At 56.5% G+C, this 57146-nt stretch carries 50 protein-coding genes (2 of these 50 running past the window's edge); 21 read left to right on the forward strand and 29 right to left on the reverse strand.

Annotated elements, in window-relative coordinates; translation table 11 throughout:
- Positions 1-258, reverse strand: the 5' portion of a protein-coding gene (locus ACI0FJ_RS19275) for a MarR family winged helix-turn-helix transcriptional regulator (protein ID WP_424306138.1). 231 nt of this gene lie to the left of the window's left edge; the window shows 258 of its 489 coding nt (coding positions 1-258); it begins with the start codon at positions 256-258; the stop codon falls past the left edge of the window.
- A gap of 178 nt (positions 259-436) precedes the next feature.
- Between ACI0FJ_RS19275 and ACI0FJ_RS19280 the strand changes: the two genes are divergently transcribed.
- A complete protein-coding gene (locus ACI0FJ_RS19280; RefSeq protein ID WP_424306140.1) occupies positions 437-877 on the forward strand; it encodes a flavodoxin in 441 nt (146 codons plus the stop codon).
- Positions 878-1570: 693 nt separating this feature from the next.
- Here the strand turns inward: ACI0FJ_RS19280 and ACI0FJ_RS19285 are convergent.
- Both ACI0FJ_RS19285 and ACI0FJ_RS19290 read right to left on the reverse strand, forming a co-directional pair.
- The gene (locus tag ACI0FJ_RS19285) at positions 1571-2185 is read right to left on the reverse strand and encodes a periplasmic heavy metal sensor (RefSeq protein WP_424306142.1); all 615 of its coding nucleotides are present in this window, start codon (positions 2183-2185) and stop codon (positions 1571-1573) included.
- A 196-nt stretch (positions 2186-2381) separates the two neighbouring features.
- A complete protein-coding gene (locus ACI0FJ_RS19290) occupies positions 2382-3329 on the reverse strand; it encodes a hypothetical protein (protein WP_424306144.1) in 948 nt (315 codons plus the stop codon).
- A 523-nt stretch (positions 3330-3852) separates the two neighbouring features.
- Between ACI0FJ_RS19290 and ACI0FJ_RS19295 the strand changes: the two genes are divergently transcribed.
- From ACI0FJ_RS19295 to ACI0FJ_RS19320, 6 genes are all read left to right on the forward strand, one after another.
- Positions 3853-6324, forward strand: a complete 2472-nt coding sequence (locus ACI0FJ_RS19295) for an ABC transporter ATP-binding protein/permease (protein ID WP_424306146.1) — start codon at positions 3853-3855, stop codon at positions 6322-6324.
- Positions 6299-6829, forward strand: a complete 531-nt coding sequence (locus ACI0FJ_RS19300; RefSeq protein WP_424306148.1) for a Crp/Fnr family transcriptional regulator — start codon at positions 6299-6301, stop codon at positions 6827-6829. The genes ACI0FJ_RS19295 and ACI0FJ_RS19300 overlap by 26 nt, the downstream gene beginning before the upstream one ends.
- Positions 6826-7452, forward strand: coding sequence for a hypothetical protein (locus tag ACI0FJ_RS19305; protein ID WP_424306150.1), 627 nt, complete (start codon positions 6826-6828; stop codon positions 7450-7452). The genes ACI0FJ_RS19300 and ACI0FJ_RS19305 overlap by 4 nt, the downstream gene beginning before the upstream one ends.
- Before the next feature lie 143 nt (positions 7453-7595).
- Positions 7596-8042 (forward strand): ATP-binding protein, encoded by a 447-nt coding sequence (locus ACI0FJ_RS19310; RefSeq protein ID WP_424306152.1) that lies wholly within the window; start codon positions 7596-7598, stop codon positions 8040-8042.
- 4 nt (positions 8043-8046) lie between these two features.
- Complete coding sequence (locus ACI0FJ_RS19315) at positions 8047-8379, forward strand: STAS domain-containing protein (RefSeq protein ID WP_424306154.1); 333 nt, start codon at positions 8047-8049, stop codon at positions 8377-8379.
- Positions 8380-8716: 337 nt separating this feature from the next.
- Positions 8717-9724 (forward strand): hypothetical protein, encoded by a 1008-nt coding sequence (locus ACI0FJ_RS19320; protein ID WP_424306156.1) that lies wholly within the window; start codon positions 8717-8719, stop codon positions 9722-9724.
- 57 nt (positions 9725-9781) lie between these two features.
- Here ACI0FJ_RS19320 and ACI0FJ_RS19325 read toward each other — a convergent pair whose 3' ends face one another.
- Both ACI0FJ_RS19325 and ACI0FJ_RS19330 read right to left on the reverse strand, forming a co-directional pair.
- On the reverse strand, positions 9782-10852 hold the full coding sequence (locus ACI0FJ_RS19325; protein ID WP_424306158.1) for an HD domain-containing phosphohydrolase: 1071 nt from the start codon (positions 10850-10852) through the stop codon (positions 9782-9784).
- A gap of 3 nt (positions 10853-10855) precedes the next feature.
- Complete coding sequence (locus ACI0FJ_RS19330; RefSeq protein WP_424306160.1) at positions 10856-13486, reverse strand: response regulator; 2631 nt, start codon at positions 13484-13486, stop codon at positions 10856-10858.
- On the opposite strand from ACI0FJ_RS19330, the gene ACI0FJ_RS19335 reads away from it, so the two are divergent.
- On the forward strand, positions 13485-13691 hold the full coding sequence (locus ACI0FJ_RS19335; protein ID WP_424306162.1) for a hypothetical protein: 207 nt from the start codon (positions 13485-13487) through the stop codon (positions 13689-13691). The genes ACI0FJ_RS19330 and ACI0FJ_RS19335 overlap by 2 nt on opposite strands.
- 103 nt (positions 13692-13794) lie before the next feature.
- Here ACI0FJ_RS19335 and ACI0FJ_RS19340 read toward each other — a convergent pair whose 3' ends face one another.
- Positions 13795-14979 carry a cofactor-independent phosphoglycerate mutase gene (locus ACI0FJ_RS19340; protein WP_424306164.1) on the reverse strand — a complete coding sequence of 395 codons (1185 nt, stop codon included), beginning with the start codon at positions 14977-14979 and terminating at the stop codon, positions 13795-13797.
- Between the two features lie 298 nt (positions 14980-15277).
- Here ACI0FJ_RS19340 and ACI0FJ_RS19345 point away from each other — a divergent pair, with 298 nt between their 5' ends.
- Together ACI0FJ_RS19345 and ACI0FJ_RS19350 are read left to right on the forward strand one after the other, a co-directional pair.
- Positions 15278-16201: a cation diffusion facilitator family transporter gene (locus tag ACI0FJ_RS19345; protein WP_424306165.1), complete on the forward strand. Its 924-nt coding sequence runs from the start codon at positions 15278-15280 to the stop codon at positions 16199-16201.
- Positions 16202-16215: 14 nt separating this feature from the next.
- A complete protein-coding gene (locus ACI0FJ_RS19350) occupies positions 16216-16626 on the forward strand; it encodes a cytidine deaminase (RefSeq protein ID WP_424306167.1) in 411 nt (136 codons plus the stop codon).
- Positions 16627-16828: 202 nt separating this feature from the next.
- On the opposite strand, the gene ACI0FJ_RS19355 is transcribed toward ACI0FJ_RS19350, so the two are convergent.
- The 8 genes from ACI0FJ_RS19355 to ACI0FJ_RS19390 form a co-directional block, all read right to left on the reverse strand.
- The gene (locus ACI0FJ_RS19355; RefSeq protein ID WP_424306169.1) at positions 16829-18184 is read right to left on the reverse strand and encodes a thymidine phosphorylase; all 1356 of its coding nucleotides are present in this window, start codon (positions 18182-18184) and stop codon (positions 16829-16831) included.
- Positions 18150-19220, reverse strand: a complete 1071-nt coding sequence (locus ACI0FJ_RS19360; RefSeq protein ID WP_424306171.1) for an MlaA family lipoprotein — start codon at positions 19218-19220, stop codon at positions 18150-18152. Before ACI0FJ_RS19360 ends, ACI0FJ_RS19355 begins: the two co-directional genes overlap by 35 nt.
- A gap of 19 nt (positions 19221-19239) precedes the next feature.
- Positions 19240-19863 carry an MlaC/ttg2D family ABC transporter substrate-binding protein gene (locus ACI0FJ_RS19365; protein ID WP_424306173.1) on the reverse strand — a complete coding sequence of 208 codons (624 nt, stop codon included), beginning with the start codon at positions 19861-19863 and terminating at the stop codon, positions 19240-19242.
- Between the two features lie 4 nt (positions 19864-19867).
- Positions 19868-20323: an outer membrane lipid asymmetry maintenance protein MlaD gene (mlaD, locus tag ACI0FJ_RS19370; RefSeq protein ID WP_424306175.1), complete on the reverse strand. Its 456-nt coding sequence runs from the start codon at positions 20321-20323 to the stop codon at positions 19868-19870.
- 12 nt (positions 20324-20335) lie between these two features.
- Complete coding sequence (locus ACI0FJ_RS19375; protein WP_424306177.1) at positions 20336-21562, reverse strand: ATP-binding cassette domain-containing protein; 1227 nt, start codon at positions 21560-21562, stop codon at positions 20336-20338.
- A 4-nt stretch (positions 21563-21566) separates the two neighbouring features.
- Positions 21567-22382 (reverse strand): MlaE family ABC transporter permease, encoded by an 816-nt coding sequence (locus ACI0FJ_RS19380; RefSeq protein WP_424306179.1) that lies wholly within the window; start codon positions 22380-22382, stop codon positions 21567-21569.
- An 85-nt stretch (positions 22383-22467) separates the two neighbouring features.
- Entirely contained in the window at positions 22468-22866 is a 399-nt protein-coding gene (locus tag ACI0FJ_RS19385; protein WP_424306181.1) for a hypothetical protein, read from the reverse strand.
- 237 nt (positions 22867-23103) lie between these two features.
- Positions 23104-24417 carry a serine dehydratase subunit alpha family protein gene (locus ACI0FJ_RS19390; protein ID WP_424306183.1) on the reverse strand — a complete coding sequence of 438 codons (1314 nt, stop codon included), beginning with the start codon at positions 24415-24417 and terminating at the stop codon, positions 23104-23106.
- Positions 24418-24594: 177 nt separating this feature from the next.
- On the opposite strand from ACI0FJ_RS19390, the gene thiM reads away from it, so the two are divergent.
- From thiM to ACI0FJ_RS19410, 4 genes are all read left to right on the forward strand, one after another.
- Entirely contained in the window at positions 24595-25425 is an 831-nt protein-coding gene (gene thiM, locus ACI0FJ_RS19395) for a hydroxyethylthiazole kinase (protein WP_424306185.1), read from the forward strand.
- Positions 25426-25496: 71 nt separating this feature from the next.
- Entirely contained in the window at positions 25497-25952 is a 456-nt protein-coding gene (locus tag ACI0FJ_RS19400; RefSeq protein WP_424306187.1) for a flavodoxin domain-containing protein, read from the forward strand.
- The gene (locus tag ACI0FJ_RS19405) at positions 25949-26332 is read left to right on the forward strand and encodes a Rid family detoxifying hydrolase (protein WP_424306189.1); all 384 of its coding nucleotides are present in this window, start codon (positions 25949-25951) and stop codon (positions 26330-26332) included. Before ACI0FJ_RS19400 ends, ACI0FJ_RS19405 begins: the two co-directional genes overlap by 4 nt.
- 246 nt (positions 26333-26578) lie before the next feature.
- Positions 26579-27355, forward strand: coding sequence for an acyl-[acyl-carrier-protein] thioesterase (locus ACI0FJ_RS19410; RefSeq protein WP_424306191.1), 777 nt, complete (start codon positions 26579-26581; stop codon positions 27353-27355).
- A gap of 128 nt (positions 27356-27483) precedes the next feature.
- Here ACI0FJ_RS19410 and ACI0FJ_RS19415 read toward each other — a convergent pair whose 3' ends face one another.
- Positions 27484-29082, reverse strand: a complete 1599-nt coding sequence (locus ACI0FJ_RS19415) for a PP2C family protein-serine/threonine phosphatase (protein ID WP_424306193.1) — start codon at positions 29080-29082, stop codon at positions 27484-27486.
- Between the two features lie 186 nt (positions 29083-29268).
- Positions 29269-29532, reverse strand: coding sequence for a transcriptional regulator (locus ACI0FJ_RS19420; protein ID WP_424306195.1), 264 nt, complete (start codon positions 29530-29532; stop codon positions 29269-29271).
- Between the two features lie 608 nt (positions 29533-30140).
- Between ACI0FJ_RS19420 and ACI0FJ_RS19425 the strand changes: the two genes are divergently transcribed.
- On the forward strand, positions 30141-30650 hold the full coding sequence (locus ACI0FJ_RS19425) for a nitroreductase family protein (RefSeq protein ID WP_424306197.1): 510 nt from the start codon (positions 30141-30143) through the stop codon (positions 30648-30650).
- Between the two features lie 529 nt (positions 30651-31179).
- Here the strand turns inward: ACI0FJ_RS19425 and gltX are convergent.
- Together gltX and ACI0FJ_RS19435 are read right to left on the reverse strand one after the other, a co-directional pair.
- Positions 31180-32571: a glutamate--tRNA ligase gene (gltX, locus tag ACI0FJ_RS19430; RefSeq protein WP_424306199.1), complete on the reverse strand. Its 1392-nt coding sequence runs from the start codon at positions 32569-32571 to the stop codon at positions 31180-31182.
- A gap of 331 nt (positions 32572-32902) precedes the next feature.
- The gene (locus ACI0FJ_RS19435) at positions 32903-33124 is read right to left on the reverse strand and encodes a NifU family protein (protein WP_424306201.1); all 222 of its coding nucleotides are present in this window, start codon (positions 33122-33124) and stop codon (positions 32903-32905) included.
- 281 nt (positions 33125-33405) lie between these two features.
- On the opposite strand from ACI0FJ_RS19435, the gene ACI0FJ_RS19440 reads away from it, so the two are divergent.
- The 3 genes from ACI0FJ_RS19440 to ACI0FJ_RS19450 all read left to right on the forward strand — a co-directional run bounded on the left by ACI0FJ_RS19440 (position 33406) and on the right by ACI0FJ_RS19450 (position 36695).
- Complete coding sequence (locus ACI0FJ_RS19440; protein ID WP_424306203.1) at positions 33406-33966, forward strand: periplasmic heavy metal sensor; 561 nt, start codon at positions 33406-33408, stop codon at positions 33964-33966.
- A gap of 225 nt (positions 33967-34191) precedes the next feature.
- The gene (locus ACI0FJ_RS19445) at positions 34192-35010 is read left to right on the forward strand and encodes a DUF4405 domain-containing protein (protein ID WP_424306205.1); all 819 of its coding nucleotides are present in this window, start codon (positions 34192-34194) and stop codon (positions 35008-35010) included.
- 50 nt (positions 35011-35060) lie between these two features.
- Positions 35061-36695 (forward strand): two-component system sensor histidine kinase NtrB, encoded by a 1635-nt coding sequence (locus ACI0FJ_RS19450; protein WP_424306206.1) that lies wholly within the window; start codon positions 35061-35063, stop codon positions 36693-36695.
- 6 nt (positions 36696-36701) lie between these two features.
- Here ACI0FJ_RS19450 and ACI0FJ_RS19455 read toward each other — a convergent pair whose 3' ends face one another.
- The 6 genes from ACI0FJ_RS19455 to cbiR form a co-directional block, all read right to left on the reverse strand.
- Positions 36702-39137 (reverse strand): PAS domain S-box protein, encoded by a 2436-nt coding sequence (locus ACI0FJ_RS19455; RefSeq protein ID WP_424306208.1) that lies wholly within the window; start codon positions 39135-39137, stop codon positions 36702-36704.
- A gap of 110 nt (positions 39138-39247) precedes the next feature.
- Complete coding sequence (locus ACI0FJ_RS19460) at positions 39248-40126, reverse strand: sulfite exporter TauE/SafE family protein (protein WP_424306210.1); 879 nt, start codon at positions 40124-40126, stop codon at positions 39248-39250.
- Between the two features lie 279 nt (positions 40127-40405).
- A complete protein-coding gene (gene polA / locus ACI0FJ_RS19465; protein WP_424306211.1) occupies positions 40406-43021 on the reverse strand; it encodes a DNA polymerase I in 2616 nt (871 codons plus the stop codon).
- Between the two features lie 3 nt (positions 43022-43024).
- A complete protein-coding gene (locus ACI0FJ_RS19470) occupies positions 43025-44068 on the reverse strand; it encodes a DHH family phosphoesterase (RefSeq protein ID WP_424306213.1) in 1044 nt (347 codons plus the stop codon).
- 61 nt (positions 44069-44129) lie between these two features.
- On the reverse strand, positions 44130-44678 hold the full coding sequence (locus ACI0FJ_RS19475; protein WP_424306215.1) for a bifunctional adenosylcobinamide kinase/adenosylcobinamide-phosphate guanylyltransferase: 549 nt from the start codon (positions 44676-44678) through the stop codon (positions 44130-44132).
- On the reverse strand, positions 44675-45496 hold the full coding sequence (gene cbiR, locus ACI0FJ_RS19480; RefSeq protein WP_424306217.1) for a cobamide remodeling phosphodiesterase CbiR: 822 nt from the start codon (positions 45494-45496) through the stop codon (positions 44675-44677). Before cbiR ends, ACI0FJ_RS19475 begins: the two co-directional genes overlap by 4 nt.
- A 205-nt stretch (positions 45497-45701) precedes the next feature.
- Here cbiR and ACI0FJ_RS19485 point away from each other — a divergent pair, with 205 nt between their 5' ends.
- Positions 45702-45842, forward strand: a complete 141-nt coding sequence (locus tag ACI0FJ_RS19485) for a hypothetical protein (protein WP_424306218.1) — start codon at positions 45702-45704, stop codon at positions 45840-45842.
- A gap of 22 nt (positions 45843-45864) precedes the next feature.
- On the opposite strand, the gene ACI0FJ_RS19490 is transcribed toward ACI0FJ_RS19485, so the two are convergent.
- The 5 genes from ACI0FJ_RS19490 to ACI0FJ_RS19510 all read right to left on the reverse strand — a co-directional run bounded on the left by ACI0FJ_RS19490 (position 45865) and on the right by ACI0FJ_RS19510 (position 55534).
- Positions 45865-48978, reverse strand: coding sequence for a UvrD-helicase domain-containing protein (locus tag ACI0FJ_RS19490; protein ID WP_424306219.1), 3114 nt, complete (start codon positions 48976-48978; stop codon positions 45865-45867).
- Positions 48979-48997: 19 nt separating this feature from the next.
- Entirely contained in the window at positions 48998-50242 is a 1245-nt protein-coding gene (locus tag ACI0FJ_RS19495) for an HD-GYP domain-containing protein (protein ID WP_424306221.1), read from the reverse strand.
- Positions 50243-50386: 144 nt separating this feature from the next.
- Positions 50387-51175, reverse strand: coding sequence for a MogA/MoaB family molybdenum cofactor biosynthesis protein (locus tag ACI0FJ_RS19500; protein ID WP_424306223.1), 789 nt, complete (start codon positions 51173-51175; stop codon positions 50387-50389).
- 18 nt (positions 51176-51193) lie between these two features.
- On the reverse strand, positions 51194-54313 hold the full coding sequence (locus tag ACI0FJ_RS19505; protein WP_424306225.1) for an efflux RND transporter permease subunit: 3120 nt from the start codon (positions 54311-54313) through the stop codon (positions 51194-51196).
- An 18-nt stretch (positions 54314-54331) separates the two neighbouring features.
- Complete coding sequence (locus ACI0FJ_RS19510; protein ID WP_424306227.1) at positions 54332-55534, reverse strand: efflux RND transporter periplasmic adaptor subunit; 1203 nt, start codon at positions 55532-55534, stop codon at positions 54332-54334.
- 270 nt (positions 55535-55804) lie between these two features.
- On the opposite strand from ACI0FJ_RS19510, the gene ACI0FJ_RS19515 reads away from it, so the two are divergent.
- Both ACI0FJ_RS19515 and ACI0FJ_RS19520 read left to right on the forward strand, forming a co-directional pair.
- Positions 55805-56230, forward strand: coding sequence for an acyl-CoA thioesterase (locus tag ACI0FJ_RS19515; protein WP_424306604.1), 426 nt, complete (start codon positions 55805-55807; stop codon positions 56228-56230).
- Between the two features lie 267 nt (positions 56231-56497).
- On the forward strand, positions 56498-57146 hold the 5' end (the start) of the coding sequence (locus ACI0FJ_RS19520; RefSeq protein WP_424306229.1) for an HD domain-containing protein. Its footprint extends 683 nt past the window's final position; the window shows 649 of its 1332 coding nt (coding positions 1-649); its start codon is at positions 56498-56500; its stop codon lies off the right edge, out of view.

Consider the following 57146-nt stretch of genomic DNA (forward strand, 5'->3'; position numbering starts at 1 on the left):
AACCAAGCGGCTGGTTGCGCATGGGCTTAGGTTCACTGCTTTTGCCAAATCGCCGATGCGTTGCGGGCCGTGGCGATACAGCCGGAACAGTGTGGTCAGCTGGCTGAAGGAGAGGTCCACCGCGTGCATTGTTCGGGACATGTGCGAGAAAACCTGGTCTGCCGCCAGCCCGTGCAGGCGGTCGAACATATGGCCGATGCTGCCAGAGGACAGTTCGTCGGCAGCGGCTGAATGTGAAAAGTTTTTATGTGCATGCATGCACATATTCTGGGCAGACGGCAGTAAATTGTCAAGTTGATAAGCGTGTGAGGGCTCTCAACGTGCACGGTAAAAATTGATGTGCATGAAAAATGAACAAGTGTTGTTGACTTTGAATATCAAAATCAATAAGACCGAGGAAAAAGTAAGCCAATCCCCAAATGCAAAAGGAGACTGTATGTCCAAGACATTGATCGTGTACGGTTCGACGACTGGCAATACCGAGACAACTGCAGAGTATGTGCAGGCGACGCTGAAGGGCAAGGGAATGGACGTTGAACTCCTCAACGTCACGGACGTGGAGGCCAGTGATTTGGCCAACGGCTACGATGTGCTGCTCTTTGGTTGCTCCACCTGGGGCGATGACGAGATTGAGCTGCAGGATGACTTCATCCCGTTGTACGAATCCCTGGAGGAGGCCAATCTTTCGGGGCGCAAGGTGGCTGTCTTTGGCTGCGGCGATTCCAGCTACACGTTTTTTTGCGGTGCCGTGGATGCCATAGAGGAAAAGGCGGAAAAACTTGGCGCCAACATCGTGGTTGGTTCCCTGAAAATTGACGGGGACCCGGAAAAGGCTGAGGTGGTGAGTTGGGCAGAAGGGGTGGCTGCAGCCGTATAACCAGGGCTGTTTTTAAAGGCAGCGGCGTTGCTGCGAAAAACTCAAATCCACGCGTATCGGTAACCACGCGCAGGCCTTGATTTTTTCACTTTGCCTTCGTCCCTTTGCAGGCATCCTGTCCATAATATTCCATACTCATCTAGAAGCGGGCTTTGTGCCCGCTTTTTTTATGCGCCCCATCAAGAACTGCCTGTGTTCTTGATTTCATCTTTTCATAGACCAGACTTCACCCTCGCCCTTTGGCGCAATCAAGAAGTATTCCTTTTCTTATTCGTGCTCTGAGGCACCAAGTACCGATTCGGTACGTCTATTGAGATCGCCATTTTTTGTTCAATTCGATTCCTCACCTGATGAAGGCGCCAGAAAAGACCGGCTTTTCCCCCCCTTTTTTTTTGACGAGAAGCAACCTTCTGAAATTACAACTTTTTCGTCGTTGATATAAAGACGTATCGCCAATGGTTGGAACGTATCCCAAAGTAGGGTTGAGTCAACATGGTAAACAAAAGTTTATTATGTTGAACCAATGCAATGGGAATGGAGGGCCGCAGTTTCGATTTGGTAAGCTGGCTCTGTCGGGTGAGATGCTTGGAACGGGATAGACGGCAATAGGCGGGGTGCAAAAAAAGGGGGGAGAAAGGCGAAAGGGCCAGGGACCCTGCCCTTGGGCAAGGTCCCTGAAAAGGCGGGAAAACGCTATTGCGTGTTTCTGGAGCCTCTTTGTGGTTGCCTGGGAGGCATCGGGGGCTGGCCGTTTCCCTGAGGATAAGGGCCGTAGTTCATCATATTATTATACATTGGGTTGCCTCCCATGGGGCCGCCGCCCCACATGTGACCTCCCATTGGGCCGCCGTGCATCATCCCCATGTTGTAGTAGGACAGCCCAGCTTCGCGCATGTCGGCAAGCATTTCCATCCGGGTTTCAAAGGCTTTCGCCATAAGGCCGCCTACTTCCTTGGCAAGGGCGCTGACTTGCTTGCGGTCGATGTTCTTCTGGGCAAGAATCCCATTAAGCTGGGCACGTTTGGACCAGAGTTCGTCGGACAGCTTGTCGAATGCAGGCTGGTATTTGGCAAGAATATCCAGAACAGCCTTTTGTTGTTCCGGGGAGATCTGGCAATTGGGGCCCATCCCTCCATAGCCCCCTCCATAGCCCCCTCCATATCCCATGCCGCCACCGGGGCCCATGCCGCCGCCGGGGCCCATGCCATCACCGGGCCCCATGCCACGGCCCATCATTTGCGCCAATGCCGGAGAGGCAAGAAGAAGCAGGCCGACCAGGCAGGAAAGTATAACTATTTGCTTTTTCATGAGAGCACCTCCATCTACGTTTGTAGAATTTGGCGCAAGCATACCATGAATGAAATGGCTTGTGACCCCTCGGCGGGAAAAAACATATGATTGGTTGGGAAAAAACAGGTTGTGGCCGAGTCTTGGCGAACAAGGCTGTTGAAAATCAGGCAGACGGCGGGGCTTGAGGCGTTCCGCAAAAGGAGGGGGAGCTGTCTCAGTCCTGTTGTCCTGCGTCCACTTCGGCCTGGTTGAGCATTCTCCAGGACTTGGTTTGCTCGTTAAAGAAACCGGCGGCGGAGAGTGTTTCGCGTATAAATCCCCTTTGGCGCAATTGGGCAATGCCTTTTTCCAGGGCGGCAAAGACCTCCGGCCCCAGCCGGTGTGTGCGGGAAACAAGAAAATGGCGGCTTTCCAAAAGGGAGAATTTGATGCCGGGCACAGGAACCACCCGTACCCCGAACTGGATGCGGCTCAGATCCTTTGCATTGGAAAATTCCAGAGGAATCCAGTCTCCGCGTCCGACCCTGAGCATCTCGAAAAGAGCCTTGAACGTGGGGGCGGTTTCAATGTCGGTCAACCCCATTGCCGTGAGGACCTGATGATCGTTGTTCCAATGGCGGCCGACAAGTCCGGTTCCTGCTGCGTTGAGCTCTTGCACGGTGCGGGCTTCGAGGACTTTCTTGTTGTCCGGAAGACAATAGAATCCTTTCTGAAATTCGCCAAACCGGATGATGGGGGAACTCAGATACAGGGATTCCTTGTAGCCGGGGGTGAGCATGGTGTATTTATTGAATTGCTGTGAGCATATTACGGCCATGCCATTGGCTACTTCCATTGTTTCGCGGCGTGCATTCGGAACAAATTTATACTCGAAAGTCGGGTCGATCCCTCCCAGTTGGAGCGCCTTGGCAATGATGAGGACTTCGGCGATTCCCCTGGTCAATGTGTTATTGCCCACATGTTCTATACCTGCCGGTCCTTCCGGGTGGGCGGCCATGAATTTCATGTATTCCTGGGCCGTGGCCGGATGGATGCTGATGGGAACAACCAGCCTTTGCGCATGGCAGACGTGCCTGCCTGCGGTTGATGTGATGAAAAACAGCGTGAGCACCAGAAGGGAAAGAAAGATGCGACGCAGGAGCTTGGAAACGAGGTTCATCATTATCCCCCTATAGACCATAGCCAGAAGGTTGGGAAGATATCTGTATTCTTTGCAGCAGTGTAATTTTTCCGGCAGGATACGATTGCCACCGAATTTCTGGAGGAAAGTTTGAGGTACCTGCCCATTTTGTTGAAAGAACAAGGTTGCGTCGGGGAAGGAGCACCAATAAACCGGCATTGTTGCGCGCTGCTGGCTCAAAGGAAATGTTGCCCCTTCCTGACGGTGCAAAGGAGCATTGGACAGGCGTGCCGCTAACCGGGCGGGATGGAATCTTCATGTACTCCCGAAGCGAACTGTGGTAGGCCGGAAAAGTGGAGAAGTTCGCGAAGCATGCTTGCGGTAGGGGGGCGTTCCCCAAAGGGAATGGCCGGGAACCGCAAGAAACGTGTTGAGCGATGCAGTGGAAAGATAATTTTCCAAAATACAGCGTGTGGAGAACCGAAAAATGGGGTCAGAGAGAAAAAAGGCGGAATCAATTCCCGTTACCAAACGATCATTGATTTCGTGGGCCGGACAAAGCAGCATGAAATTGCAGGTTATGCTGCTTGTGGTCATTGTGGTGACGGTCTTCGCCAGAGTGTTGCCCCTGGAACTTCAGAAAAAGATCATCAACGAGGCCATCAACTACCGGCGTATTGATCTGCTGATGCGGTATTGCGCCTTGTTTCTCGGGGCGGTGATTGTTTCCGGCGGGTTGAAATACGTCATCGGTATCATCCAGACATATCTGGGGCAGAATACGCTGACAGATATGCGCAAAGAGCTGTACGCGCATCTGCTGACGCTGCCCATCAGCTATTACCGCAAGACACAGTCGGGCATGGTGGTTTCCTCGCTCATCAACGTGCTTGCCCCGGTAGGCGATTTCGTGGGCATGGCATTGGCTGTTCCCCTCACCAACCTGCTTACCCTGCTAGCCTTCGGCATATACCTTTTTTACCTCAACTGGCTCATGGCCTGTATTTCCCTGGCCATTTATCCTTTTGTGGTCCTCATCATTCCTCTCCTGCAGAAACGGACCAACCTGCACAACAAACGCCGGGTGGACGCCACACGCGACCTGTCCAACTGCATTGCCGAAGCGGTTACCGGCATACACGAAATTCACGGCAACGGCGCGTACACCATCGAGCGTTCCAAGTTCAACGGCCTGGCGGACAAACTGCTGGAAATCCGCATTATCTGGAACCTCTACAAGATGGGCACCAAGGCCTTCAACAATTTCATGATCAACCTGGCTCCGTTCGCCCTGTTTTTGGTGGGCGGCTGGCTGATCATCAAGGGGCACTTCGACATTGGTTCGCTGGTGGCCTTTTTGTCCGCCCAGGAAAAGCTGTACGATCCATGGAAAGAGCTGATGGAGTTCTACCAGACCTACCAGAATGCCAAAATCAGCTACGATCGCACCATGGAATATTTCGATTTTGCCCCGGAACATAAAATCGTTATCGAAGGCCGAGCCCCGTATCAGCTGAGCAACGATATCCAGATTGAAAATCTTTCCTTTGTGGTGGACGGAGGCATCCGTCTGCTGCGCGACGTCTCTCTGGACATCAAGCCGGGTGAGCACATTGCCCTGGTTGGTTTTTCGGGGAGTGGAAAGTCCACGCTCGCCCTGTGCATAGGCCAGCTGAACAAATATTCCAGCGGGCACCTGCGCATCGGCGGCCAGGAAGTGGCCGACATGAGCAAGCGCGACATTGTCGAAAATATGGGCTTTGTTTCCCAGTCGCCATTTGTTTTCACCGGCACCATCCGTGAAAACCTCGTCTATTCCTGCGAAGCCCTGATGGACGAAGTGGACGGAAAGGCTCCCACGCCCGAGGAAGTCGAGGCCCGGCTGCCCTCGTTGGACGATCAGATTTCCATGCTGCAGCAGACCGGTATTTTTGTGGACGTGCTGCGGTTTGGCCTGAACGCCTTTCTCGACGAGGATGCGGACGAAGAACTTGCGGAAAAGCTCATTCCCGTGCGCCGTAACTTCCAGACGGACTTTGGCGAGGAATTGGGGGATATAGTCGAATTCTTCAATGAATCAGACTACCTGTATCATTCCAGTGTGGCGACGAACATTATCTTCGGCCATGCGCGGGATAAACGGTTCTCCGGTGCCAGGTTGGTCGACAACCAATTCTTTCACGACTATCTTGACGAGGTGCAGCTGCGCAATCCGCTGCTGACCCTGGGGGCCTCCATTGCATCCGCCACTGTGGATATTTTGGGGGCATTGCCTGCAGAGTCGGTCTTTTTCGAGCAAAGCCCCATTCCGGCCGAGGATATCGACCTGTACAAGGAGCTTGTGCGGCGAATGGATGTGAACCGGCTGCACCACCTGGATGAAAAAGACCAGAAGCTGCTGTTGCGTATTGCCCTGAATTTCCGGCCGGGAAAACACAAGATGGTGCGGCTTTCGCAGGTTCTGGAAAACATGTTGCTGCAGGGCCGGGTGCGCTTCCGTGAAAAGATGGAGCAGGAGTTCCCCGATGCCGTGATTTTTTACGACCGTTCCGAGTACATTCATTCGCGTTCCATTTTGGACAACATCCTGTTTGGAAAGTCGAAAAGCGATGCCTCCCAGGTGCAGGAACGCATCAGCCAGAGCATCATCCAACTGCTCATCGAGGAAGACCTGCTGGAAACCATTGTGGCACGCGGCATGGAGTTCCAGGTGGGCAGCAAGGGAGACAAACTTTCCGGCGGGCAACGCCAGAAGTTGGCCATTGCACGGGTTTTTCTCAAAAATCCCAGGATCATACTTATGGACGAGGCCACCAGCGCGCTGGATAACAAGTCCCAGGCGCGGGTGCAGAATGTGCTCGATACCCGACTGAAAGGAAAAACCACGGTTATTGCTGTGGTTCACCGCCTGGATATCATCAAGACCTACGACAAGGTCGCAGTGATGAAGGCGGGTAAAATTGTAGAATGTGGGCCGTATGATGACCTTATGGCCAGAAAGGGGAGTCTGTATGAGCTCGTACACGGAAACAAATAATACGGCTCAGGACAGCCCTTGCGAATTTACGCAGAATCTTGAGATATTACGGCAGATTCCGTTGTTTGCTGGGCTTCCTTTGGAAGCGGTCAAGGTACTGGCGTACCTGTGTGTCCGCGAACGGTTTCGGGCAGGAGACATGGTTTTCAGCCAGGACGAGGTGGACGGGAGTGCCTTTTTTATCGTGAGCGGGCAGGGTACCCTGCTGCGTTTTGCGGAAAGCGGGCAGCATGAAGTCGGCCATGTGGTGGCCGGACGTTTTCTCGGTGGACTCACCCTGCTGGGAGATACTCTCCGGCTGTTTTCCCTGAGAGCGGATGTGGAAATGGTCTGCCTGGTCCTTTCGCGCGAGAAATTCTGCAAAACGCAAGAGCAGTTTCCGGATATGCTGCCGCGTGTTGCGGAGGCGTTGGTCAAGGAAGTACGTTCCTTTGAACTCAGCATACTGGATAAAACCGCAGCTCTTGTTCAGAACTATCAACATTGGGGAGTGAGTCTGATATGAGTAGGTTGGTTTGTACTTTCCTGCTTGCAGCAGTGCTTTGTCTTGCAAACGTATTGCCCGGACCGGCTCGTGCGGCCGAAGGCCCTACCAGCCTTATGGGCATCACCTTGGGGACGTCCATTGATAAATACAACGACCTGATCAAGGAAAATTCTTCCCTTCCTCTTTGGGATCAGGAGTATCTGTCCCGCGTGGAGCTTGAGTACATGCCGGGCATCAAGAGCGGATACGTATCCTTTGCCAACTGCAGCGAGCAGGGAACGGTTGTCCGCATCAAGGTAAAATATGAGGATCCCAGCGAGAGCTTCTTTCAGAAGCTCTACAAGGAGTTGGTCAATAAGTACGGAGAGGCCACAAACAGAGGGAATGCCTTCGGCACCCTCAAGGTCTGGAAGTGGGGGATGAAATCGCCCAACGGGCACTCCATCAGTCTTATCCTGGTGCACAGCAAGGGAGACGACGAAGCATATTCGTACGGCAACACCCTGCGTCTTGCGGACAGAACGCTGATAGATAAGGAACGTCAGTGCTTCAAACAGCAGGAAAAGCAATCGCGTATGAAAAGGTCTCGTCAAACCAATCAAGAGAATCCGAAGAGTTTCGACTGGTATCTCCCGAAGTAGTTTTATACGGTGATATCCGGAATCGGCTGCCTGTCCGGGAGGAGGAGCATGCGGCAATCGGTTTCTTTATGACCAATGCCGGTCGGCTGCCCGACGCAGTCAGCCGATATCGCAGGTGATGTATCTGCCCTGGAGAGAAAGCGATGGTTGGGCCTGTGACGATGATATGGCTGAAAAACGACATTCAGGAGCTGTCCCGTCTGTGTCAGGAGCTTGAAGTCTTTGCGGAACGATGCGGGCTGCCCCCGAAAGTCGTCTTCGATTTGAGCCTTGCCCTGGACGAATTGGTTACAAACATTATTTCTTATGGTTTTCCTGAAAACGGGGAGCACGACATTCTTGTTGAGTTGTCCATGGAAAACGATGTTGTTCGCCTGCGCATTGAGGATGACGGAACACCGTTCAACCCATTGAACATGGCCGAGCCGGACACCAGTGCGCCCCTGGAAGAGCGGCAGATCGGCGGACTGGGGATCCATTTTGTCAAACATCTTATGTCCAGTGTGGAATATGAACGCAGTGGAACGAAAAACATACTGCGCATAACCAAGGACTGCTCCGGTAGTTGCGCTTGCTTAGGGAAAGGATAAAAGCATGGATATTCAGGAAAAAACGGACGATGGAATTCTTGTGCTGAGCATTTCCGGAAGGCTCGATTCGGCCACCTCTCCGGTTTTCGAGGAAAACCTGCTGGGAAAAATCAAGGCCGGCAACACGCGGCTGGTACTCGACTTTGGTCCTTTGGAGTATATTTCCAGTGCCGGGCTGCGGGTTCTGTTGAAGGCAACAAGGGAACTCAAGACAACGGGCGGGATCATGGTCATCTGTTCCGTTCGGGATTATATTCAGGAGGTCTTTGATCTCTCCGGATTTTCCAGCGTGTTTACCATGACGGGCACCCTGGAGGACGCACAGGCGGCCTGTTAGTTTCGACTACCCGTTGCGAAATCGGCTTGGAAAAGGCTTTCCTGGCTGAAATGTGCAATCGGAGGCAGCGTGACAGGGTGTCTTATTTTATCTAAGTCCTCCTGATAAAACGTGCAGGTCGGTTGCGCAGGACTTTTGGGCCGCTGCTGATTGACATCCGGCGTGGTCCAACGAGAAACAGCGCATTGAAAAGATCATCTTTTCAATGCGCTGTTTCTCGTTGGGAGAAGTGCGTTTACAAAAGGGTATATTTGTTGATAATTGTCTATATTTGGATATAAATATATCGGTGTGTCTTTGCGGTCGGTTCGCATGGTTTGTCGTGTAAGGGGGGGATATGCTGTTCCTGCACAAGAATGCCGATAAGTGGGCCCATATCGCCGTGTATACCGGGGCTCGTCCCAAAGGGCACGAAGCGGATTACGAACGGGTTACCGCGGAGACGAAAGATACTGTCTGGGAACGAGTGTCATACTTGGCCGAGCAGTTTGATATTCCCCAGCCGGATCTGCCCGGCATGAAAATCATTTTTGATGATTGGGTAAAGGCGTCTTCGTTCGACCTGGAGCAGGAGAACATTTACAAGATGATGGCCCCTGCAGGCATGGCAACGCGCAAGAAGGAAGGAATTAAGGCCGAATGGCGCTATTACAACAACTACACCGATCTTGTGCTTGCGTTGTATGGTGAGGTCTGCTCTCTGGATAATCTCAAGGTGGAAAATAATGTGGCCGCATATCTTTTGAACTCCCCAAAGATAAATGCCCTTCTGGTTTCCGTGGCAACCAAGATTACCATTTATGCCGAGAAAATTTTCAGCGAGGGGCGTGACAAGCTTGTCCAGGGCAACTACAGGACGCTGCATCTCGGGGTTGATTCGTGGCAGAAGTGGACAAGCCAGTTCGAGAGTATGGAGTCCAAGGAGCTTGTCCCTGTACTTTACGACATCACCATGAGCTTTAAGAAGCCCCTCAACTGGACAGAGCCTCTCATGGACCAGGATAAAATTACAAAAGACAACATGCGGATGAATGTCAGTACACCGGAGGAAGACTTTTACTGGGCTTCCAGGGCCCGCTGGGCGAACGTCCCCATATGGGCGGCTCCCTCGTATACGGCGCAATTAATGTTGCTGGTGGCGCAGAATGCCGGGGCGGATACGGATGAAATTCGGGCGTTCGCCTATGGTATCTTCGCATACTGGAATCAGTGCTACCCGCATACGGCCACACCGATTCATCGTATGTACGGCGTTATGACTGCCGCGCAAGAGTTCGGTGTTCCTGACTACGCCTGCAACCCGAGGCATATGTATTTGCACGCGGTGAGCTTTACCTTGTTGTAACGACTATTGCAGATTTTCCCAAAAGGTCTGTTCCGCGATCTTTAAACGCGTGTTTCATCATTCGGAAGGGCTAGCGGCAGCCATATCCGTCTCGTGTGCTTCCCGTATACGGTTCACCTCCGGCTGCAAGTCCATAAAGCACTCCACGACCACAGGGTCGAAGTGGGTTCCGTTTTCCTCGCAGATAGTCTCCACGGCCTTGTCCACAGGCCAGGCCGCCTTGTACGGTCGTACCGAAGTCAGGGCATCGAAGACGTCGCACAGGCCGACGATCCTGCCGCTTATGGGAATGTCCTTTCCGGCCAGCCCGTTGGGGTATCCTTTGCCGTCCCAGCGTTCGTGGTGGGTGAGGGCGATGGTGCGGGCGGTCTGCAACAGGGAGTACTTGCCGTTGGAGAGAATTTCCGCCCCTATGGTGGTATGCGTCTTCATTATTTCCCATTCGCTTGGGTCCAGCTTGCCCGGCTTGCGCAAAATATGGTCGGGAATGCCTATCTTGCCCACGTCGTGCATGGGGCTGGCAACGTAGATTTCCTCGCACAAATCATGCGAAAGCCCCATGTTATCGGCGATCAGCTTGCAATAGTGGCTCATGCGCAGGATATGGTCTCCCGTGTCGGTGTCTCTGTATTCCGCGGCCATGGAAAGGCGTCTGATGAGGTCGATGCGGGTATCGGAGAGTTCCCTGGTGCGTTCCTGCACGCGCTGCTCAAGGGTGGCGTTCTGATTTTTGAGCGACAATTGGGCTCTTTCAAGAGCCAGATGGGTGCTTACCCGCGCCTTGACCTCGATCAGTTCCACGGGCTTGGTGATGAAGTCCACGCCACCAGCCTGGAAGGCTCGTGCCTTTTCCGAGGAATCGGTAAGGGCGGTGATGAATATAACCGGGATATCTGCGGTGTTCGGATTCTCCTTCAGCTTCTCGCAGACCTGATACCCGTTCATTTCCGGCATCATCACGTCCAGAAGGATGATGTCTGGCTGGAGGGCTTCGACCATGTCGAGAGCCTGCCTGCCATTGGTCGCCACGGATATCTTATATTCGTCCCGCAACGCGCCGATCAGAATCTTGAGATTGGGCCGGTTGTCGTCGACAAGGAGGATTCTCGGAAGATTAGAGGTGGACATTGATTATATTCCTGAACTTTTCTGGTCGGTTGTTTCTTCGGAAACAGGTTGTGCCTCGGATTTGATCTGCTCTGCCAGCAACCTGAGCCGGTCAAAATCGAATTCTTCCAAAGCCTGCGTCATTGCCGGGACTTCATCCTGGACAAATTGGGGAATAGAGAGGCCTTCCATGCGTTCCAGGATTTTTTCGATGACCACCGGGTCCTGCGTCTGTATCCCGGACTCAAGATCCTTGAGAAAGATGAGCAAACCGTCCGACGTGAGGCTCTGCACGGGATGGGTGGTCTGTTTGTCCTCCGGATGGTGGCTCTCCCCGAGGGTGTTTTTCGAGAGCCAGCGGAGCAGAATCCGGTGGAGTTGGCGCTGTTCAATGGGTTTGGTGATGTAATCGTCCATTCCCCGCTGGAGGCAGCGTGTCCGATAACCGGACACGGCATGCGCGGTCATGGCGATGATGGGCAGGGTTTCGAGGCCGGCCATCTGGCGGATGCGCGCGGTGGTTTCGAATCCGTCCATTTCCGGCATCTGTATGTCCATGAATACCAGGTCGAAAGTGGATTTTTCCAGCAGGTCCAGGGCTTCCAGACCGTTTGCTGCAATGGTTACCTGAAACTCGAAAAGAGCCAGGGATTCTCTTATCACATGCTGGTTCAGCACGTTGTCTTCCACTACGAGGATGCGCGCGCCCTTGAAGCGCCGCAGACTTGCGGCCTCCTGCCCCAGAACGATCCGCCCAACGGGGGAGGCCTGCTCATCGTGGTGGCCGAAAACTCCCATTATCGAATTGAAGAGTTGGGACTGCTTGACGGGTTTGAGCAAAAAGTCCGCTACCCCGTATTGCTTGGCGATCATGGCCTCGTTTTCTCTGCCGAATGCGGTCAGCATGATCACGGGAATTTCATGGTACGCTTCACTCTCGTGAAGCTCCTTGGCCAGCTCCAGCCCGTTTTTTCCGGGCATGCGGCAATCCAGGCAGATCAGGTCGTAAGGTTTTTCCCGGCATGTGGCGTCAAGCCTTTCCAGGGCCTGCTTGGCAGAGGCGGCGCTGTCGGTACGTATTCCGAATCCTTGCAGGATTTTTTCTATTACCCGCATCTGGGTGGGGTTGTCCTCCACTACCAAGGCGTGCAGGTCGTGCAGGTCCGGAGGCAGAACAAAGGAACATTCCTGGCAGCTTGCATCCCGTGCCAGGGGAACGGTGAAAGCGAATGTGCTGCCGTGGCCTTCCTGGCTGTAAAGATGGATGCGGCCCCCCATTTTTTCCGTAAGCCTTTTGCAGATGGCAAGCCCCAGCCCCGTGCCGCCGTATTGCCGTGTGGTGGAATTGTCGGCCTGGGTAAATGACGAAAAAAGGGAGGTCTGAACTTCCTCCGGAATGCCCGGGCCGGTGTCGCGTACCGAAAAATTGAGCCATACCTTGTGGTCGCTTTTTTCCTGGCACGTCACGGTAATGTGTATTTCTCCCTGTTCCGTGAATTTCAGGGCGTTGCTGACCAAGTTCACCAGAATCTGGCGCAACCGGTAGGGGTCTCCCATGAGCGCATCGGGCACGTCGGAGTCGATTTCAAGGATCAGCTCCAGCCCTTTGGTGGCGCATTGGCCGAGGTACATGTCGGCCACTTCTTCCAGCACCAGCTTCAGATTGAAGGGAATTGTTTCCAGCTCCAGCTTGCCGGCTTCGACCTTGGAGAAGTCCAGCACCTGGTTGATGAGGCGCAGCAGCGAGCGCGATGAGGAATGGATGATCCGCAGAAAGTTGAGCACCCTGCTCGGAGGAGAACTTTCCAGAGCCAGATCGGTCATCCCGATGATGGCATTCAGAGGCGTACGGATTTCGTGGCTCATATTGGCCAGAAAGCAACTCTTGGTCTGGTTGGCTTCTTCGGCCTTATCCCTGGCAATGACGAGCTTCCGGTTGGCATTTTCCAGCTCTTTTGTGCGCTCAAACACCAATTGTTCCAGTTTTTCGTTGTACACCTTGAGCTGGCTGTCCCTGTCCTGGATTTCATCCAGCATTTCATTGATGTTGGCGTACAACAGACCGATTTCATCGGGTGGTGCTGGAGGCATGCGCAAGGAGTAATTGCGTTGGTGCGTTACTCTCTGGACCATTTCCGAGAGGCGGAGCACAGGCAGGATGAGGTTGCGCTTGAGAAACCAGAGCAGCATCAGAACAAGAACGACCCCCACGATGAACCAGCGTATGCTGTTGGCGACCATGGTGATATGCAGCTGCTTTTTTTTGAACCAGGGAGTGACGGCAATATCCACCGTGGCCATGCTGTGGCCGTTGAGAGTGACATTCCCCCGGAAATGGTGAACTTCGGGCTGTGTGCCGTTGGAAGGCCAATATGTGTGGTCTGCCTTTTTTTCCTGTTTTCCCTCATAAATGGTGCCCTCGTTGTTGCTGAGCACAATGGAGCACACGTTGGGGTTGGCCATTTCCGAGTCGAGAATGCGGTGGATTGTGGTATCGTCCAGATCCCATAGCGGCAGGGTAAGGCTTTGCGTCAGCCTGTTGAGGATGTTGGTGCCTGTCTGATAGATTTCACTATGGATGCGCTGCAGTTGTGTCTGGTAGTCGTAGACGTCAATGGCGACAAAGACGCACAAACCCATCAGGGCAAGCTGCATGATGACTTTCGCCTGGATGTGGCGGTTGACAAAGCGGAGAGGGGAACAAATTGCCATTGTTTTGATGGGTTGGGGCATTTGGGGCGAACGTAATGTTCGCGAAAAAATGAGTGAAAATGGCATGCCGTGCCAACGAAGCGTAAAGACGGCTGCAATCATTTTCCGGGGGGCACTTGCCAGTGCTGTGGCAGCTTACATCATCTAAGATATAATTATGTGAGTGGCAATGTCTATTTTTTGACAGGAAATAAAAAACGCCCTGAAAACGATGGTGCTTTCAGGGCGTGGAACAGTTGGAAATGGTGTGCCTAGCGGGCCAGAACCCACGGCAGCAGCTCGTGTCCGGTTTCCAGTACCAGCCCGGAAGCGGTGCAGGCGGCTTCGTTGAATACAACTCCGGTTTTTTCTTCCAGAGTGTCGGGCCCGGCATAGAGAAAAGGCACCGGGTCGGAAGCATGGGTGCGGATGGCGATGGGCGTAAGATGGTCGCAGGCAATGAGGTAGCGCGCCTCGGCGCCTAAGGCGGCCACAATGGGGGCGACCACACGTGCATCGAACCGCTCTATGGATTCGATCTTGTCTGCAATGTTTCCGGCATGGCCGCATTCGTCCGGGGCTTCCAGATGGACGAAAACGAAATCGCCGCCGGACGTGAGGAAATCGAGCGCCGCTTCCACCTTGCCTTCGTAGTTGGTGTCCAGCAGGCCCGTTACATCGACCACTTCCGGGGTAGCCATTCCCGCGGCCTTGCCCAGCCCGCGCACCAGGTCCACGGCCGTAACCACCGCTCCCTTGCAGCCGAAGGTGGCGGCAAAGTCCGGCAGGTGCAGGGGGCGTCCCTGGCCCCAGGGCCAGATGGAGTTTGCTTTGGTGGGATTGTCCTCGCCGTTCAGAATGTCGGCGGCTTTGCGGACCAGCTCGAACAGTTCCGGGTAGCCTGCAAAGCTTTCCAGATCTTTGTCCACGGGCTGGTCGGTGATGTCGTGGGGCGGGCGGATATCGGTGGTGGCACCCGGCCCCTTGGCCCCGTTTTTTTCTATCAGCAGGTGGCGGTACTGGATGCCGGGCACGAAACGGAAGCGGTCGTCGCCCAGTTCGGCCTGGAGCCGGTGGATGAGCTTGTGGGACTCTGCCGTGGCAATGTGGCCGGAGGAGTAGTCGCGCATGTGGTCGCCGGGGTGCAACCCGTCCAGGGTGACCACATTGAGACGCCAGATCAGGTCGTCAGGTCCGGCGTCGATGCCCTGGGCTGCCGCTTCAATGGGGCCGCGTCCGGTATGCAGGTGGGCCGGGTCAAAGCCGAGCAGGCTCATGTTGGCCACGTCGGAACCGGGAGGCATGCCTTCGGGGACCGTGCGGCACAGGCCCATTGCGCCGCGCCGGGCCAGTGCGTCCATGTGGGGTGTGCGGGCCGCCTGCAAAGGGGTTTTCCCGTCAAGGGCATCGATGGGCCAGTCGCCCATGCCGTCGGCAATGAGAAAAAGTGTTTTCATGGTGTTTCCCGTTGAGTTGCGTATCTCTACTCGCTAATGTTGCGGCCAGGTACATCGTAAAACCAAAAGGACGGTCGGTAAGCGGTGCCATCGGCGGCGGAGTGAGTTCGCCCTGCGTTCAGGCGCTGGAAGGTCGGCCCGCATTGGGGTCCGAGTTGCGCGTCTGTGCAAATCATGTTTTGTATAATTTGCGAATGGCACAGTCGTCATAACGTGTTTTGCAGTCGCTGAAAACCGCGGGCTGGCTCTGCGGAAGGTCAAAAAAAATCATGTTCTGCTGCAGCGGAGTAACCTGTTTATGAGCCTTGGAATACGCAAGTACGCCTATCTTTCCATTGCCGCGTCCATAGCCACCATCGTGCTGAAGTTCGGTGCGTACTACCTTACCGACTCTGTCGGCCTGCTCTCCGATGCGGCCGAGTCGCTGGTGAACCTTGCGGCAGGCATAATGGCCCTGATCGCCCTTACCGTGGCGCATATGCCGCCGGATTCGGACCACGCTTATGGTCACGGAAAGGCCGAGTTCTTTTCCAGCGGGGTGGAGGGCATTCTCATTCTGGTGGCATCCGTGGGCATTGCCGTGGCTGCCATCTCCCGCTTTCTCGACCCAAGGCCCATAGAGAATCTGGGGCCGGGGTTGGTGGTGGCTATTGTGGCCGCGGCAGTCAATTTTTTCACGGCCCGGGCCATGTTCAAGGCTGGCAAAGAATACGATTCCATTACTCTGGAAGCCGACGCGAAACACCTGATGACGGACGTGTACACGTCGGTGGGCGTGGTTGCCGGCCTGGGCGTCATGCTCATTGCTCCGGCCTCCCTGCATTTTCTCGATCCGCTCATTGCCGTAACAATGGCCGTGAACATTGCCTTTGCCGGAGTGGGGCTGATTCGCCGTTCCGCCGCGGGACTTATGGACAGCTCCCTGCCCGAATCCGAAATTGAAACCATCAAGGCTGCCATCAGCGCCATTCTGAAAGACCGGAAAGCATCGTACCACGACCTGCGGACCCGGAAGGCCGGGGCCAACCGTTTTGTGGAATTTCACCTGCTGGTACCGGGCGAAACCATGGTCAAGGACTCCCACGATCTGTGCTGTGCCATCGAGGACCGGATTTGCAAGGAACTTCCCAATGCCAATGTGCTTATTCATGCCGAGCCGTTGGAGGACAAGCAGTCCTGGACCGGACAGGACCATTTGGGCGGACGATGCCCCGAGCGTTGAAAAAGGATGGGGTGATGGATTTGCAGGATCTTCTCAGCCTGGCCCGGAATGCAGCGAACAGGGCCTATGCTCCGTATTCCAAATTTCGGGTCGGCGCGGCAGTGCTGGCCGGTGACCATGTGTTTGTTGGAACCAATGTGGAGAACGCAAGCTACGGTTTGAGCCTTTGCGCGGAGCGTTCTGCCCTGTCCGCCTGGATTGCGGCGGGCGGAGAGCAGGCAACAGGCCCGGTAACGGCCGTGGCCGTGGCCTGTGTGGACGCACCTGCACAGGGCGGAGTCGCCGGAGCCATGCCTTGTGGTGCCTGCCGCCAATGGCTGGTCGAACTCGCCCCGGACGCCCTGCTCATAGTTCCCGGCATGGAAACACCCATGGCCGTGCGCGATCTCCTTCCCCTGGCTTTTGGCCTGGAGAGGGAGCGGTAAGGCTTTTCAACGGATTGGGGTTCAGAAAATTTCGCGTGCCGCATTCCGCTATATCCGTTTGATTAAAAATGCAGCAGCATACGCGCACGCAACATGGTGGGCATCGTTCGCCATGCGCCGCCTGAAGCGGCGCGAGCGACCTGAAAATCGCGTTTTTCTGGTCGCGGTCCTTCACAAAATACGTTCACGTATTTTGTGAACATCACATGAGTATAAGCGGGGGAAGCTGCGGCAGGGTGGCAGCAATGGAAAAGGCCTGCTCCACCAGGGGAAGGGCCGCCTCCAGCCTGCTTTGGTCATTGGCATGGACTTCCGCCAGAATATCCCCGGCATGTACGGCGGTGCCGGGCTTGGCCCGCAGCACCAGCCCCACGGCGTGGTCCACGTCGTCTTCCGCCCGGTTGCGACCAGCCCCAAGCAGCACGCAGGCCTTGCCGCAAAGCAGGGCGTCGGTGCGGCTGACGAATCCGTCCCGTGCGGCGCATACATGGTGAATCAGCCTTGCCTTGGGCAGCAGTCCGGGATCATCCACCACAGATGCGTCCCCGCCCTGGGCAATGACCACATCACGGAATTTCCGCAGGGCATCGCCGTTTTCCAGTACCTGTTCGGCCTTGGCTCGGGCTGTTTCCACATCTTCAAAGCGTTTTGCCAGCACCAGCATGTGGGCGGAAAGTTCCAGACAGAGCATGCGCAGGTCGGCCTGGTTGTTGGCCTGGTCGTCGGAAATATTGTGCAGGATGCGCAGACACTCCGCAGTTTCCAGGGCATTGCCCGCGCAAGCGCCCAAGGGCGTGTCCATGGAGGTTACCAGCACCCGCATCTCCAGCCCCATGCCCTTGCCTATGGACAAAAGGTCGCGAGCCAGGGCCTTGGCGTCGTCTTCCGATTGCATGAACGCACCGGAGCCGGTCTTTACGTCCATAACCAGTCCGCCGATGCCTTCGGCGCATTTTTTGGAAAGAATGCTGGATGCGATAAGCGCCCGATGGGGCACTGTGGCCGTGGCGTCGCGCAGGGCGTAGAGCCGTCCGTCTGCCGGAGCAATGTCCTTTGTCTGGCCCATGAAGCACAGCCCGTGGGAGCGGACAAGCCTGTCGAAATCGTCCAGGCTGAGGCGGACGTTCATGCCCGGAATGGCTTCCAGCTTGTCCAGCGTACCGCCCGTATGGCCCAGCCCGCGCCCGGAAATCATGGGAACGTACAGGCCGAGGGCCGCACAGATGGGGGCCACGATCAGCGAGGTCTTGTCGCCGACGCCTCCGGTGGAGTGTTTGTCCACAACAGAGGAGCGGGTCAGCCCAGGCCACTCCAGCACGGCCCCGGAATGGGTCATGCTGCGGGTCAGGCTGGTGGCCTCGGCATGGCTGAACCCCTGCAGAAAACCGGCCATAAGCAAGGCCGAGGCCTGGTAGTCCGGTATTTCCCCGGTCCCCAGGCCTCGTATGAAGAAGTCTATTTGGCTGGCGTTCAGTTCCTGGCCGTCACGTTTGGCCGCGATGATGTCCACGGCACGCACCGGATCAATTGCCTCCCGTGGGGGTGGCTTGCGGGGCACCGGAGTCGCCGTCCATCCGATCGTTGTCTGGGCGGTTGCGGTACTGCATGTAGATGTCCTTGATGGCGGTGTACGGATCAATGGCGGCTTCCTTGAGCGCCTCGTATTCGCCGATCTGCAGGGACGTATCGTTGATCACTTCTCCGGCGCGGATCAGGTACGGCGGGTACCAGGGCGGCGTGAGCCAGAAGATGGGATCGGCAAAGGTGTCGCCCATATCGCCCACGGTCTGGCGCAGGGTTTTGGAACCGAACAGCGGCCAGACAAAGTACGGGCCGGAGCCGATACCCCAGGTCGCGAAGGTCCGGCCGAGGTCCTGCGGCGGCGGGTTGAGCAGGTCGTGGTCGCGGCTGCACCGGACCAGTCCGCCAAAGCCGAAGATGGTATCCACGAGAAAACGGAGAATTTCCCTGCCCGCGTTGACGAATTTGCCCTGCAGCAGGTCGTTGGCAAAACGCACGGGAAAGCGGACGTTGTAGAAGACGTTGCGTACGCCGATGCGTGCGGGCTGTGGGACCAGGGCCTTGTAGCCTATGGCCGCGGGTTTGAGCAGGTTGAAATAGAGAAAATCGTTGAACTGGAACATGGCCCGGTTGAATCCTTCAAACGGATCGGGCACGGACGGGGTGGGATGTGCGGGTTCGGCATCCCCTTTGTAGTCGCCGAAGTCGTCATTCACATAATCCGCGTCCAGGTCCAGCATTTCTTCACGGTTGGTTTCGCTTTTGTTCGCCTGGGGAGAAAATTTGGGGGCTGAACCATCCGCCAGAAGAACAGGCGGAAATTCCGCAGCAACTGCGTCGTTCATTGCCAGCAGGGTTAGGCCTTTGAGCTCTGCATGTCCGTCGGCGGGAGCAATGTAGGTATAGTGTCCGGCCAGTTCCATGGATGCCAGGGGAATGGCTCCGGGAGAACCCGGGTATCCGCCCGGTGTCATGGACGCGGACATATCCTTGCTTCCGCAACCATTCAGTGCAAGCGCCAGGAGGAGCAAAAACAGAGTTGCGAAAAGGCGTGTCTGTTGAGCGAACTTCATATTGTATCCTTTGGGCCGATTATTCCTTGTCTCGGGTGTTTATCTTTTCGCGCAGTATTTTGAGCATTTCGTCCGGCGTCTGGTTGGAGAGGATGTCGGCAAACTGGGTCCGGTAGTTCTTTACCAGACTTACGCCTTCCACCTGCACGTCGTACACGCCCCATTTGCCCCTGCGCAAAATAAGACGGTAGACAAAGGGAATTTCCTTGCCCTGGTTGTCCACTATGGAGTTGACCTGGGCCTTGGTGTCGGAGAGCATTTCATGGCCGAGAAAGCTGACCTTCTGCCCTGCATAGCTCTGAACCCGGTCCATATACGTTGAGGCCAGCAGGTCGGCGTACAGGTGTACGAATTCCTTGCGCTGCTCCGTATTGAGCTCGTTCCAGTTGCGGGCAAGAGTGCGCCGGGAAAGCTCCACCCAGTCAAAGATGTCGTCACCCAGCTTGCGCAGAACCTTGGCCTGTTCCACCTTGCCTTGTTCACTTTTGTACTTGGGGTCCTCAAGTACAGAAAGAACCTTGTCCACAGTCGTCTGTATGAACTGCTGCGGGTCGTTGGCGCATAGGGCCGAGACGGGCGTGAGCGTCAGCAAAAAAAACAGGATCAGGAAGCGGGCCAGAGGGCGGGCGAACACATTGTTCACAGAATTACTCCTTTTTCACACTGCCAAAGGCATATTTGCTGATCAGCCCTTCAATGTCCACAGCAGATTCTGTTTCCGTTATCGTATCTCCTGCTTTGAGAATGATATCGGAACCGCCGGGGGAAAGGCTTATGTACTTGTCGCCGATAAGTCCGCTGGTCTTGACCGAGGCGATGGTGTCGTCGGTTACAGGGACGTCCTTTTCAATCTTCATAAGAACCAGTGCCAGGGCGCGCTGGGGGTCGAGCTTGATTTCGGCCACCCTGCCTATTTCCACACCGGCCATGTCCACGGAACTGCCCGCACGCAACCCCGCCACGGAGCGAAAACGCGCCTTGAGCGGGTAGTAGTCTTCGCCCACCAGTTCCATCTTGCCCAGCTTGACGGTCAGGTAGCCGACGCAGAGCATGCATACAAGAACGAACAGCCCGACCATTGTTTCCAGGGAGAATTTTCTCATTGCCTCAACTCCTTACTCTCGACTCTTCTGTCCGCAGCTCAGGGAAGCCAGAACCTTGAGGTCCCCGGATGCCTGGCGGACAAGCTGTTCAAGATCCACACCGTCGTCGCCGGGTGCGTAGCCCGCCCGAATTTCAAAGTCGGTGCAGGCTTTGTGGTAGATTTTATGGTGAAAGACATCTTCTTGCCGCAGCGCTTCGCCTATCCGGTCACGCACAGCTCTGGCCCCGGTTCTATCGGTATGGGGGAGAAGCGTTACAATGGTGTTGCGGTTGAAACGTCCCATGATGCACGACTCGCCGCAGATGTCGGAAACATGTTTTGCCAGGACTTCCACTATGTGCTGTGCGGCCAGGTGGCCGACCTCTTCGCTGATGCGCTCCAGGTCGTTCACTTCAAAAGTCAGCAGGGAATAGGGGGGGTGCAGACGGTGCTCTTTTTCCATAAGGAAATTGCGTTCCAGGCTGTGCCGGGTCTCCAGGCCGATGAGTTCGTTCTGCAATTGTTCGAGGCTGTGGATGAAATCGGCAACCACGATGTGTTTCGACTGCTCCAGTTCCAGGGGAGAGCCCTGAAACAAGGTGCGTCCGTTATCCAGAATGATGATGCGGTTGGAAATGTAGAACACGTCCGGGATGTCGTGGCTGACCAGAATGGCGGTGAAACCGAAGCGTTTCTGGTAGTGGGCGACCATGGAAAGCACCGAGTTCTTGCGCAGTGGGTCCAGCCCGGTGGTGGGCTCGTCGAAAAGCACGATGCGCGGCTGGGTGACCAGGGCGCGGGCCAGGGCCGTACGTTTCTGCATGCCCCCGGAAATTTGCGACGGGTACTTGTCCGGCACTTCGGACAGTTCCATGATGTCGATTTTTTCCATGACCAGTTCATGGATTTCCTTCTTGGAAAGGCGGGTGCGCTCGCGCAGGGGCAGGGCGATGTTCTCGAACACGGTCATGGAGTCGAACAGGGCATTGTTCTGGAACATGTAGCTGACCTGGCTCTTGAGCATGGCTCTGTCCGCTTTGGACATTTTGCCGATAGGGGTTCCGTTGAACAGGATATCCCCCTGGTCCGGCTGGAGCAGGCCGATGATATGCTTGAGCAGGACGCTTTTGCCCACGCCGCTTTTGCCGATGATCGTGCTGACCTCGCCTTCGAAAACCTGCAGGCTGACCCTGTCCAGAATGGTACGGGAGCCGAAGCTTTTGGTGACGTCGCGGAATTCTATGAGTGGAGTTCGCATGGTATTACAGGAGCATTGAGGTGAGGACGTAATCCGCCACAAGGACCAGCACGCAGGACAGAACCACGGCCGTTGTGGTGGAGTTGCTTACGCCGATGGCGCCGAAGCCGTGCTTGCGCGTGTGGGTGTAGTACCCCTGGTAACAACACATGACGGTGACGATGACTGCAAAAAAGAGCGCCTTGGCAAAGCCGCCGCGCACGTCGAGCATGTCCACGCTGGATACGATGCGGTAAAAATAGATGCCCGAGTTGATGTCCAGCATCATGACCCCGGTGATGTAGCCGCCCAGTATGCCGACCACATCGAACAGGGCGGTGAGCAGGGGAAAGCTGATGATGGAGGCGGCCACGCGCGGGCTCACCAGAAAACGTATCGGGTTGATGTCCATGGTGTCGAGGGCGTCGATCTGTTCGGAGATGCGCATGACACCGATTTCTGCGGCCATGGAGGAACCGGCCCGGGCAATGATCATGATGGCCGTGAGTACCGGCCCAAGTTCGCGGATGAGCGAGAGGGCGACCACGGCGCCGAGCATGCCCTGGCTGCCGAACTTCACCAGGGTGTAATAGCCTTGCAGGCCGAGCACCATGCCGGTGAACAGGGCCACCAGGAAAATGACCAGCCAGGATTTGACGCCGATGAAAAAAAGTTGATCCACGGTTTTCCGGATCTGGAGCGGCAGGGAGAATATACGAACTATCGCCTTGCCGGAAAATATGGAAAACCTCCCTATTTCATTAAGAATATCCAAAGATTTCTTGCCCAGTGCATTGACTGGGCGAAGCAATATTGGACTTGTGTTGTTTACTGCTGGCATGGCTATCCGCTGCAAAAGCTAAAGGTGGTGTACGAAGTAAATAGTGGCGACTCAGGCCGGAATGGAGCTGAGCGGGCGGAGGAATTCAGCCCACGGCATCCACAATATAGCCGGTTTCCTGTTCGGGCACGGGGCCCTGCGCCTGCTGCAGCGACGGGTCGTCCGCTCCGCCCGTTACGCGCTGTATCGGGACATCCGAGACGGATACGGCTGCTGCTGCCTGCATGGCGGCCTGTTCGTTCGCAACTTGTTCCGCCGCGGCCATGGCCTCGCTTTCGGCAGAATAATCGGCTTCCCGTACAGCCTGGTAGGAGACGTCCGTGGAGACTTCCGAGGAAAGTTGCTGCATTCTCTGGCTCGCACCCTGCTTCATATTGTCCGGCAACCGCGCAATATCCGGATTGGCAGATGGGTCTTCCCCGCTCCGCACAATGGATGGCTTGGTCAGGGGGCCGGTTGGTTCTATGTAGCCGGTGCGAGGCATGGAACTGCTCCTGCTGTGACGTCTGCAAATTACCGGGATGCGACCTTGAAAAGAGTTTCACCCGGTGTGTTCATGGCTCTTTTGCCGCTTCATGGCAACCAGTTCCGGCCATGGAGGGCGACGCGATATTCCATGTATTGGGAAACGGATTCCGTTTTTCAGCAAGGCCTGCAAAAGAGTCTTTCGTCGAAAATATACGCATCCGGCGCAAGTTCGGCAAGGGTCCATGCCTGTCATTTACAACTTGTTACATTCTTTGGTGCACATGATGTCGAGGATGACCCTGTCGGTAGCGGGCATCCCCTCGTTGCTCAATCGGCCCAGCGCGTCCATGGTGTCTTCTGCTGCGGCACAGACTATGCCGTCGTTTTCCCCGGCAACCACGCCTTCCAGGGCGAACAATGCGGCCTGTACGGCACATCGGGCGGCCGAGGCCAGTTTGAGCGCGCAGGATGCCTTTGCTCCGTCGCAGATAACTCCGGCCAGGTCGGCGGTAACGTTTTTGATGGCTCCGCTTACGGCTTCCGCATTGCCTCCCATCATATGGGTAATACCGGCCGCAGCACCTGCGCCGGAAGCTATGGCGCAACCGCACATGGCGGAAAGCCTGCCGATGCGCCCCTTGAGGCTGGACGTTACCAGATGGCTGAGCGCGGTGGCGCGTAGAGCCCACTGTTCGTCAAAAGTTCCCAGACGTTTGCGCACGGCCCAGATGATGAGCACGGCTCCAAGCCCCTGGGTGCCGCTTCCCGCCGAACTCATGGCTGGCAGGGGAGCACCGGCCAGCCGGGCATCGGCTGCCGCTGCGGCCAGAATTTGGGCTTCGGTGATGGCGTCGCGTACGATCATGCCGCGTTCGGTCAGCCGTTCCAGGGTTCTGCCTACGCCCAGTCCGCATTTGTGCTCCAGGCCGTAGCGGCTCAGGGCCAGGTTCATGTTCACCCCTTTGCGGAGAAAATCGTAGTCCTGCTGCTCCAGCCCGTCGAGCAGGCCGATAAGATCGGTAATGCTGCGTTGGGTCAGCCACATGCGCATGTCTTCGCCAGAGGTGGTGTTGCTGCTTTGGGCCGTTTGTTCGGCGGACTCCACAAGCTGGCCGTTGAGTTCGCGCAGTACGATTGCGTCGTGGCGGCCCTGGATGACTGCACGGGCTCTGTCGCCGTTTTTTGATTCCACCTCGACGTTCACGTAAAGGCCGCGTTCACTGCGGTGGGTGAGCTGTACCATGCCTTGGGCAACCAGCCTCCTGGCCTGTTCAAATGCGGCTTCGTCCACATCGCGCAGCACTTCAAGCCGGGCGGAGGCGTTTCCGGCCAGCGCGCCCATTGCTGCAGCCAGGTCCAGCCCCTTGCCGTGATGGGCCGCGGGAATGGCAACCCCCATGCCGTTTTTGAAAATGTTGGGATCAACGACCACATTGATGGAGGTGATTTCTCGCGAGGGGAGAAGGTCGGTGGCTGAGGCAGCGGCCAGAGCAACCGCTATGGGCTCTGTGCAACCCAGTGCGGGGGCCACTTCCATGGACAAGACATCGCGTACGGTATATTGCATTGAGTACTCTCCGTTCCGTCGGGCATATCTATTAGCCGTATCGGGCGGCACTATAGCCGCAGACTGCCCGGAACCGCAATGGGCGGTTGATCTCCTTGCCCTGTGGCTCCTTGCGACGTTTTGGAGACGGATTTTCAATGTCATTTCATGTGCCGATGGCACATTTTCGGAGGATACATGCACGATTTTTCCCAGGGAGTTTGGGACGACCTCTGCGCCATACGTGAAAAAGCTCCCGTCATTCATAATATCACCAACTTCGTGGTTATGAACACCACGGCCAACGCCCTGCTTGCCCTGGGTGCCTCGCCGGTGATGGCCCATGCCGAAGAGGAAATGGACGAAATGGTTGCCATTGCTTCGGCCCTGGTCATCAATATCGGTACGCTTTCGCGTCCGTGGATTTCCTCCATGCGCCGGGCCGGATTGGCCGCCCGGGAAAAAGGCATTCCCGTGGTGCTCGATCCTGTGGGAGCGGGGGCAACCTGTCTGCGTACGGAAACCAGCCTTGCCATTCTCAACGAGGTCTCGCCCGGCATCGTGCGGGGCAATGCCTCGGAGATAATGGCCGTGGCCCATGCTGCGGGCCTTTCGGAGCAGGAAGCCTCGTGCAAAGGCGTGGACAGTGCGCACGATACGGAGGCCGCCGTACGGGCCGCAAAACTGCTGGCGCACAAATATGCCTGCATTGTGGTCGTAAGCGGAGCGTTCGACCTTATAACCGACGGTGAACGGTCCTACAGAATAATGAATGGCGATCAGCTCATGCCGCTTGTTACGGGGATGGGCTGCACTGCAACCACGGTTGTTGGTGCGTTCGCCTCGGTAAATCCCTCCGGCCTGGAAGCCGCTGCCCACGGCATGGCCTTTATGGGCATGGCCGGGGAAACCGCCGCTGTCCAGGCCCATGGTCCCGGCACACTGCAGCTGCATTTCCTGGATGCGCTGTATTCCCTCAAAGAGGCCGACATACGGGAAATGCTGCGTATGGATTCTGATGGAATATAAAGGTCGTTTGCCCTGACGAGGCGTCGGCGCTTTGTCGGCTCGTCCACTCCACCCGAACACAGGAGGATTTCATGTCCGGTATTCTTGTGATCTACGGAAGCGAGACAGGAAACACCAAATCTGCGGCAACCATGATGGCTGCGGTGTTGGAAGGGCGGGGACTGGCGGCAACGGTACGTGACGTGCGCGATACCGGGGTGGACGCTTTCAGCGAGGATTTCGACCTCTTTCTTTTGGGCGTTTCCACCTGGGGCGCTGTGCGGGATGAAGTTACCGAAGATTTCAAGACGTTTTACAAGGACATGGCCTCGGTAGACCTGTCCGGCAAAAACGTGGCCGTGTTCGGCAGCGGCGACGAAGGGTATGAAAATTTTTGCAAAGCTGTTGATTCTGTTCAGGAGCGCGCCCGGGAAAAGGGAGCTTTCATTGCTCTCGAAGGCTTGAAATTCAACCTGGCTCCCCATGCCAGTTCGGACGCCATTCGTTCCTGGGCGGAGCAGGCGGCCGATTTTCTGGAGAAAAAATGAGCATTTGTCAGTTTGTTGCCACATCCGGAGCTCCGGCGGCAATCGGTCCCTATTCACAGGGAGTGCAGGCCGGTTCATTGGTCTTGGTTTCCGGCCAGCTGGGCTTGGACCCAGAAGGCAGCGGTCTGGCTGCCGATTTCGCTTCGCAGGCCCGGCTTGCCCTGTCCAACTGCAAGGCCATTCTGGCCGAGGCGGGCTGTGGTATAGAAAATATCGTTTCCGTGGATGTATTTGTAACCAACCTGGGACGTTTCCAGGAGTTCAATGCCATCTATGCGGAATTCATGGGCGAGCATCGTCCGGCACGTGCGGTGATTGAAGTATCCGCTCTGCCGCTCGGAGGGCTGGTCGAGGTCAAGTGCATGGCGGTGAAGTCCTAGCGGGCATTCCATACCATCCGCCTGTGCGCTGTGTTTTTTGACGCGCCATGTCGTTTGCCGCGCCGCACGACGAGCTCTGTTCGCCGTGCGGTGGTGTCTTTAGACTCCGCTGAGGATTTTGCGCACAACGCTCCCTTTGTTGTTTCCGGGAGAGGACGGCGGACATGGCCTGTTGTTCCCGCACCGTCGTGTGCAAACAAAAAAGCCCCGCTGATTTGTCGCGGGCCGTAAAAACAGTCGAGGATCATGCAGAAAGACAACATCTACGAACACACGGAAACATATCCAGTCAGAGTATATCACTGCGGCACAAACGGGTGCATCACCTTGCCCGCCCTGGCGGATTTTCTTCAGGAAATCGCATCGGTTCATGCCGAACATCTGGGCTACAGCCGTTCCCGTCTTTTGGACGAGGGGCGGATTTGGGTCCTGGCCAGACTGTATTTTTTGATGAACCGTCTGCCCGGTTTTCAGGAACCCATGACTCTGCACACCATTGCCCGCGGGCGCGACAAATACCATGCCTTTCGCGATTTCGAGCTGTTGGACGCGGATGGGAAGGAGTTGGGAAGGGCCACGAGTTCCTGGCTGCACATGGATATTGCCAGCCGCAGCATGACACCTTTGGACGAAAGTCTGATGAAGGCGGTTCCGGAAGGCATCAATCCGGGGCTTCTGGATTTTCCTTCGCGTTCGCTGCCGCGCCTGCGTGAGGCCGGGTATGAAACGAATTTGCGGGCCAGACGTTTTGATGAAGACATGAACGGACACGTCAACAACGCCAAGCTCGTGTCCTTGTGTCTTGAAAGCGTACCGGACGACGTGTGGGACAAGCACTCCGCTGTGGGCCTGGATATCGGCTTTCGCAGTGAAGGGCACCGCGGGGAAAAAATTGTCTCCGCTTGTTCGGAACAGCCGAGCGACCCGGAAAATGCGTTTTGCGCCAAGGGCGGCCGCCGCATGCTCCATGCGGTCCGTCGCGAAGGGCAGGACCTGTGCCGGGCGGTCAGCTACTGGCGTTAGTGTCGTGTCCGCTCCATTTTTTATCATCAAATACAAGTTGTACACGCGACACGTCATGGCGGGCATAGCCCGCCTTGCGCCGCCTGAAATTTCGGAAGCGGCGTGAACGAACTTGCAAACCACGTTTTTCAGGTTTGTGGTCCTTTGAATTTGAAGACCATCAGGGTGACGTCGTCCTCTGCCTTGACCGGGCCGAGGAATGCCGACAGTTCGTCCAGAATGGCCTGAACGATCTCTTCTGCCGTCCGGTGGGCCTGTGCACGCAGAATCTGCCGGACGCGCTCCTTGCCAAACATATTTTCCTCAAGGGTTTTTACTTCGCCACCCGGAACATTCTCCGTGTGCGCTTCCCATATCCCATCGGTTCCGATCAGCAGCACGCTGCCGGGAGCTGGTGCACAGCGTGAGCTCTCCTGGAACTCGAAGTCTTCCAGAACTCCCAGGGCCATGCCCTTTCCGTCCAGTTCGGAAAATGCGTCCGTGCCCGGGTCGTAAAGAATGGCCGGGTCGTGACCGCCGCGAACCCAGCTGAGGGTGGTGGCTGTACCGTCCGAGGTTTGTTCTTCCCGTACTGCCAGGAGGAAAAGAGTCATGAACCGGCCGGAATTTCCTACATCGTGGTAGAGGCGGTTGTTGACCTGGGCGCATATTCCATCCAGGCCGATTGGGGTTTGGGCTGCCATGCGCAGGTAGGCCCTTCCAGCAGCCATAAGCAGGGCAGCACCCACGCCGTGTCCGGTGACGTCGCCGATGGCGAACAGGGTGTTTTTTTCATCTTCCTTGTCCGATGGTAGTGGGAAAACATCATAGTAATCTCCCCCTGTCTCATCGGAGTAGATGCTGCGCCCTGCCACCTCCATGCTCTCCATGAAAGGAAATTCCACGGGCAGCAGATTGCCCTGCACTTCTTCCGCCACTTCCATGGCCGAAATAAGCTCTATGCGATGGCGCAGACCGTCGATCATTTCATTGGTTCGTCCGGCAATGAGGCCGAATTCGTCACCCGTGGCCACTGGAATTTTGCGGTCCAGCTTGCCCAGGGCCACATCCTCCAGCACGCCTGTCTGGTTGGCGAAAAGCAGCTTGAGGTTGCGCGAATAGGAGATGATGAGGTTGAGGGTCATGGCAATGAGGACCGCCATGATGAAGACGATTTCTCCGGCTACGGAAAAGGAGGCCATGAGCAGGTTTTCCGGATCGGAACCTGCCGTGACCAGCCAGTCGAGGTCCTTAACGATGACCAGGATGAGCACGGTGGAGACCAGAATCATGCCCGCCAGGGAGGAGAGCATGAATTTTCGCGTTACCGGAAAGAGCTTTGCCGGTGGGCTGGAATGGAGGCCGCTTTCCCGGATGTTTTCCCGTTCCCGCTGCAGAGCCATGTCCGCTCCGGCAAAGAAGCTGAAGAGCAGGCTGCCCAGAAGTATTTTGAGGCCGCTTGCCAGGGGAAAATTGTAGACCACGGTGTTGAATACGGCGATGCCCGCACCGGCTCCCGCCACCATGCAGAATTCCAAGATGAACTGCCGTCCGGGCCGGACAAGCAGAGGGGCCGTGTCAACATATCGGGGAAGGATGAAAAAACGGAGAGCGAGGGCCAGGACAAACCAGCCCAGGATAATGCTCCCGAGCAGCAGGGAAGGCATGGACTCCAAAAAGGGGCAGACCTGGACGCCGTAAATGAGCAGCCCGAAAACGGCCGCAACGTAATGGACCAGCAGCCTCATTGTATACTCTCCTGTGCATGGATGACGGGGGCGGTTCCAAACGCCGGACATGCGGCGATACTCGAAACAGTGACAAGTGGTGCATGTCTTCTGTCAAGGCGAAGTTATCTCAGCATTGCCTTCAGAGCAATGCCCAAGCGTGAGCGGCGTACGGAACAAACCGCTTTCCCGTCAATGCAGGGAGACTTATGAATCGGTGAATTCGTCCAGTTCTTCCCGTCGGGGTCTTCCCGGACCTGGACCTGGCTCCGGGAGCAGTTCCCTTGGAATTCCTTCCCGGACCATGGCTTCGATGATCCATTGTGTGGAGCGGACTCCACGAATGATGCGGGTTATTGCAGAAGGTTGCACACCTATTTTTGCCGCAAGGGCCCGGCGTTCAACCTTATGGTATGTGAGCCACGCCATAAGGGCAGTTACTCTGTCCACCTGACGAAGATCTAGTTGCATGGAGTGTGAATCCTGAAGTAAATCATTCATTGTGTGAGAAGCTACTTTATAAAATGTTGAAACATCTGATGTGTATCGAAAATAATGACACAACATCATACCTATTTAAATTGCATTGTCCATTAATATGCAAAAAAATAGACTTTCTATTATCGTTCCATCAAATGGTATCCTCGGCGTTGCACAAAAAACAGCTTGTCTTGTAACTTGTTGAGTGATTTGCAAATATACAAAACAGTCTGCTGTGTCAGCCTCGTCTTGCAGTGCATTACAGCAGGAAAAATTGGAAAATCATATTATAAATCTTAAAAAAATCGCCGACTTTTTGTTTTTGGTGTGTGGAAGAGTGGATGTTCGGGGTATTTTTTGTTTGAAAATAAAATATTTTATTTCAGCTTGTTGAGTACGTTTTTCGACTGGGGAGTGGGCGGATTCTTTTGAGGAACAGGGTGTACTCATTGTCGGCGGATGGTTATGTATATGCGATGGGTGCCCCATGAATGTTTGATTCATGGAGCCGGGGCATTTAAGGTGTATTGGCGAAAAGGTTTCTGCAAACCAGAGTTTGTGGAAGTTGGACGAACAAAAGATAGAGGGAGGAACGAGCTATGGATACATTGGAAGCCATCCACACAAGGCGCAGTATTCGTAAATATCAGGACCGCGACGTATCCGAGGAACTTATTACCGAGCTTTTGTCCGCAGCCATGAGCGCACCGAGCGCCGGAAATGCCCAGACCTGGCAGTTCGTCGTGGTACGCGACCAGGGGCAGCGGCAGGCTGTGGCCGAAATCAACCAGTACGCGGCCATGGCTCCCAAGGCTCCTGTGGGCGTTTTGGTCTGCGGCGACCTGGGCAAGGAAAAATATCCCGGCTATTGGGTGCAGGATTGTGCCGCCGCAGTGCAGACCCTGCTGCTGGCCGCACACGCCAAAGGCCTCGGTGCGGTATGGACGGGCATTTATCCCACACAGGACCGTGTTGAAAAATTCAGCGTCCAGTTCAATCTTCCGGAAAACGTGATTCCTCTGGCATATGTTGTACTTGGCTATCCCGACCAGGATTTGAAGCCCCAAGATCGCTATGATGCAGCAAATGTGCATTACGACCGCTGGTAGGGGGCGAATAATGGGGCGATAGCTTCGTTGCAGCGAAAAAAGCGGACCCTTGTGTATGAGGAATACGCGTCGGTCCCGTTTTTTCTCGCGCCTTGCTCTCGCCTCCATTCTCCGCCCCCTACTCGGGGCGGAACCGATGGTGACGGCGGGCAGTTTTGATTTGCGTATTGTTATGACGGGCAGGAAGGGGCGATAGCTTCGTTGCAGCGAAAAAAGCGGACCCTTGTGTATGAGGAATACGCGGCGGTCCCGCTTTTTTCTCGCGCCTCGCTCTCGCCTCCATTCTCCGCCCCCTACCCGGGGCGGAACCGATGGTGACGGCGGGCAGTTTTGATTTGCGTGTGTCTTTGGTGGGGTGGAGGGCGATAGCTGCGTTGCATTTCTTGCCCACAACACCATCATCAAACGCAGCTTTGCATTTTTGATTTCTGCTTTGCAGCTTTTCACATTTACAGGCTCTCCAAGAAATAACAAAGGGGCAGAAACCATATGGTTTCTGCCCCTTTGACTGTCTCTGTGGGAAGCTCTGCTACATTGTCAAGGCGCGGTCCAGGCGGGCCAGGGTTTTTTCCTTGCCCAGGCCGAGCATGGTTTCGTGCAGGCCCGGACTTTGGGTGCGTCCGGTAATGGCCACGCGGATAGGCTGGGCAATGGCCTTGAACTTGAGTTCGTTGGTCTCCACGTATCCGTTGAGAACCTTGTCGATACCCTCTTCGCTGAACTCGGGCAGGGCGTCGAGGCCTTCGCGGATCGCGCGGATATGGACTTTGGATTCATCCGTGATGAATTTGCTTACACCCTTTTCCTCGTAGACCAGCTTGTCGTCGTCCACCAGGAAAAAGTCGAGTCCCGCGGCCATTTCCACCAGGGTCTTGGAACGCGGGGCGTACATGGGCACCAGGGCGGCAATGGCTTCGGTGTCGTTGGTTTCAATGCCGCGTTCGGCCAGCAGAGGAAGCAACAGTTCGGCAATGCGCCTGGGATCGGCTTCCTTAATGTACTGGGCGTTGAGCCAGTGCAGCTTGGTGGTGTCGAACACGGCGGCGGAAGAGCCGAGGTTGTCCGTGGTGAAAAACTCGATGAGTTCTTCGCGGGAGAAAATCTCCTGATCGCCATGCGACCAGCCGAGGCGGGTCAGATAGTTGAGCATGGCTTCGGGCAGAATGCCGTCTTTCTCGTACTCGATGACGCTGGTAGCGCCGTGGCGTTTGGAAAGTTTTTTCTTGTCCGGCCCCAGGATCATGGGCACATGGCCGAAGGCGGGCGGGGTAAGGCCCAAAGCCTGGTAGATGAGTATCTGCCGGGGCGTGTTGGCAACGTGGTCCTCGCCACGCAGCACATGGGTAATGCCCATGGTGTGGTCGTCCACCACAACGGCCAGGTTGTAGGTGGGGCTGCCGTCACTGCGGCGCAGGATCATGTCGTCCATTTCCTGATTGGGCCAGGAAATATGGCCTTTGACCATATCCATGTAATCCGTGGAGCCTGTAAGGGGAGCCTTGAGCCGGACCACGCGACCTTCGCCGGGGCCGAGGTTCTTGTCCCTGCAGCTTCCGTCATACTTGGGCTTGCGGCCTTCTTCACGGGCTTTTTCGCGCATGGCATCGACTGTTTCGGGCGAACATTCGCACCAGTAGGCCTGGCCGGATTCCAGCAGCTTGTCGATGTATTGGTTGTGCAGCTCGGTGCGCTGGCTCTGGTATTCAAGTTCGTCCCAGTCCAGTCCCAGCCAGTTCAGGCCGTCCAGAATGGCCTGTGTGGCCTCCGGTGTGGAGCGTTGGCGGTCCGTGTCTTCCACGCGCAGGACAAAGCGGCCCTGATTGTGTTTGGCCAAAAGCCAGGAAAAAATGGCAGTGCGTGCTCCGCCCACATGGAGGAATCCCGTGGGGCTGGGAGCAAAACGTGTGACCATGCGACTCATAAATTATTCTCCATTGCCGTTATTGGCTATGCGCCGGATTACCGGCGCGGAAATTTGTTGTGTGCGCCCAGGCTCGGACAGTATCCGGCCCGGCAACGTTCGGCCCGATAGGGCGACAACGTATGACAAAGGCGCTTCCGCCACAGGTGAAAGCGCCCTTGTTCGTAGCGTCAAGGGGCGGCCGGAACAAGTTGTCCGGCAGAAAACTCCGTACAGCCGTCCGCAAGAAGTCTGTTTGGAGCGCGTTCCGGCTCTCATCTCTCCTTAAATAGAGATGGAAAACCGGAGCATTGCTTTGCGCAGCAGCCTGCGGAGGGTTCTTTTCAGTCTGCTAGACCGATTCCACGCCTTTGACTTCCGGGACTTCTTTGAGGATGACCCGTTCTACGCCGTTTTTCAAAGTAATCTGGGACATGGGACAGCCATGGCAGGCTCCCTGAAGGCGGACCTGGACGATGCCGTTGTCCGTGATATCCACCAGTTCCACATTGCCGCCGTCAGCCTGAAGTACGGGACGGATTTTATCCAGTGCGGCTTCTACTTTTTCGCGCATGATTCCCTCCATACAAACATTTAGGGGAGAGGTAGCCGCTTCCCTGTGGCCTGTCAACGAAGAGGAAAGGGCAAGTGCAGGCAAGGTGGATTGCACATGGCAGTTCAAATGTGCACTCTTTGCACATTTTGCACTTTGAAGTGCAATTACTTGCACATAAGTATGGGGTGAAAAAAGACTGAATTCTGTAAAATCCTGTTTTTAAAGGATATTAAAGTTTGGCACGGTGCCTGCTATACCCAAGGCAAATGGCGACAGGCCTTAATACAAAGGAGACCAACATGACCCGTAAAAATGCAACCATCTTCGCGACATCTGCCCTGGTGGTCCTGCTTGCAGCCGCCACAGCCATGGCCAACTCGTATGGCCCCGGCCAAGGGGGACGCAACGGATCAATCTATAGCCAGCTTGCTCCTGAAAAGCAGAAGGCCTTCACAAATATTATGAAGGAATTTCAGGACAAAGCCTACACACTGCGTCAGGACATCTGGGCCAAGAATACCGAGCTCAATGCCCTTTCCAGCAACCCCAATGCAGACCCCAAGTACATCAGCGGGTTGGTGAACGACATCAATCAGCTGCACATCAAGCTGCACAATATGCGTCAGACGTACGGTGACAGAGTTGAAAAGGAAGTCGGCATCAGAGGCTTCGGTCCCAATTTCGGCAACTGCCCCGGCGGTGGCCCCGGTATGCGCGGCGGCATGGGCTCTGGTATGGGCGGTGGCATGGGCTACACCAACTGCCCCGGTCCCGACTATAACGGCATGCAGGCCGGCCAAGGTTTCGGCGGTCGTGGCGGACACGGCTACCACGGACGCGGCGGCTGCGGAAGATTCTAACCGTGCGGGCACACGGATAATATATAGCGAACAGAGTAACACAGTAATCTCCAGGGATATATAACACCCATACATCCCGACTTCATCCTCCTCCCCGGCTGGCGGGACTGCCCGGTCCCGCCCGCCACTTTTTTCCCCTGCTGCAACAATAAGAATTGCCCGCTGTTCACAGGCTGATGTACCCTCCAGGTGGCCGTAGCAAAAGTTTTACCTCGGAGTTGCAACATGCTGCGTAAAACGACATCCATGGTGCTTTTTCTGTCCGGTGTCTTTGTCCTGCTTACGAGCATCATCCTGTATATCGAACCTCATGGTCGGGTGGCGTATTGGGCGGACTGGCGCTTCTGGGGGCTTTCCAAGGGAAGCTGGGATGCTCTCCACATCACCACGGGGTTCTTGTTTCTGGTCGCAGGGCTGCTGCACATGTACTACAACTGGAAGGCCATCATGGCCTATATGAAGAACAAGGCCCGCGACCTGGTGGTGCTTACCGTTCCTACAACAGCGGCCTTGGTGCTTACGCTCTATTTTGCCGTGGGCACGTTCTTCGGCCTGCCTCCCATGCAGCAGATTTTGGATTTTTCCGAACACATCAAGGAAGGGCATATCCAAACGTTGGGCGCACCGCCCTACGGCCATGCCGAGCTTTCCAAACTGAAAAAGTTCGCAGGCTACATGGGCGTGAGCGAGCAGGAGGCGGTGACACTTCTCTGGGAAGCGGGGATAACCGCAACGGGCGAAGAGACGCTTGCCGATATCGCCGCACGCAACGACGCATCGCCTCAGCAGATTTTCGAGATCATAAAAAAGGGAACGGGCGGCAAGGTCGCCATGCCCGCCATGCCGCCGGAAGGTATGGGGAAACTAAGCTTTTCCTCCTTGTGCAGCCAGTACGGGCTTGATGAACAGGCTGCCGTACACTACCTTGCCGCACAGGATGTAACGGCAACCGGAGACATGACCATCAAGCAGATTGCCGCCAAGGCCGGACGCCAACCCATGGATATCTACCAACTGCTCAAGGCTTTTGCCGAGAAGAACTGAATATACGTACCGCCATGCAGATACGATCTGAAAGAAACGACAGTGGGCCGATGCTTCTTGCCGCATTGGCCCTGTCCCTTTTGTGCGCCGGACTGGTGTTTTTTACCTGGGACGGATTGCGCAGGCAGCGCAACCTGCTGGACGAGCATGTGACCCTGACCTCGCGCGTCATCATGCGCGGCATGCAGGCCAACCTGCTGCGCTCCATGCGGCCCATGCGCGGCCACGCACGCGGCGGCCACGGGCGCATGGCTCCGCCTTCCGACGAGTTGTTTCAGGAAATAGCCCGTGACGGCAATGTGCAGTTCATGGCGGTTGTGGGGCCGAAAGGGACGGTGCTGTATTCTTCGCCCGGCGGGCTGGTCGAGGTTCCGCGGCTGAGCGAGCGGGACATGGGGCAACTGCGCGAGTTCGGCGAGTGGAGCGCGCCGGTGCGCTGGGAAGGGCGCGAATTGCTTATTTCCGGTATGCGCGCGCATCCCCTGCTTTCCAGCATGTGCCGTGACGACGACTGCGGACCGGGCAAAAAAGACGTCTATTTCCTCATCGGCCTGGATCTGCACCCCTATCTTGTGCAGTACAACAAGTTCAGGCGGGGCGCCCTCATACAGATGGGCTTTGTCATCGGGGCGGCCGCCCTGCTCATGATTCTGCTCACCACCTATGTGCGGCACAGGGAAGAAGGGCGCAGACTCGCATCCTTGGAAGAGGTTCACTTTACCCTTTTGGACGCCATGCCCGACGGACTTATTTCCCTGGACGAGGACGACATTGTCCGTACCGCCAACCAGAGCGCCGTGCGGATTTTGAAAGAGCCGGGGCTGGTGGGGCGTCCCTGGGCAACTCTGGGGCTGGATATGACGCAGGGCGATGCCGATACCGGCTGGACCCAATGCGAACATCATGGCCGCAAGCTGGAAATTCTCCGGCGCAGGCTGGATGACCCGGATACTCCCGGCAGTCTCATCCTGGTGCGCGACCGCACGGTGTTCAAACATATGGAGGAACGGCTGGTAAACGCGGAAAAGCTGGCCGCAGTGGGACGCATGGCCGCCGGTGCCGCCCATGAAATCAGGAACCCGCTGAGTTCCCTGCGCGGCTTTGCCCAGTTTTTTATGAAAAAATTCAAGGGCACGGCTCCGGAAGAGGAATATGCGGCAACCATGGTGCGCGAGGCCGACCGTTTGAACAAGGTCATCACCAATATGCTTTTTCTTGCCAAACCGCGTCCGCTGGAGCCATGCAACGTGAATCTGGAAGCCATGGCCCGGGAGGTCTCCTCTGCTCTGGCTCCTGATATTGCCGAAACAGGCGTGAAGTTCGGCTTGGAGCTGGGCATCCAGGAAGTGCAGGCCGACTCGGACGCGCTCAAGCAAGCCCTGATCAATCTGGTGGTCAACAGCCTTGGCGTGGTTGGCAACATGCCGGAAGAAGGGCGTCAGGGCGAGGTCGTCATCTGCTCCGGCAATGAGGACGGCGTGCCCTGGGTGGGCGTGCGCGACAACGGCCCCGGCATGTCCGATGAAGAAACCCAGCGTGCTTTGGAGCCTTTTTTCACCACCCGCAAGGACGGTACCGGCCTGGGGCTGGCTATTGTGGATAGCATCATGCGGGACCACCAGGGACGCGTGGACATTGCCAGCGTGCCAGGCGAGGGAACCACGGTCCGGCTGTTATTCGGCTGAATTTTTTTATTTGGGTGAATATCTTTTGGCTGGTGTGGTGCGTGTCTTTTCGCATACCCGCTTGAGCATTGCAGCCAGAGCATCCGCGGATACGGGTTTGGCCAGGTAGTCGGTCATACCCGCCTCCATGAACATGTCCCGGTCTTCCGCCATGGCGTAGGCGGTCAGCGCGATGATGGGCGTATGGGCCTTTGCCGCAAACTTCGGGTCGGTCAGGATTGCCCGCGTGGCGGCCACGCCGTCCATGGAAGGCATCTGGATGTCCATGAGCACGACATCAAAATCGTTTTTCAGCAGTTTTTCCAGGACCATCTTGCCGTTGTTTACGGCCACGACCTTGTGACCGTCCTTTTCCAATAGTTTTTCAATGAAAAATCGGGTGCTCTTGTCATCCTCGGCCAGCAGAATCCGCAGAGTGCGCGGGGCCGATATGGGGCAGAGAAGCTCCCCGTTGAGTGTGGGAGCTTGTACAAAGGCGGAGTCCAGCCGTTGCAGGGGCAGGCTGAAGAAAAAGGTGGTTCCCTGGTTCAGGGTACTGGATACGGATATGGTGCCGCCCATCAGCCGGACGAGGTGCCGGGATATGGACAGACCCAGTCCGGCCCCCTGGTATTTGCGCTGGTAGTCGTTCTCTACCTGGGTGAAGGCCGCAAACAGACCCTCCAGTTTGTCGTCGGGTATGCCGATGCCGGTATCTTCCACGGAAAAAAGAACCTGAAAGATGTCTTGGTCCTTTTCTCCCACCAGCGAGGCTGAAACCACGACCTTTCCTTTTTCCGTGAATTTGAGGGCGTTGCCCACCAGATTGTTGAGCACCTGCTGCAGGCGCGCGTTGTCGCCGATGAGCTGTTGGGGGATGGCTGTGTCCTGCACTATCTGCAGGGCCAGCCCTGCCTGTTGTGCCGCAGGAAGAAAAAGCTGCTGCACGGCCCGCAGGGTGTCGCCCAGGTCGAACGGTTCGTGGCGTATTTCCAGCCGTCCCGCCTCCACCTTGGAAAGATCGAGAATATCCCCCACCAGCCGAACCAGCCGTTCGCACGAGCTGATGCCGGTTTTGGCATATTCCGCCTGCTCCTGGTCCAGTTTCGTTATCTGCAAAAGCTGGAGCATACCCATGATGCCGTTGAGGGGGGTGCGTATTTCGTGGCTCATGTTGGCCAGAAAAAGGCTTTTGGCCTGATTGGCGGATTCGGCCTGCTCTCTGGCGGTTTTCAGAGCGTCGATAACCTGTTTGCGTTCGGTGATGTCCCGCAAGGCCGAAAGGCGCAGGGGGGCTCCGTCCTTGTAGGTGAGGCGCCCCTGGACTTCGCAGGGAAAGGTTGTTCCGTCCTTGCGCATGGCCACGATTTCGTATGTTTCCTCGTTTGTGGACATGATGTGTTCATTGATCTTGTCGTGCCAGTCCGGATGCACCCAGTCGGTGCCGGGCCTGCCGATGGCTTCTTCCAGCGTATACCCGAACATGCGCTCGGCGGTTTTGTTCAGCCCTGTGCAGATACCGTTTCTGGAAAGAAATATTGCCTCGAAAGTGGCGTCGGAAAGCTGCTTGTACCGATCCTCGCTTTCCTGGAGGGCGAGAATGGCTTGCTTGTTCTCGGTGATATCCTTGGAAAAACCGCAGATAAGGGCCGGAGTTTCTTCTTTTTCCGGTTCCAGGACCGCATTCATGGAAATCCAGATACGCTTTCCATCGGGTCTTCGGGCTTCATATTCGAAGTTGGTTACGGAGCCTTCTTTTTGCAGTCTCTCCAGGAATACTTCCCGCTCTTGCGGGTAGACGAAAAATTGTCCTCCCACACTTTTGATTTTTTGCCTGGTCTCTTCGGGAGAGGCAAACCCGGCCATGCGGGCCATTTCCTGGTTTATGGAGTAGATGCGGCCATCAAGAGTGGTCTGGAAGATGCCGACCGGAGCTTTTTCGAAAAGCTGGCGGTATTTTTTTTCGCTTTGAGCCAGGTTGCTTTCGGCATTTATCTGCCCGCTGATATCCTGGGCCAGCCCGCTAATGCCGCAGACATTTCCATACACATCATAAAGCAGGGTCTTGCTGATCAGATATTGGACTTTTTCGCCGCTTTTGTGCGGTATCTCGCCGGTGTAAATCTGTACGCCGCCCTCGGCATACAGGGCCTGGTCCATGCTCCGATATTTTTGGGCTATCTTTGGGGGGAAGAGTTCGTCGGCTGTACGGCCGACGAACTCTTCCCGTGAAAGGCCGAGAAGGTCGGCGAACGCCTGGTTGCAACAGAAGTATTTGTCGTCCAGCCCTTTGTAGAAGACCGGCGTGGGCAGGGAGTCAATCATGTGCAAAAGCATTGCATCACCCGGCTGGAATGGATTTCCAGGGGCTGAAATGCTGTTCTCCAGCATGTTGATCCGACGGCGGGCTTCTTCCAACTCCTGCAGGAGTTGTTTTTTCGACTTTTCCGAATCTGAGACCATGGCGCCCCTTTATCAAGAAAGAGAATGGATAAAGCTCTGTTGCCCCAAAGTTAACACATGTTCAAGGAATGATCATTTGAAAATTGAACAGTGAAATTGCGAAATAAGATTTATACCACGAATGCCGCCAGGTAGCGGATGGCAACGATCAAAATACAAAGTACAAGCATCGTCTTGATGACATTGGGACGCACGTGCTTTTGCATGCGTGCTCCCAAATACGTCCCCGCCAGTCCTCCCAGGCCGAAAAGAATGCCCAGCAGCCAGTCCGGCGCAACAGCCATGTGCGGATACAGGGGAGCGATTCCCTGAAAAAAGACAACTCCGGCAATGGAGGTAACAAAGGTGCCCAGCAGCGCGGCGCCTGCCACGGTGTGCACGGGTAGTCCCAGAAATGCCACAAAGAACGGGGCGATAATGGACCCGCCGCCGATGCCGTAGATTCCTCCGACGACCCCGACCACAAGGCTCATGATGAACACGGCGCGTGTGGAGGTTCGGTACTCCCTGCCTGCGAAACCGTAGGCGATGACCGACGTGGTAAAGGCAATCGGGGTGACGGTTCCGGCGCTGGCGGGCTGCGGCCTGCGTTTGTCCAGCAGGATGTTGCGGCCCATGCGCAGCCCTATGTAGAGCAGGACAAACGCGACAAAGAGCTTGAAATGACGTGGGTCCGGAAGGTACCGCACGCGGATGACGGCTCCGACCAGCACGCCCGGCAATGTGCCCAGAACAACGGCCCAGGCCAGGGGCCAGACCATGCGTCCCTCGCGGATATAGCGGTAAACCCCGCCGGGGATGGCAACGATGTTGTACAGGTGGTTGGTGGCGCTGACCGATGGGCTGGCGTAGCCCAGAATGGTCATCTGAAAGGGGAGCAGCATAAAGGCTCCGGACACCCCGCCCATGGAAGTGAAGAACGAAATGACAAAACTGACCAGAGGCGGAAGAAGCGGATTCGTTTCAATGCCAGCCGTGGGAAAGTACATATGTCCCCCCGGTCTTCCCGTTTGTTTCGGTCGTCGGGTATGAAATCATACTAACAGAGTCTGGTTCCGTGGCTCATTTTTATCAGCCGTTCGTCTTTGCCGTAAAGGAGAATTATATAGCTTTCGAAAAAAAATATAAGGTCATTTCTTTTAAAAAAGACAAGGCCGACGCAGAGTAACCATGCGTCGGCCTTGATTTTTTCACTCTTTTAAGCAGCTTGCGAATTGAACCGGCATGTACCTTGCCGGAGAATTGAAAGACTGCCGGGAACTGCTTTTTTAGTGCGCCTGAGCCCAGTTTTTACCCACGCCCATGTCCACGGTCAGCGGTACGGAAAGGTCGGCAACGGACGACATGATCTCCTGCAGCCTTTCACCCGCCTGCTGTGCCGTGGCTTCGGGAGTTTCAACGAGAAGTTCGTCGTGTACCTGCAAAACGAGCACGGCGTTCAGTTCGCGCAGTTGCTCGTCTTTTGCCGCGTCTATCATAGCTTTTTTGATGATGTCCGCAGCGCTGCCCTGAACCCGCGTGTTGATGGCCTGGCGTCTGGCCTGGCTCTGCAGGTTGTTGTTGCGCGAGTTGATGTCCGGCAGCAGCCTGCGGCGGCCCATGATGGTGGTTACCGAACCTTTTTCTTTGGCTTCCTTTTCTATGGCGTCGTAAAATTCGCGGACCCTGGGCATGCGTTCGAAATACCGGGCAATGAAGTCCTTGGCCTGAACCATGGTAATCTTGAGTTCCCGGGCCAGGCGCTGCGGCCCCATGCCGTAGAGCAGACCGAAGTTGATGGTCTTGGCATTGCGCCGTTCGTCGGGGGAAACCTCGGCAGTTTCCTTGCCGAACAGCAACCCGGCCGTGCGGCTATGAATGTCCTTGCCGTGCAGAAAGGCGTCAACAAGGCCGGGGTCGCCGGAAAGATGGGCCAGCAGACGCAGCTCGATCTGCGAATAGTCTGCCGCGGCCAGCAGGTTGCCCGGCCCGGCTGTAAAGCAGGCGCGCATGCGTTTGCCCATGCGTCCCCGGATGGGGATGTTCTGAAGGTTTGGGCCGGAGCTGGAAAGACGTCCCGTGGCGGTTGCCAGGTTGTTGAACGTGGTGTGCAACCGTCCGTTTGCATCCACCATGCGGGGCAGCGGTGCCAGGTAGGTGGAGCGCAGTTTTTCCAGCATGCGGAATTCCAGAATTTCCGGGATGATTTCGTGGTCGTCGTGCAGCTTTTCCAGCACGGTGCTGGACGTGGACGGCACTCCGCCCGGCGTCTTGCCCTTGGCCTTCAGCCCCAGCTTGTTGAAAAGCACCTCGGCCATCTGCTGGCTGGAGCGGATGTTGAACTCCTCGCCGGCCAGTTCGATGATGCGGCCGGAATGGACGTCTATCTGTTCCTGTACGTCTTTGAGAAATTCAGCAAAGGCTTCCAGATCGATTGCCAGCCCGGCGTTTTCCATGTCTGCCAGCACGGGGATGAGCGGCATTTCCAGACCGGCCATCAGCTCGGTCATCTCGGCTACATGGATTTTTTTCTCCAGGGCGTCGGCCACAACCGCGGCTTTCAGCCCTTGGGAATCGGGATGTACCGGATCGGTTTCCGGATCGTGCTCGAACAGGCGGCAGACCTGTTCAAAGGAATATCCCCGCTCCTCCGGGTTCAGGAGATAGGCGGCCAGGGAAAGGTCGAAGAATTTTTCCAGGGGCAGGTCGCGCCAGGTTGCATCGGCCCGGTACAATTCCTTGAGGGAAGGCACGGCCACGCGTTCGGCCTTGGCAAGCCAGGATACGAGGTCGGCAACAGGGCAGGCCACGGCCCATTCCTCACCCTGTACACCAATCTGAAAGCCGATTTCGCCCGAAGGAAGCTTGTCCTCGTTTGGGACAAGGCCCACACGTAAACCGTCCGGGGCGGGCAGGCCGTCGGCGGATGCAGCTTTGTGGATGTTCAGGGGCTTGGCCTTGGGTGCGTTTTCAGAAAGTGGGAAGAGGCTGTTCTGTTCCGTGCCCGAAACCACGGTCCGGGGAGCCGGACGTGGCAGGTCGCGCAGCATGCTGCGGAATTCATACTCCTCAAAAAACGCGCGCAGCCCGTTCAGGTCGGGGCTGGCCGGAGTCAACGCGTCGTCGTCCAGTTCCAGACAGCGTTGGGTGTCCAGACGGGTCAGCTGGCGGTAGGTCTCGGCGTCTTCGCGTTTCCCTTCCAGTTTTTTGCGAAACTTGGGCTCGATGGCGGGCAGATGGTCGAAAATTTCTTCCAGGGTGGCGTAGTCGGCCATGATTTTCTGGGCGGTCTTGGGGCCGACTCCGGGCAGGCCGGGAATATTGTCGCTGGAATCGCCGATAAGGGCCTGGAAATCGGGCCAGGATGCAGGGGCCAGGCCTGTTTCTTCGCGGAATTCGGCAAGTCCCGTCAGTTTTTCCTTTTTACCGGACGGGTCCCACATCCAGACATTGCCGGTAAGGCACTGCTTGAGGTCTTTGTCCGCGCCGATGATGATGACCGGGCGTTCCGATTCGTAGCGTGCTGCCAGGGAGGCAATGCAGTCGTCCGCTTCACAGCCTTCGGCCACGTGCAGGGGAATGCCGAGCAGCTGCACGGCCTGCTTGATGGGGTCCAGCTGGCGCACCAGATCTTCGGGCGTGGCATCACGCTGGGCCTTGTACTCCGGAAAGAGTTCATGCCGAAAATTCTTGCCCGGTCCGTCCAGAACAAAGGCCATGCGTTGGGGCGTTTCTTCCCGCAGAATACGGAGCATGAGGCGCAGGATGAAATACAGCGCGTTGGTGGGCATGCCGTCGGCCGTGCTCATGTCGCGGAAGGCGTAAAAACCGCGGTAGATGAAGGCGGACCCGTCGATGAGGTAGAGCGGCGGCGTGGACAGTTCAAGACGTTCGGAAAGAGACATGTATTATTCCTGATTCGTGTTGTTTGGGTTGTTGGCGTTGGCAGTGTTCCCTGTGGAGCAGGAGCGCAGGGCGCGGTCGCAGAGCCGTTCCATGATGATGTCACGCGGTGTTTTGCCCTGAAATTTCTTTATTTCTATTTCGGAACGTGCGGCAGTGCGGTGCCCTCCGGCTCCGCCCAGATGGCCCAGGCAGTTGGCAGCCAATTTGCCCACGTCGCGGCGGATGCCGTCGCCCCGGAAGATGGAGACCACCTTGCGTCCGGAGCGGCCTGAAACCACGCACCAGCTTATTTCCTGCACACGCATGAAAAAGTCGGCCAGAATGACCAGCACGTCCGGGCTTTCCACCTTGTCCATCCAGATGAAGGCACCACCGTTGATCTGGGTGATGGAATCGAAGGCCTGCTTGTAATATTTGGTCCAGGCCAGGGGAAATTCGTTGCGGACGATCTTGCGGATGATGTTTTGGTCCGCGAATTTGCTCAGATAGCGGAAGGCCTTGATGTCCGCATCGCAGAAGTCCCGTTCAAAGCTCATGGTATCGGACTTGATGCCGTAAAAAAGGGCCGTGGCAAGCTGCCGTGAAGGTTTTATCTTCAAGCTGTAGAGGTATTCCACAAACAGGGTGGAACATGCTCCGTATTCCGGGCGGATTTCCATGAAGTCGGGTTTTGGCCTGTCTTCAGGCAGGGGCTTTTCCGGGTGGTGGTCCACAATGATGGAGAAGTCGAAACGGGAAAAGATCGGGTCGTGGTGCGGTTGGGAATCCACTATGGCGTACTTGTTGTAGCGTTCGGCCAGCCGGTCCCGGTATTTTCTGTTTTTTATGCGCAGGTAATGGATCATGGCCAGATTGTCGGGCCTGAAGATGTCGTTGATGCGCACTATGTCCACATGGGCAACCCGGCGGCGTATGATGCGGCGCAACGCAATGGCGGAAGCCAGGGCGTCCGGGTCGGCATTGATCATCACCAGCCAGGATTGGGATTTGTCCAGCTTGCTGAAAAGCTGGGCCATTTCATCATCGAGTTTTCTGAAATACGACATGCCTTGTGTCCTGCATGCTTCTATAAATTCAGTTTGTTACGCTGAAAAATAGTGTTAGCTGTCAGCTGTTCCCCTTCCGGTCCCGGACATCCGGTCCTTCCACAGCACCTTCCAATTGTATACCGCGTCCTGCCACCACGAGCCAGGAAGAATCTGCCTTGGCTGCAATTTTTGCGTTCAGTCTGCCCAGTCCGCGGGTAAAGGCGCGGGTTGTGGAATCCGCGGCCACCGGTCCCAATCCGGTTTCAGAGCTGACGATGATGAGGTTCTTGTCTCCCACTTCGTCGAGTGCGGCCAGCAGGTCGGTAGTGCGTTTGTTCAGCTGATTTTCCTGCATGGCCAGAAAATACCAGAAATCCAGGCTGTCCAAAAGAATGTCGGTTCCCATGCTCAGTGCCCGGCGCAGGCTGTCGGCCAGGTCGGTTCCCGTCTCTATGACGGGGATTTCCGCCGGGCGTGCGTCCCGGTGCAGGCGTATCTGCCTGCGAAAGGACTCGTCTTCGGCCCGTCCCGTGGCAATGAAGAGCTGCTTTCCACCATTCCGGTACAGTATGTCCAGGGCAAAGTCGGATTTTCCGGAAGCCTGCCCGCCTGTAATGAAAATGATCATATGTACCCCCAGTTGCGGCAAAGCCTGTTCAGTTCGGCAAGGGATGCATTCAGTTTGTCCGGGCTGAACAGCTCCAGCACCACGGTTTCCCCCGGTCGGATGATGCCTAGCAGACGGCGGAGGAGTTCCTGCCCGGTCGTGTCCAAAGTGTTCAGTGCATGGTGGCGGTCTGTGCCGTTGATTCTGTCCGGTGCGTTGAGGTGCAGCATGCGGGTGCGCTGGGCAATGGCGGTGTTGTCCACAAGTCCTTCCTGCCCGTACGCCAGCATATGGCCGAGGTCCAGACAAACCGAGAAGCCGAGCCGGGAAATGTGTGTGGCGAATTTTGCCGGATCGAATTCGCCGATGTTTTCCAGGAGAACCTTGTCCATGGCCACGCCTTCGGCTGCAAAGCATTCGGCCAGAAGGTCCAGGGCGCCTACGTCTTCTATGGCGTGCACCACATAGGCGCTGGGCGAAAGGAACGCAGCCCTGCGCACCAGCCCGCGGACAATGTGCGAAACCGCTGCTTTCCCCTCGTTCCATGGTAGATCGAGCGGCATGTGCACGTGGTAGCGCAGGGGAAGGTCCGCCAAAGAGGGGGGCAGATCGTCTTCGGTATAGTCCAGACAGGCCCGGCCTTCAAAAAAAGTGAGGGCAATTTCCGGGTACTTTCCGACCAGTTGGCGGCAATTCCCGGCCACCGTGTCCGGGAAGACGAACGAAGGCACGGCCAGCGGCCACGGCAGACTGCCAGAAAAATTGGCGGACAGGCCGGAAGAAAAATTTGTGGAAGAGCCGGGCGGCACGGTGTTGCTGATGTTTTTTTGACCTGACATGATTTCCTTGAAATAAGGCGTCAATATTTTTTCATTCCTACCGATAAAGAAGATACAGACGTTCGGAGTGAGGACAGAAAAGTCCCGGCGTTTCGGACGGATGCACTTCGGCGGGGAAAAGGTTTTTTTAGGAATGTAATTTGCATCTGAAAAAACATGATCACTTTGCCGGAATACGCTGCCGCAAGGCGGCGAGGAGGACACCATGCGAATGCGTATGCTGCTTCAGCACTTTTTCAACCCACTTCATGTATTTTGCCGACTCAAGGAATGGGGTGTAGCTGCACGCACAGCCCAGCGCGTCTGTCTGGCGTACGAACGGACCATTTACCGGGCCCTGCGGTAATCCGCATGCGAAAAAGGGAAGCTTACATCAGCGTCAGGGACTTTTCCTGACGCACGGTTTTGGCCACAAGCTGTGACGCCTTGAGCAAATCCTGGGGGAGTTCCTCAAGAAAGCGCGAGGGCGGCAGCATGAGACGCGTACCGTACAACTCCCGCCGGGCCGAATGGCTCAGATACAACCCCGACTTGGCTCTGGTCAGCCCCACGTAAAACAATCTGCGTTCTTCATCTTCGTCCGGTTTCGCCGGATTTATTCCAGAATTTCCGGAAATTTTCCCGGAAAGAAAATCCATACCTGCAAATGGCATGAACCCATCTTCCAGGGCGGGCATGAAGACGGTTTGGAATTCCAACCCCTTGGCCGCGTGAATGGACATTATCTGAATCTTTTCCGCCTTGTGGGAGACTTCTTCCAGTTCCGAGCGCAAATTGACCCAGTTGATCAGTCCGGTCCAGCCGCCGTGGTCCATAAAGCCTTTTTCCAGCTGGCGGAAGGCACGGCTTTTGAAAAACATCCTGTCAAAGGGGCGGACGTCTTCAAGAAACGCGGACAGCCCCTGCGGCCCCTTGGCCAGAATTTTTTCCGGAATCTCCACTCCTTCCAGCTCTTCCGGCCCATCCTGCAGAGCCATTCCCAAAAATGAACCGGCAGCTGCCAGAATGGCCTGCACCCGCGGTTCACGCCAGAAGGCTTCGGCCATGGGCACGGTAAAGGGCACGCCTACTCTGTCCAGGCTTCGGGCCAGCGGCGGAATCAGACTCTTGATGCGTACCAATATGGCGATATCGCCGGGCGACTGAGTTTCCTCGTTGCTTTCGGACATGGTCAGCGAAGTGCCGCCGATGAGCTTGCGGATGCGTTCGCCTATCCAGGCGGACTCGCGGGCAGTGTCCGGGGCACTGAAAATGTAGGCCTCACCCGGAATGTCCAGGTTGGGGCGCAGGGACGGAATCTTGGGAAAAAGCGCGGCGGCCAGTTGCAGAACCGTGGGCGCGCTGCGGTAGTTTTCCTGCAGGGTGATGCAGGAAAGTTCCGGCCATTTGGCCTTGAGAACGGCTTCCACATCGGGCACTGCGCCACGGAAGGAGTAGATGGACTGGCGCGGATCGCCAATGGCAAAGAATCCCTTGCCGTTTTCTTCGGCCAGTGCCGTTACCACTGCGATCTGCAACGGGGAAAGATCCTGCACCTCGTCCACCAGCACATGGGTGTAGGGGCAGGAGTAGATTTTCGCCTCGATCTGCTCCAGGAAAAATTCAAGCAGGTCGGTGTAATCGACCAGATTCCAGTATTCTTTCTTCTTGGTGTAGCGGTGGAAGGCCTCGTCTTCGGTGCCCGGTCCGCGCAATTGTTCGCGCGACAGGTTGAGTTCGTTCCAGGCCTGCTTCAGCTTGGGACCGGTCAGTTCCGGGTTGCATTCGGCGTAGACCTTGAAGGCCGCTTCCTCGGACATGATGACCGGGGATTCGCTGTAGGCATTGCTCCAATACTCAAAAGCCAGGGCGTGCAGCGTGTCCGCCCGTGGCAGGGCGGCAGGGCCGCCTTCCAGGCGCGCGAGGCGCTCGCGCATTTCCGCCGCGGCCCGATGGGTAAAGGTAACGGCCAGGATGTGGCGCGGGGTTTCCCCTTGTTCCAGCAGGTGTTCCACTCGGCCCATCAGGGTTTGGGTCTTGCCCGTGCCCGGACCTGCCATAACCAGAACCGGTTCCGGACCGGCGTCAATGGCCTGTTTTTGCGCCTCGTTGAAAAAAACGGGGCGGTCGCCGGTGGCTGACGGCTGTACGGCTGCTACCGGATTGGGGAGGGGGAGGTCTGCGGACTCGGCCTTTTGCGGCATGCGGATGAGAAATTTGCCCTGAACCATTTCGGCTCGTTCGGCGTCGGAAAAAACGTGGATGACGCCGTATTGGCCATCGAATCCGGGTGACTTGAGCACCTTGCCCGCGCGCATGCGCAGGACGGCTTCGGCCAGGGGCGGGGATACCTTGGCTATTTCTTCGGCAGGAGCGTCCTGAAGAATGTTCAGCTCCGAGCCCATGCGGGACATGGCCCGGCGGTACAGGGTGGAGACTTTCTTGGTGGCCGGACCGCAGCCCAGAATTTCGCCCATGAGTTCGCGCAGGGGAATAAGCGAGGTAAAGCCGGGCTGGTTGGACGGTTTTTCCGGCTTTTCCCGGTCGGCCAGTTCCATGACGCGGTTGAGAACGCCCACGGTGATCGGCTTGCCGCAAACAGGGCAGATGCCGCCCCTGGAACGGGTCTCCTCCGGTTCCATCACGATGCCGCACTTGCGGTGACCGTCCAGGTGATATTTTCCTTCTTCGGGAAAGAATTCCACCGTACCCAGAAATTTGCGTCCCAATCCTTCGCCGCGCAGGGCCCGCAGAATGCCTTCGTACGACATGTCGCCGCTAAAGACGTTGGCCTCGCGTCCGAGTTTTTCACCGGAGTGGGCGTCGGAGTTGGAAATAAGACGGAAACGGTCCAGGGCGCTCAGGTGCCAGTTCATGTCCGGGTCGCTGGACAGGCCGGTTTCCAGGGCAAAGATATGCTGGCTCAGGTCGCCGAAACATTCCTCAATGCTGTCGAAGCCGGACTTGGAACCGAACAGGGAAAACCAGGGCGTCCAGATGTGGGCCGGAACCAGAAAGGCCAGCGGATCGAGTTCGAGCACCATTTCCAGAAGGTTGCGCGAATCCAGCCCCAGGATGGGGCGGCCGTCCGACTTGATGTTGCCCACGGCTCCCAGGCGTTCGCTGAAACGGCGGGCGGCGTCGAGATTCGGCACAAAGACCAGGTTGTGGACCTTGCGCACTTTTCCGCCGCGCTTGTAGATGGAGCTGATTTCCGTCTGAAGGATGAAACGTGTTTTCTGGTGGGGAAGATACCCTTCGGACCAGGGGATTTCTCGTGCCAGACCGCTTTCCGACTTGAGCGCCAAAAGGCCGGTGCCGTCGTCTTCCTCCAGCTGTTCGGAAAGCTCTTCCAGCCATCCGGGGTGTTGAAAGTCGCCGGTTCCGACAACGGAAAGTCCCTTGACCTTCGCCCAAGCGGCCAGATTGCGCGGGGTCAGGCTTTTACTGGTGGCTCGGGAATATTTTGAATGAATATGAAGGTCGGCCCTGAACTGTTCCATGCATCCTCACCGTGAAATTTTAGCTTTTGTCGGCACGGAAAAAATCCTTGAACGCGTCCAAAGCTGTTTGCTGGGTGGCTGCGCGTACCGAATCGATATCATCGTACGCATTTTCCAGGCAAAACACTACCTCCGCATCCAGCTTGCGCGCCTTGCTCATGCCCCGGAGAACGGACAGCGCATTGGCTTTGAGCATGCCGCGTCGGTAGGGCCTGTTTTCGGTTACGGCCGTAAAAACATCGGCCACGGCCATGATGCGCGCGCCAAGGGAAAGTTCTTTTCCGTTGCGTCCCTTGTGGTAGCCGGTGCCGTCCATCCGTTCGTGGTGGCTGCTGCCCCATTCGTTGATCACTTCCATGCCGCGGACTCTGGAAAGCACCTCGTCGCAGAACCGGGGATGCAGCCGGATGATGTCGTATTCTTCGCGGGTCAGTTTGCCGGGCTTGTCCAATATGTATGTAGGGATGCCCAGCTTGCCCAGGTCGTGCAGGTTGCCGGCCACGCCCATGAGCTTGATATCATGGTGGGAAAAATCGAAGCGGCCAGCCAGTTCCTGGGCCACGGCGGCCACGCCACGGGAATGGGTGGCTGTGAAGCGGCTTCGGAAGTCGATTATATGCGAAATAAAACGTGAAAAACCGCGCAGGTCTTCCAGGTGCAGATGCGGGTCTTCCAGCTCCCCGAATCGTTCGAGGGAAATGTCCTTTTGGCGGATAAACTCCAGCACATCACAGAAATTATCCTGAGCCGTCTGGGTGATGGCCTCGGCAATCGTCGCCTCAAAGATTGTTCCCTTGTGCTGTTCAATGCGTTGGACCTGGGTGCACGCCATCGTGATGTCCGCATCCTTCATAAGCACGTCGGCACGGTCTGCCGCATTGAGCAGGTTGGACAGGAACATGGTCTGCGCATCCGTGTCGAAAGCGTCTTTCTTTTTCCACGGCGTGTGATGGTAGCGGACGATTTCTGCTATGGGGTCCAGGTAGGGAAAAGTCTTGAGCAGCCTGTAGCCGGTTTCGGCGTGCTCCACGTTATCCACTTCGAACTGTAGAGCGTCCAGCCTGCTTTGCAGGGTCAATCCTCCCACATCATGCAGCAGCCCGGCCATGAACAGGCGGGTTCTGTCGTGGACGCTCAATCCCATAAGGCGTCCTGCGGAACAGGCCAGATAGGCCACTCGTTTGTGATGGCCGGTGACGGCCGTGCTGATGAGATCCAGGGCGGAGGATACGCCACACATAAGTTCAAGCTGGGATACGTACATGCTATGCTTTTGCCGGATATCGGATGTTGTAAATTAAGGAAAGGCCGGAGTTGTTGATGCTCCGGCCAGTAATATTTCCTATTATTTAAGATTGGGATTGTCGAGAGTCAATTCAGTTATATTTTTGCAAAAAATCCGATTGATCTAATCCTCACGAAGGGTTGCGCAGTCTGCCGGGTCGCCCCGCAGCTTGTCCAAGGCATGGGGCAGGGCCGGGAGAATGGCGTCCAGGCATTCGCGTACCGCCTTGGGTGAACCGGGCAGGTTGACGATGATGGCTTCGCCCAGAGTGCCGGCCACGGCCCTGGAAATCATGGCGTGCGGTGTTTTGGCAAGGCTGGCGGCCGTCATGGCGTGTTCTATGCCGGGCAGCCGTTTTTCCAGTATCGCCAGGGTCGCCTCCGGGGTGATGTCGCGCGGAGCCACTCCGGTGCCGCCCGTGGTCACGATGAGGTCGAAGCACTGCATGAGTGCCAGGTCGGTAAGCAGCGCCTTGAGCTGGCTGATATCGTCCGGAATGATGTGGCCCAGGCAATAGCGCATGTTCAGCCGTTCCTCGCACATTTCTTCTACCGTGGGGCCGCTGGTGTCTTCGCGTTCGCCTCTGGAGCCCTTGTCGCTGAGGGTTATCCATGCAACGGCCAGACCGTCGGATTCAACATCGAGCGTTACGTCTCCCATGCCCTTGAGGTCCGCCATGGGCAGCAGGGTGGCGCATTTTTGGGCTTCGCCGCCGATGTTGAAGTACTGGACCCTGCCGACCATGAACAGCGCCTTGCCGTCCGCGGTCAGGGTGCTTCCCGCCCGCAGGCGGGGGATGGGCCGGTCCGTGCGGACCAGGGTTACGCCGGGGAAGTCGTCGGTACAATTGGTGAGCAGGCAGCCTGTTCCCCGAACAATGGGATTGGCAATGTGTATGCGTATGGTTTGCATTTTCGGCCTCGCTTGGAGCTATTGGGGCTTTTTCCTGAAACGTTCAAGCAGTCCCTGGATAACGGAATAGAAGGTGGGAACGGCGAACACACCCATAATGGTTGCCGCCAGCATACCGCCGAAGACCGCGGTGCCCAAGGCGTGGCGGCTGGCAGCACCTGCTCCGGAGGCGACCACCAGCGGCAGGATGCCCAATATGAAGGCAAAGGAGGTCATAAGAATGGGCCGGAAGCGCAGGTGCGCGGCTTCCAGGGCCGCTTCGACCACGGTTTTGCCCTCGGCCCGTTGCTGCATGGCGAATTCGACAATGAGAATGGCGTTTTTGACTGCCAGACCGATGAGCATGACCAGACCGATCTGTGCGTAGACGTCATTGTTCAGCCCGCGCAGCCATTGGGCCAGGATGGCGCCGAACACGCCCAGGGGGACGGCGAAGAGAACCGCCATAGGAATGGCCCAGCTTTCGTACTGGGCGGAGAGCACCAGGAAGACCATGAGCAGTGCCAGACCGAAAACGATTCCGGCCTGTCCGCCCGAGGCGATTTCCTGGAAGGCGATGCCCGACCATTGATAGCTCATGCCCTGGGGCAGGTTGGCGTCGGCGACTTCCTTCATGGCTTCGATGGCCTGGCCGGTGCTGTAGCCGGGCGCGGGAACCGCCGTGATTTCCACGGAGCTATACAGGTTGAAGTGCCGGATGTATTCCGGTCCCTTGATGTTTCGTATGGTTGCCAGGGTGGATATCGGCACCATGGAGCCGTCGTTTGCCCGAACGTAGAAGGAGTCGATATCGCTGGGCGCGGCGCGGAACTGGTCGTCTGCCTGGAGCATGACCCGGTAGGTGCGTCCGTATTTATTGAAGTCGTTTACATAATAGCCGCCCAGGTAGGTCTGGAAGGTCTGGAAGACCTGGTCGAGCGGGATGCCCAGCTTTTTGACCTTGTCCCGGTCCACATCGATGAACAGTTGGGGAACGCTGGCTGAAAACGGGGTGAACGTATACTGGATTTCCGGGCGCTTCATGGCCGCCAGCATAAAAGCATGGGTGGCCTGTTCCAGCCCTTCCACTGGCCCGCCGGAACGGTCCTGCAATTCGAACTGCAAGCCGCCTGTGGTGCTCAGTCCGCTGATGGGCGGGGCGTTGAAGCAGGCGATGGTGGCCTCCTGAATGGTGGAAAAGGCCCTTTGCGCATTGGCAATGAGGCTGTCCACGCCCAGTTCCGGGGTTTTGCGTTCGTCCCACGGTGTAAGGACCGCGAACAGGCAGGCCGTGTAGGAACTGTAGCTGGAGGTCATGATGTTGAAGCCGCCCAGCGAGAAGAAGTCTGCAACACCGGGAGACTTCTTGAGGTAATCCTCGATTTGTTTGACGACATGGTTGGTGCGTTCCAGGGATGCGCCTTCGGGCAGCTGCACGTTGATCATGTAATAGCCCTGGTCTTCCGAGGGCACGAATCCGCCGGGAACCGTTTCAAAAAGCTTGAAGGTTGCACCGCCTATGATGACCAGGGTGACGAGCACAATGGCGCTGCGCTTGATGAACAGCCGCACGGTTTCTGTGTAGCCGCGCGTGCAGGCATCGAACCCTCTGTTGAAAAGGTTGAAAAACATACCCAGGGGACCGCGCATGGGTTTCTGCTTGCGCAGGATGATGGCGGACATGGCCGGGGAGAGTGTGAGGGCGTTGAGGGACGAAATGCCCACGGATACGGCCAGGGTAAGGGCGAACTGCTGATACAGCCGGCCGGTGATGCCGCCCATGAAGGCCACGGGGATGAACACCGAAATGAGCACCAGGGTGGTGGCCACGATTGCGCCCGCCACTTCCTTCATGGCCTTTTTGGTGGCCTCGCGCGGTGGGATGTCTTCTTCGTCTATGATGCGCTGCACCGCCTCGACCACAACGATGGCGTCGTCGACAACGATGCCGATGGCAAGGACGCAGCCGAAGAGCGTCAGGGTGTTGATGGAAAATTCAAGCACCTGGAAAAGGGCGAAGGTGCCGATGAGCGAAACCGGAACCGCGATCATGGGAATGAGTGTGGCCCGGAAGTTCTGCAAAAAGATGAACACCACCAGAAAGACGATGATCATTGCCTCGTACAGGGTTTCCAGCACTTCTGCGATGGAGGCGTTGACAAACCGTGTGGTATCGAAGGGAATATGATATTTCATGCCTTCCGGAAAATAGGCGGAAAGCTCCTTCATCTGGGCTCTCAGTGCGTTGGCCACGTCCAGTGCGTTGGCTCCGGGCAGCTGGTAGATCATCATGGTGGCGGCGGGACCGGCATTGAGGCGGCTGAACGAGGTGTAGGACTTGGAGCCCAACTCCACGCGGGCGACATCTTTTACGTGCACCATGCTGCCGTCCGGGTTGGCCCGGATGATGATGTTGGCAAATTCGTCTACCATGTCCAGACGGCCTTTGACCCGGACGCTCATCTGGTATTCCTGTCCGGCTGCGGCAGGCGGCTGGCCTATCTGGCCTGCGGGGGCCTGGACGTTCTGTTCGGTGACGGCGGAAATGACGTCGGATGCGGTCAGGCCTAGTTTGGCCATCTTGTCCGGGTTCAGCCAGATGCGCATGCCGTAGTCCATGTCGCCGAACAGGTTGACGTCGCCGACGCCGGGGATGCGTTTGAGCGCATCATACAGGTTGATTTTGGCGTAGTTGTTCAGGAACAGCGTGTTGTAGCGGTTGTCTGGCGAAAGAAGGTTGATGGCCATGAGCATGTCCGGAGACTGCTTCTTGACGCTGACGCCGCTGCTGACCACGTTTTGCGGGAGCTGCGGCGTAGCCAGGGACAAACGGTTCTGCACGTCGACGGTTGCCAGTTCCAGGTCGCGGCTGATGTCGAAGGTGACGGTCAGGGTCATGCGTCCATCGTTGGAACTGATGGAGTTCATGTAAAGCATGTCCTGCGCGCCGTTGACCTGCTCCTCGATGGGGGTGGCCACGGTTTCTTCCACAACCTGGGAATCGGCGCCGGTGTACTGGGCGGAAACCTGTACAGTGGGCGGCGAAATCTGCGGGTATTGCGCAATGGGAAGGGTGAATATGCTGATGAGGCCAGTCAGCGTGATGATGATGGAAAGGACCGACGCGAAGATCGGCCGTTCGATAAAGAAATTGACCATGACGGCGCAGCCCCCCGCTTAGTTTTGCTCTTTTTCAGTGTTCGTGTCGGAACCATCCGCCACCTCGCCGTTAAACGGCTGTAGGGTGACCTTGGCATGGGCTCCGGGGCGAACACGGCGCACTCCTTCGGAAACCACGACCGTACCGGCCTTCACTCCGTCTTCAATTACGGCGATGTTGTTGATGACCCGCTGGACCTTTACAGAAACGTTGGCCACCGTGCCGTTTGTTTCCACCACCAGAAGGGACTTGATCCCTTGGGTGTCGATCAGCGCCCGGGAAGGCACGACCACTGCGTTCTTGAGCTTGCCGATGTCGGCACGGATTTTGGCGTACTGTCCGGGCCGCAGCAGTCGGTCCGGGTTGTTGAACACACAACGTACGCCCAGGGTACCGGTTTTGGGATCCACAGTGGGATCAATCATATCGATGCGGCCCTTGTACTGGTATTCGTCGTCGTCGGACAACAGGAGGCGCAGTCCCCGTTCCAGAGCATCCGTGCCGTCCGTGGAATTTGTCAGGCCGTAGCGTCTGGCGAGCAGGTAGTCGCGTTCGGAAATGCTGAAATTTACATAGATGGGGTCCATGGCGGAGACGGTGGCCAGAACCGTCTGTTGTTTGGAGACCAGGGCACCGATGTTGATTTCGGTCTTGCCGATAAGGCCGCGCATGGGGGCCTTGATGAGGGTGTAGCCAAGGTCGAGCTTGGCATTCTGCACGGCAGACTTGTATCCCTGCACCGTGGCCTGCAGTTCCTTCAGCGCCGTGGCCTTCACATCGTATTCTTCACGGCTGATGGCATCCTGATCCAGCAGTGCCTTGAACCGTTCATAGTCCACCTGCGCCTTGGCAAGGCCCGCCTGCTCGCGGTCCAGCTGGGCCTGGGCCTCATTGAGGGATTCCTGAAATGGTTCGGGATCGATGCGGAAAAGTTTCTGGCCCTTCTCCACCATGGAACCTTCCGTGAACAGGCGTTCCTTGAGGTAGCCGTCCACCTTGGCTCGTATCTCGACGGTCTTGGTTGCCTGGGTCTGGCCTATGAAATCTCTGGTGATGACAACATCCCTGGACACGGCCTTGACCGCGGTAACCGGCAGATCCTGCGGTTTTGCGGCTTCCTTCTTCTTTTCGGAAGAACAGGCGGAGAGGCTCGTTACGAGCAGAGCAAACAAAAAAAGGAGTGCTACTCGCAGGGAGGGGCGTAAAAACGACAGGACCATGTGTTCCTCTCAAGCTTTGCAATTTTAAAAGACGGCCGTGGGGGGACGGTTTTCAATCCACTGAATCATTTTCTTTATCAATTAATAAAAGAGCAGGCAATCAACCTTGTGTATGATTTGTACCAGTATCCGTGGAAATATCGCTTTTTGACTGATTTCAGGGTACACTTTTCAAGCGAAAGTTTGGCTTTATGGAATTAATTACAGACCAAGGACAAAAATATGCAGGGCAAGCCCCCAAGCCAGTCGCATTTCGTACTGGCCAAAATGATGGAGCCCCAGCACACAAATTCTTATGGGAGTGTGCACGGCGGGGTCATCATGAAAAATATAGATATTGCCGCGGCTGTGGCCGCCTGCCGCCATGCGCGGCGCAACTGCGTAACCGCATCCATCGACAAGCTGGACTTCCTTCTGCCGGTGCATGTGGGGGAAATCGTCTATTTCAAGGCCTCGGTGAACGCCGTGGGGCATACTTCCCTGGAAGCGGGTGTCCGCGTGGAGGCGGAAAACCTCATTACCGGTGATGTGCGGTATGTGGCTTCGGCCTACCTGACCTTCGTCGCCCTGGACCAGAACCGCAAACCCGTTGAAGTTCCTCCGCTTATTCCTGAAAACGAAGAGGACGAGCGGCGCATCCGGGAGGCTGAACTGCGCAGTGCGATGCGCCATAAAATGCGTCAGCTTGAGGAATAGTACCCATCTTGTGCAGAAGCGGCGGCGGGATTGGGCGTTTTTCATTGACCCGTCCCGTCTCCCCCGTTTATCCTGAAGGTTCGATTCTCGTGTAGTGTTTCGCGTACGCAATGCCCGCTGTGTTGCGTTTGGCGTAGTGTGCCTGAAGGCCGCTTCCCCCGGAGGGGGTTGCCTTGTCCGACAGGGTAACGGAATGCCGTGAATTGTTGGCCTTTTTCAGGATGCCGCACTCGACTATCCATGATGTAGACCGCAAGGAGGTGCTGCATGACGCAGCCTTATAAAGACGCCATCGGTATCTGCAAGACGATTTTCCGCAATGGCTACGATGCCTTTGTCATCAACTCGCAGCTTCGGGAAGCCCTGAGCAAGGAGGGCAGCCAGGAGGCGCTGGAGCTGGAAATCGCCACGGAAATGGACCTGGAAGAACTTCTGCGCATTTTTCCGCAGCTCGGCAATTCGGGGGAAGAAGGCGTGACTGCCATCCTTAAGGAAGGCAACGTCACCTACCGGTTCACTCCCATGGATTCGTCCGAAAGCATGCATCCTGAAAGCGTGATGGGAGTGGTTACCCCCCGCATGCTCAGAAAAATGGAGGAAAAGGGAGACCTGCCCGCAGGCGTGGCCTGTCCCGTCATCCCTACCGCCAAGGCAATGTACGAAGGCTTTGCGGATATGGCCGAGGGCCATGTCTGCTTTTCCGGCGACCCGGACGAGACCCTGCGCCGCAATTTCCTTTTGGGCGTGCGCGCCCTGCGCTTTTCCGCAAACTACGAGCTGCCGCTTGAAGACAACACCCGGACGGCGATCATTCGATCTTCCCAGCGCATTCTCGACTATGTGTCCATAAACGACATCATGGACGAATGGCGCAAGGTGGGGCCGGAAAACATGTGGCTTTTTGTGCAGCATCTTT

This window comes from Desulfovibrio sp. 7SRBS1 (genome assembly GCF_049723905.1).
In the GTDB taxonomy this organism is placed as follows: domain Bacteria; phylum Desulfobacterota; class Desulfovibrionia; order Desulfovibrionales; family Desulfovibrionaceae.

Bases quoted from the DNA above. Each gene is read 5' to 3' on its own strand.
- ACI0FJ_RS19280 (WP_424306140.1), top strand. From the start codon at position 437: ATGTCCAAGACATTGATCGTGTACGGTTCGACGACTGGCAATACCGAG.
- ACI0FJ_RS19420 (WP_424306195.1), bottom strand. From the start codon at position 29,532: ATGCAACTAGATCTTCGTCAGGTGGACAGAGTAACTGCCCTTATGGCG.
- ACI0FJ_RS19410 (WP_424306191.1), top strand. From the start codon at position 26,579: ATGCAGAAAGACAACATCTACGAACACACGGAAACATATCCAGTCAGA.
- ACI0FJ_RS19350 (WP_424306167.1), top strand. From the start codon at position 16,216: ATGGATTTGCAGGATCTTCTCAGCCTGGCCCGGAATGCAGCGAACAGG.
- ACI0FJ_RS19340 (WP_424306164.1), bottom strand. From the start codon at position 14,979: ATGAAAACACTTTTTCTCATTGCCGACGGCATGGGCGACTGGCCCATC.
- ACI0FJ_RS19400 (WP_424306187.1), top strand. From the start codon at position 25,497: ATGTCCGGTATTCTTGTGATCTACGGAAGCGAGACAGGAAACACCAAA.
- ACI0FJ_RS19495 (WP_424306221.1), bottom strand. From the start codon at position 50,242: ATGTACGTATCCCAGCTTGAACTTATGTGTGGCGTATCCTCCGCCCTG.
- ACI0FJ_RS19310 (WP_424306152.1), top strand. From the start codon at position 7,596: ATGGTTGGGCCTGTGACGATGATATGGCTGAAAAACGACATTCAGGAG.
- ACI0FJ_RS19335 (WP_424306162.1), top strand. From the start codon at position 13,485: ATGATGACTTTCGCCTGGATGTGGCGGTTGACAAAGCGGAGAGGGGAA.
- polA (WP_424306211.1), bottom strand. From the start codon at position 43,021: ATGTCTCTTTCCGAACGTCTTGAACTGTCCACGCCGCCGCTCTACCTC.
- ACI0FJ_RS19470 (WP_424306213.1), bottom strand. From the start codon at position 44,068: ATGTCGTATTTCAGAAAACTCGATGATGAAATGGCCCAGCTTTTCAGC.
- ACI0FJ_RS19315 (WP_424306154.1), top strand. From the start codon at position 8,047: ATGGATATTCAGGAAAAAACGGACGATGGAATTCTTGTGCTGAGCATT.
- ACI0FJ_RS19440 (WP_424306203.1), top strand. From the start codon at position 33,406: ATGACCCGTAAAAATGCAACCATCTTCGCGACATCTGCCCTGGTGGTC.
- ACI0FJ_RS19460 (WP_424306210.1), bottom strand. From the start codon at position 40,126: ATGTACTTTCCCACGGCTGGCATTGAAACGAATCCGCTTCTTCCGCCT.
- ACI0FJ_RS19360 (WP_424306171.1), bottom strand. From the start codon at position 19,220: ATGAAGTTCGCTCAACAGACACGCCTTTTCGCAACTCTGTTTTTGCTC.
- ACI0FJ_RS19475 (WP_424306215.1), bottom strand. From the start codon at position 44,678: ATGATCATTTTCATTACAGGCGGGCAGGCTTCCGGAAAATCCGACTTT.
- mlaD (WP_424306175.1), bottom strand. From the start codon at position 20,323: ATGAGAAAATTCTCCCTGGAAACAATGGTCGGGCTGTTCGTTCTTGTA.
- ACI0FJ_RS19320 (WP_424306156.1), top strand. From the start codon at position 8,717: ATGCTGTTCCTGCACAAGAATGCCGATAAGTGGGCCCATATCGCCGTG.
- ACI0FJ_RS19490 (WP_424306219.1), bottom strand. From the start codon at position 48,978: ATGGAACAGTTCAGGGCCGACCTTCATATTCATTCAAAATATTCCCGA.
- ACI0FJ_RS19380 (WP_424306179.1), bottom strand. From the start codon at position 22,382: ATGCCAGCAGTAAACAACACAAGTCCAATATTGCTTCGCCCAGTCAAT.
- ACI0FJ_RS19345 (WP_424306165.1), top strand. From the start codon at position 15,278: ATGAGCCTTGGAATACGCAAGTACGCCTATCTTTCCATTGCCGCGTCC.
- ACI0FJ_RS19485 (WP_424306218.1), top strand. From the start codon at position 45,702: ATGCGAATGCGTATGCTGCTTCAGCACTTTTTCAACCCACTTCATGTA.
- ACI0FJ_RS19375 (WP_424306177.1), bottom strand. From the start codon at position 21,562: ATGCGAACTCCACTCATAGAATTCCGCGACGTCACCAAAAGCTTCGGC.
- ACI0FJ_RS19450 (WP_424306206.1), top strand. From the start codon at position 35,061: ATGCTTCTTGCCGCATTGGCCCTGTCCCTTTTGTGCGCCGGACTGGTG.
- gltX (WP_424306199.1), bottom strand. From the start codon at position 32,571: ATGAGTCGCATGGTCACACGTTTTGCTCCCAGCCCCACGGGATTCCTC.
- ACI0FJ_RS19455 (WP_424306208.1), bottom strand. From the start codon at position 39,137: ATGGTCTCAGATTCGGAAAAGTCGAAAAAACAACTCCTGCAGGAGTTG.
- ACI0FJ_RS19390 (WP_424306183.1), bottom strand. From the start codon at position 24,417: ATGCAATATACCGTACGCGATGTCTTGTCCATGGAAGTGGCCCCCGCA.
- ACI0FJ_RS19300 (WP_424306148.1), top strand. From the start codon at position 6,299: ATGAGCTCGTACACGGAAACAAATAATACGGCTCAGGACAGCCCTTGC.
- ACI0FJ_RS19445 (WP_424306205.1), top strand. From the start codon at position 34,192: ATGCTGCGTAAAACGACATCCATGGTGCTTTTTCTGTCCGGTGTCTTT.
- ACI0FJ_RS19330 (WP_424306160.1), bottom strand. From the start codon at position 13,486: ATGCAGCTTGCCCTGATGGGTTTGTGCGTCTTTGTCGCCATTGACGTC.
- ACI0FJ_RS19425 (WP_424306197.1), top strand. From the start codon at position 30,141: ATGGATACATTGGAAGCCATCCACACAAGGCGCAGTATTCGTAAATAT.
- ACI0FJ_RS19505 (WP_424306225.1), bottom strand. From the start codon at position 54,313: ATGGTCAATTTCTTTATCGAACGGCCGATCTTCGCGTCGGTCCTTTCC.
- cbiR (WP_424306217.1), bottom strand. From the start codon at position 45,496: ATGTCAGGTCAAAAAAACATCAGCAACACCGTGCCGCCCGGCTCTTCC.
- ACI0FJ_RS19285 (WP_424306142.1), bottom strand. From the start codon at position 2,185: ATGAAAAAGCAAATAGTTATACTTTCCTGCCTGGTCGGCCTGCTTCTT.
- ACI0FJ_RS19510 (WP_424306227.1), bottom strand. From the start codon at position 55,534: ATGGTCCTGTCGTTTTTACGCCCCTCCCTGCGAGTAGCACTCCTTTTT.
- ACI0FJ_RS19435 (WP_424306201.1), bottom strand. From the start codon at position 33,124: ATGCGCGAAAAAGTAGAAGCCGCACTGGATAAAATCCGTCCCGTACTT.
- ACI0FJ_RS19500 (WP_424306223.1), bottom strand. From the start codon at position 51,175: ATGCAAACCATACGCATACACATTGCCAATCCCATTGTTCGGGGAACA.
- ACI0FJ_RS19305 (WP_424306150.1), top strand. From the start codon at position 6,826: ATGAGTAGGTTGGTTTGTACTTTCCTGCTTGCAGCAGTGCTTTGTCTT.
- ACI0FJ_RS19385 (WP_424306181.1), bottom strand. From the start codon at position 22,866: ATGCCTCGCACCGGCTACATAGAACCAACCGGCCCCCTGACCAAGCCA.
- ACI0FJ_RS19515 (WP_424306604.1), top strand. From the start codon at position 55,805: ATGGAGCCCCAGCACACAAATTCTTATGGGAGTGTGCACGGCGGGGTC.
- ACI0FJ_RS19325 (WP_424306158.1), bottom strand. From the start codon at position 10,852: ATGTCCACCTCTAATCTTCCGAGAATCCTCCTTGTCGACGACAACCGG.
- ACI0FJ_RS19290 (WP_424306144.1), bottom strand. From the start codon at position 3,329: ATGATGAACCTCGTTTCCAAGCTCCTGCGTCGCATCTTTCTTTCCCTT.
- ACI0FJ_RS19295 (WP_424306146.1), top strand. From the start codon at position 3,853: ATGAAATTGCAGGTTATGCTGCTTGTGGTCATTGTGGTGACGGTCTTC.
- thiM (WP_424306185.1), top strand. From the start codon at position 24,595: ATGCACGATTTTTCCCAGGGAGTTTGGGACGACCTCTGCGCCATACGT.
- ACI0FJ_RS19405 (WP_424306189.1), top strand. From the start codon at position 25,949: ATGAGCATTTGTCAGTTTGTTGCCACATCCGGAGCTCCGGCGGCAATC.
- ACI0FJ_RS19415 (WP_424306193.1), bottom strand. From the start codon at position 29,082: ATGAGGCTGCTGGTCCATTACGTTGCGGCCGTTTTCGGGCTGCTCATT.